53 protein-coding genes (1 of these 53 running past the window's edge) are annotated in these 49,196 nt (G+C 52.1%); 39 read left to right on the forward strand and 14 right to left on the reverse strand.

The features are described from left to right. Positions 1 to 1,605: the 5' portion of a peptidoglycan glycosyltransferase/peptidoglycan DD-transpeptidase MrcA gene (mrcA, locus tag FEK47_RS18530; RefSeq protein WP_135487148.1), read on the reverse strand. The gene continues 948 nt to the left of window position 1, outside the view; only the first 1,605 of its 2,553 coding nucleotides appear in the window; the start codon lies at positions 1,603 to 1,605; its stop codon lies off the left edge, out of view. 119 nt (positions 1,606 to 1,724) lie between these two features. Here mrcA and hofM point away from each other — a divergent pair, with 119 nt between their 5' ends. The 20 genes from hofM (at position 1,725) to FEK47_RS18630 (ending at position 19,554) form a co-directional block, all read left to right on the forward strand. Then, complete coding sequence (hofM, locus tag FEK47_RS18535; protein ID WP_138183315.1) at positions 1,725 to 2,504, forward strand: DNA utilization protein HofM; 780 nt, start codon at positions 1,725 to 1,727, stop codon at positions 2,502 to 2,504. After that, positions 2,504 to 3,043: a PilN domain-containing protein gene (locus FEK47_RS18540; protein ID WP_135487149.1), complete on the forward strand. Its 540-nt coding sequence runs from the start codon at positions 2,504 to 2,506 to the stop codon at positions 3,041 to 3,043. The genes hofM and FEK47_RS18540 overlap by 1 nt, the downstream gene beginning before the upstream one ends. After that, the gene (locus FEK47_RS18545) at positions 3,027 to 3,467 is read left to right on the forward strand and encodes a DNA utilization protein HofO (protein WP_130217650.1); all 441 of its coding nucleotides are present in this window, start codon (positions 3,027 to 3,029) and stop codon (positions 3,465 to 3,467) included. Before FEK47_RS18540 ends, FEK47_RS18545 begins: the two co-directional genes overlap by 17 nt. Further along, positions 3,457 to 3,861 (forward strand): DUF2531 family protein, encoded by a 405-nt coding sequence (locus FEK47_RS18550; protein WP_130221396.1) that lies wholly within the window; start codon positions 3,457 to 3,459, stop codon positions 3,859 to 3,861. Before FEK47_RS18545 ends, FEK47_RS18550 begins: the two co-directional genes overlap by 11 nt. Further along, positions 3,773 to 5,011, forward strand: a complete 1,239-nt coding sequence (gene hofQ, locus FEK47_RS18555; RefSeq protein WP_135487150.1) for a DNA uptake porin HofQ — start codon at positions 3,773 to 3,775, stop codon at positions 5,009 to 5,011. Before FEK47_RS18550 ends, hofQ begins: the two co-directional genes overlap by 89 nt. A gap of 400 nt (positions 5,012 to 5,411) precedes the next feature. Next, positions 5,412 to 5,933: a shikimate kinase AroK gene (gene aroK / locus FEK47_RS18560; RefSeq protein ID WP_001507994.1), complete on the forward strand. Its 522-nt coding sequence runs from the start codon at positions 5,412 to 5,414 to the stop codon at positions 5,931 to 5,933. Positions 5,934 to 5,989: 56 nt separating this feature from the next. Beyond that, positions 5,990 to 7,078, forward strand: coding sequence for a 3-dehydroquinate synthase (gene aroB / locus FEK47_RS18565; RefSeq protein ID WP_130208963.1), 1,089 nt, complete (start codon positions 5,990 to 5,992; stop codon positions 7,076 to 7,078). 91 nt (positions 7,079 to 7,169) lie between these two features. Beyond that, positions 7,170 to 8,468, forward strand: coding sequence for a cell division protein DamX (gene damX / locus FEK47_RS18570; protein ID WP_130208961.1), 1,299 nt, complete (start codon positions 7,170 to 7,172; stop codon positions 8,466 to 8,468). A 106-nt stretch (positions 8,469 to 8,574) separates the two neighbouring features. Further along, complete coding sequence (gene dam, locus FEK47_RS18575) at positions 8,575 to 9,411, forward strand: adenine-specific DNA-methyltransferase (RefSeq protein WP_130217642.1); 837 nt, start codon at positions 8,575 to 8,577, stop codon at positions 9,409 to 9,411. Positions 9,412 to 9,428: 17 nt separating this feature from the next. Continuing rightward, complete coding sequence (gene rpe / locus FEK47_RS18580) at positions 9,429 to 10,106, forward strand: ribulose-phosphate 3-epimerase (protein WP_000816280.1); 678 nt, start codon at positions 9,429 to 9,431, stop codon at positions 10,104 to 10,106. After that, a complete protein-coding gene (gph, locus tag FEK47_RS18585; RefSeq protein ID WP_130217640.1) occupies positions 10,099 to 10,857 on the forward strand; it encodes a phosphoglycolate phosphatase in 759 nt (252 codons plus the stop codon). The genes rpe and gph overlap by 8 nt, the downstream gene beginning before the upstream one ends. Further along, positions 10,850 to 11,854, forward strand: coding sequence for a tryptophan--tRNA ligase (gene trpS, locus FEK47_RS18590; protein ID WP_138183316.1), 1,005 nt, complete (start codon positions 10,850 to 10,852; stop codon positions 11,852 to 11,854). The genes gph and trpS overlap by 8 nt, the downstream gene beginning before the upstream one ends. A gap of 290 nt (positions 11,855 to 12,144) precedes the next feature. Further along, positions 12,145 to 13,050: a GntR family transcriptional regulator YhfZ gene (yhfZ, locus tag FEK47_RS18595; RefSeq protein ID WP_130221399.1), complete on the forward strand. Its 906-nt coding sequence runs from the start codon at positions 12,145 to 12,147 to the stop codon at positions 13,048 to 13,050. Between the two features lie 16 nt (positions 13,051 to 13,066). Then, complete coding sequence (locus tag FEK47_RS18600) at positions 13,067 to 13,429, forward strand: PRD domain-containing protein (RefSeq protein ID WP_130208951.1); 363 nt, start codon at positions 13,067 to 13,069, stop codon at positions 13,427 to 13,429. Positions 13,430 to 13,512: 83 nt separating this feature from the next. Continuing rightward, on the forward strand, positions 13,513 to 14,676 hold the full coding sequence (locus FEK47_RS18605) for a YhfX family PLP-dependent enzyme (RefSeq protein ID WP_135487151.1): 1,164 nt from the start codon (positions 13,513 to 13,515) through the stop codon (positions 14,674 to 14,676). After that, positions 14,676 to 15,902 (forward strand): phosphopentomutase, encoded by a 1,227-nt coding sequence (locus tag FEK47_RS18610; RefSeq protein ID WP_135487152.1) that lies wholly within the window; start codon positions 14,676 to 14,678, stop codon positions 15,900 to 15,902. The genes FEK47_RS18605 and FEK47_RS18610 overlap by 1 nt, the downstream gene beginning before the upstream one ends. Beyond that, positions 15,899 to 16,777 carry a phosphotriesterase-related protein gene (locus tag FEK47_RS18615; RefSeq protein ID WP_130258686.1) on the forward strand — a complete coding sequence of 293 codons (879 nt, stop codon included), beginning with the start codon at positions 15,899 to 15,901 and terminating at the stop codon, positions 16,775 to 16,777. The genes FEK47_RS18610 and FEK47_RS18615 overlap by 4 nt, the downstream gene beginning before the upstream one ends. A gap of 10 nt (positions 16,778 to 16,787) precedes the next feature. After that, positions 16,788 to 17,141 (forward strand): DUF2620 domain-containing protein, encoded by a 354-nt coding sequence (locus FEK47_RS18620; protein ID WP_000719728.1) that lies wholly within the window; start codon positions 16,788 to 16,790, stop codon positions 17,139 to 17,141. 11 nt (positions 17,142 to 17,152) lie between these two features. Continuing rightward, entirely contained in the window at positions 17,153 to 18,457 is a 1,305-nt protein-coding gene (locus FEK47_RS18625) for a YhfT family protein (RefSeq protein ID WP_000366844.1), read from the forward strand. An 11-nt stretch (positions 18,458 to 18,468) separates the two neighbouring features. Continuing rightward, positions 18,469 to 19,554 (forward strand): aminotransferase class I/II-fold pyridoxal phosphate-dependent enzyme, encoded by a 1,086-nt coding sequence (locus FEK47_RS18630; RefSeq protein ID WP_135487153.1) that lies wholly within the window; start codon positions 18,469 to 18,471, stop codon positions 19,552 to 19,554. 107 nt (positions 19,555 to 19,661) lie between these two features. Here the strand turns inward: FEK47_RS18630 and FEK47_RS18635 are convergent, their stop codons facing one another. From FEK47_RS18635 to tsgA, 6 genes are all read right to left on the reverse strand, one after another. Beyond that, entirely contained in the window at positions 19,662 to 19,829 is a 168-nt protein-coding gene (locus FEK47_RS18635; RefSeq protein ID WP_064527562.1) for a YhfL family protein, read from the reverse strand. 276 nt (positions 19,830 to 20,105) lie between these two features. Next, positions 20,106 to 21,479, reverse strand: a complete 1,374-nt coding sequence (gene cysG, locus FEK47_RS18640; RefSeq protein WP_130217628.1) for a siroheme synthase CysG — start codon at positions 21,477 to 21,479, stop codon at positions 20,106 to 20,108. 18 nt (positions 21,480 to 21,497) lie between these two features. Further along, on the reverse strand, positions 21,498 to 22,304 hold the full coding sequence (nirC, locus tag FEK47_RS18645; RefSeq protein WP_000493563.1) for a nitrite transporter NirC: 807 nt from the start codon (positions 22,302 to 22,304) through the stop codon (positions 21,498 to 21,500). 125 nt (positions 22,305 to 22,429) lie between these two features. Beyond that, a complete protein-coding gene (nirD, locus tag FEK47_RS18650) occupies positions 22,430 to 22,756 on the reverse strand; it encodes a nitrite reductase small subunit NirD (protein WP_000084764.1) in 327 nt (108 codons plus the stop codon). Further along, positions 22,753 to 25,296 (reverse strand): NADPH-nitrite reductase large subunit, encoded by a 2,544-nt coding sequence (gene nirB / locus FEK47_RS18655; protein WP_000049213.1) that lies wholly within the window; start codon positions 25,294 to 25,296, stop codon positions 22,753 to 22,755. Before nirB ends, nirD begins: the two co-directional genes overlap by 4 nt. Before the next feature lie 261 nt (positions 25,297 to 25,557). Then, positions 25,558 to 26,739, reverse strand: coding sequence for an MFS transporter TsgA (gene tsgA / locus FEK47_RS18660; RefSeq protein ID WP_138183317.1), 1,182 nt, complete (start codon positions 26,737 to 26,739; stop codon positions 25,558 to 25,560). A 264-nt stretch (positions 26,740 to 27,003) separates the two neighbouring features. Between tsgA and ppiA the strand changes: the two genes are divergently transcribed. The 5 genes from ppiA (at position 27,004) to argD (ending at position 30,341) form a co-directional block, all read left to right on the forward strand. Next, complete coding sequence (gene ppiA / locus FEK47_RS18665; RefSeq protein WP_064527557.1) at positions 27,004 to 27,576, forward strand: peptidylprolyl isomerase A; 573 nt, start codon at positions 27,004 to 27,006, stop codon at positions 27,574 to 27,576. A gap of 104 nt (positions 27,577 to 27,680) precedes the next feature. After that, the gene (locus FEK47_RS18670; RefSeq protein WP_130221404.1) at positions 27,681 to 27,848 is read left to right on the forward strand and encodes a YhfG family protein; all 168 of its coding nucleotides are present in this window, start codon (positions 27,681 to 27,683) and stop codon (positions 27,846 to 27,848) included. Further along, on the forward strand, positions 27,838 to 28,440 hold the full coding sequence (locus tag FEK47_RS18675; RefSeq protein WP_135487154.1) for a putative adenosine monophosphate-protein transferase Fic: 603 nt from the start codon (positions 27,838 to 27,840) through the stop codon (positions 28,438 to 28,440). The genes FEK47_RS18670 and FEK47_RS18675 overlap by 11 nt, the downstream gene beginning before the upstream one ends. Before the next feature lie 31 nt (positions 28,441 to 28,471). Then, a complete protein-coding gene (gene pabA, locus FEK47_RS18680; RefSeq protein ID WP_135405527.1) occupies positions 28,472 to 29,035 on the forward strand; it encodes an aminodeoxychorismate synthase component 2 in 564 nt (187 codons plus the stop codon). Between the two features lie 85 nt (positions 29,036 to 29,120). After that, positions 29,121 to 30,341 carry a bifunctional acetylornithine/succinyldiaminopimelate transaminase gene (argD, locus tag FEK47_RS18685; protein WP_135487155.1) on the forward strand — a complete coding sequence of 407 codons (1,221 nt, stop codon included), beginning with the start codon at positions 29,121 to 29,123 and terminating at the stop codon, positions 30,339 to 30,341. Between the two features lie 149 nt (positions 30,342 to 30,490). Here the strand turns inward: argD and FEK47_RS18690 are convergent, their stop codons facing one another. Together FEK47_RS18690 and crp are read right to left on the reverse strand one after the other, a co-directional pair. Further along, complete coding sequence (locus FEK47_RS18690; protein WP_130217850.1) at positions 30,491 to 32,581, reverse strand: YccS/YhfK family putative transporter; 2,091 nt, start codon at positions 32,579 to 32,581, stop codon at positions 30,491 to 30,493. A gap of 50 nt (positions 32,582 to 32,631) precedes the next feature. After that, on the reverse strand, positions 32,632 to 33,264 hold the full coding sequence (gene crp / locus FEK47_RS18695) for a cAMP-activated global transcriptional regulator CRP (protein WP_000242755.1): 633 nt from the start codon (positions 33,262 to 33,264) through the stop codon (positions 32,632 to 32,634). A 301-nt stretch (positions 33,265 to 33,565) separates the two neighbouring features. On the opposite strand from crp, the gene FEK47_RS18700 reads away from it, so the two are divergent. Beyond that, the gene (locus tag FEK47_RS18700; RefSeq protein WP_001148908.1) at positions 33,566 to 33,970 is read left to right on the forward strand and encodes an OsmC family protein; all 405 of its coding nucleotides are present in this window, start codon (positions 33,566 to 33,568) and stop codon (positions 33,968 to 33,970) included. 54 nt (positions 33,971 to 34,024) lie between these two features. On the opposite strand, the gene FEK47_RS18705 is transcribed toward FEK47_RS18700, so the two are convergent. Genes FEK47_RS18705 through FEK47_RS18720 form a run of 4 tightly spaced genes read right to left on the reverse strand, consistent with a single transcriptional unit; the run spans position 34,025 to position 38,095 of the window. Beyond that, positions 34,025 to 34,894 carry a phosphoribulokinase gene (locus FEK47_RS18705; RefSeq protein WP_130208927.1) on the reverse strand — a complete coding sequence of 290 codons (870 nt, stop codon included), beginning with the start codon at positions 34,892 to 34,894 and terminating at the stop codon, positions 34,025 to 34,027. A gap of 53 nt (positions 34,895 to 34,947) precedes the next feature. Next, complete coding sequence (locus tag FEK47_RS18710; protein ID WP_064527543.1) at positions 34,948 to 35,166, reverse strand: YheU family protein; 219 nt, start codon at positions 35,164 to 35,166, stop codon at positions 34,948 to 34,950. After that, complete coding sequence (locus FEK47_RS18715) at positions 35,160 to 36,182, reverse strand: hydrolase (RefSeq protein ID WP_130258679.1); 1,023 nt, start codon at positions 36,180 to 36,182, stop codon at positions 35,160 to 35,162. The genes FEK47_RS18710 and FEK47_RS18715 overlap by 7 nt, the downstream gene beginning before the upstream one ends. After that, on the reverse strand, positions 36,182 to 38,095 hold the full coding sequence (locus FEK47_RS18720) for an ABC transporter ATP-binding protein (protein WP_042002854.1): 1,914 nt from the start codon (positions 38,093 to 38,095) through the stop codon (positions 36,182 to 36,184). The genes FEK47_RS18715 and FEK47_RS18720 overlap by 1 nt, the downstream gene beginning before the upstream one ends. Positions 38,096 to 38,225: 130 nt before the next feature. Between FEK47_RS18720 and kefG the strand changes: the two genes are divergently transcribed. The 4 genes from kefG to slyD all read left to right on the forward strand — a co-directional run bounded on the left by kefG (position 38,226) and on the right by slyD (position 41,477). Beyond that, positions 38,226 to 38,777: a glutathione-regulated potassium-efflux system ancillary protein KefG gene (kefG, locus tag FEK47_RS18725; protein WP_052891973.1), complete on the forward strand. Its 552-nt coding sequence runs from the start codon at positions 38,226 to 38,228 to the stop codon at positions 38,775 to 38,777. Beyond that, complete coding sequence (kefB, locus tag FEK47_RS18730) at positions 38,777 to 40,582, forward strand: glutathione-regulated potassium-efflux system protein KefB (protein ID WP_102420805.1); 1,806 nt, start codon at positions 38,777 to 38,779, stop codon at positions 40,580 to 40,582. The genes kefG and kefB overlap by 1 nt, the downstream gene beginning before the upstream one ends. Positions 40,583 to 40,591: 9 nt before the next feature. Continuing rightward, the gene (locus FEK47_RS18735; protein ID WP_001007730.1) at positions 40,592 to 40,792 is read left to right on the forward strand and encodes a YheV family putative zinc ribbon protein; all 201 of its coding nucleotides are present in this window, start codon (positions 40,592 to 40,594) and stop codon (positions 40,790 to 40,792) included. Positions 40,793 to 40,886: 94 nt separating this feature from the next. Then, positions 40,887 to 41,477, forward strand: coding sequence for a peptidylprolyl isomerase (slyD, locus tag FEK47_RS18740; protein ID WP_000861334.1), 591 nt, complete (start codon positions 40,887 to 40,889; stop codon positions 41,475 to 41,477). Between the two features lie 48 nt (positions 41,478 to 41,525). Here the strand turns inward: slyD and FEK47_RS18745 are convergent, their stop codons facing one another. Further along, positions 41,526 to 41,744 (reverse strand): protein SlyX, encoded by a 219-nt coding sequence (locus tag FEK47_RS18745; RefSeq protein WP_064527535.1) that lies wholly within the window; start codon positions 41,742 to 41,744, stop codon positions 41,526 to 41,528. Between the two features lie 220 nt (positions 41,745 to 41,964). Here FEK47_RS18745 and fkpA point away from each other — a divergent pair, with 220 nt between their 5' ends. The 9 genes from fkpA to tuf all read left to right on the forward strand — a co-directional run. Then, a complete protein-coding gene (gene fkpA / locus FEK47_RS18750) occupies positions 41,965 to 42,777 on the forward strand; it encodes an FKBP-type peptidyl-prolyl cis-trans isomerase (RefSeq protein ID WP_130208921.1) in 813 nt (270 codons plus the stop codon). A 166-nt stretch (positions 42,778 to 42,943) separates the two neighbouring features. Then, on the forward strand, positions 42,944 to 43,666 hold the full coding sequence (locus tag FEK47_RS18755; protein ID WP_000091466.1) for a transcriptional regulator: 723 nt from the start codon (positions 42,944 to 42,946) through the stop codon (positions 43,664 to 43,666). Beyond that, complete coding sequence (tusD, locus tag FEK47_RS18760; protein WP_135487156.1) at positions 43,666 to 44,052, forward strand: sulfurtransferase complex subunit TusD; 387 nt, start codon at positions 43,666 to 43,668, stop codon at positions 44,050 to 44,052. The genes FEK47_RS18755 and tusD overlap by 1 nt, the downstream gene beginning before the upstream one ends. Continuing rightward, positions 44,052 to 44,411: a sulfurtransferase complex subunit TusC gene (gene tusC, locus FEK47_RS18765; protein ID WP_130208919.1), complete on the forward strand. Its 360-nt coding sequence runs from the start codon at positions 44,052 to 44,054 to the stop codon at positions 44,409 to 44,411. The genes tusD and tusC overlap by 1 nt, the downstream gene beginning before the upstream one ends. A 7-nt stretch (positions 44,412 to 44,418) precedes the next feature. Further along, positions 44,419 to 44,706, forward strand: coding sequence for a sulfurtransferase complex subunit TusB (gene tusB / locus FEK47_RS18770; RefSeq protein WP_130217612.1), 288 nt, complete (start codon positions 44,419 to 44,421; stop codon positions 44,704 to 44,706). 125 nt (positions 44,707 to 44,831) lie between these two features. Next, positions 44,832 to 45,206 carry a 30S ribosomal protein S12 gene (gene rpsL, locus FEK47_RS18775; RefSeq protein WP_000246815.1) on the forward strand — a complete coding sequence of 125 codons (375 nt, stop codon included), beginning with the start codon at positions 44,832 to 44,834 and terminating at the stop codon, positions 45,204 to 45,206. Between the two features lie 96 nt (positions 45,207 to 45,302). Continuing rightward, complete coding sequence (gene rpsG / locus FEK47_RS18780) at positions 45,303 to 45,773, forward strand: 30S ribosomal protein S7 (protein WP_001138043.1); 471 nt, start codon at positions 45,303 to 45,305, stop codon at positions 45,771 to 45,773. Between the two features lie 96 nt (positions 45,774 to 45,869). Then, positions 45,870 to 47,984 (forward strand): elongation factor G, encoded by a 2,115-nt coding sequence (gene fusA, locus FEK47_RS18785; RefSeq protein WP_000124701.1) that lies wholly within the window; start codon positions 45,870 to 45,872, stop codon positions 47,982 to 47,984. A 70-nt stretch (positions 47,985 to 48,054) separates the two neighbouring features. After that, on the forward strand, positions 48,055 to 49,196 hold a 1,142-nt coding region (gene tuf, locus FEK47_RS18790), incomplete at its 3' end, for an elongation factor Tu (RefSeq protein WP_001533644.1).

A 49,196-nucleotide genomic window follows, 5' to 3' on the forward strand; every position in this document is an offset into this window, starting at 1 on the left:
AGCCCGCATTGCACGCACCATCACTACGTTCTTCGACTGGCCCAGTCCCTGACGTAAACGGATTGGACCGGCATATTGCGGCGGTGAGTTTTTCGGCTCCCAGTCAGAACCAGCACCAGCGTCCCAGCGGGAAATCGGCACATCGTTCAGCATACTTGCCAGCGTCAGACCTTTATCCATTGCTGCGGTGTAGAGGAACGGTTTGATATTCGAACCCACCTGACGCAGCGCCTGAGTTGCGCGGTTAAACTTGCTCTGGTTGAAGTCAAAGCCACCCACCAGCGCCATGACGGCACCGTTTTGCGGATTGATCGACACAAGCGCCGAGTTCACCTCTGGCACCTGCGCCAGCCACCAGGCATCGCCAACCTGGTGAACCCAGATCTGCTGACCCGTTTGCACCACATCAGTCACTTTACGCGGCGTCGGTCCCTGTTGAGTGTCTGAACGGTAAGGACGCGCCCAGCGAACGCCTTCCATACGCAACGTTACGGACGTTCCGTCAGCCAGCATCGCTGTCGCTTCCTGCGGATTGGTGCTGGTAACTGCGGCAGGCAGCAGCGGACCGTAAGTCGGCAACGCTTTCAGAGTATTGGTTATCTTTTTGGTGTCCCACGCCGTCTCACCCACTTTCCACAGCACATTAGCCGGGCCGCGATAACCGTGACGCATGTCGTAGTCCAGCACGTTGTTACGCACCGCTTGCTGCGCGGCCTGCTGAACTTTGCGGGTAATGGTGGTGTAAATGCGATAACCGTCTTCATAAGCGCTTTCGCCGTAACGGCTATACATCTCCTGACGCACCATTTCGGTGAGATACGGCGCCGAGAACGCAATTTCCGGCGCGTGATAATTGGCGTTAATCGGCTCACTGCGCGTCTGATCGTATTGCTGCTGGGTGATATACCCTTCGCTCAACATACGTGACAGCACAACGTTACGCCGCGCGACGGCGCGATCCATTGAGTAGAGCGGGTTGAAAGTGGATGGGGCTTTTGGCAGCCCGGCAATCACCGCCATTTCGTTCAGCGTCAGTTGGTCGACCGTTTTACCGAAATAGACTTGTGCCGCAGCACCGACACCATAAGCGCGGTAACCGAGGTAAATCTTGTTCAGATAAAGCTCGAGGATCTCGTCTTTAGTCAGCAACTGTTCAATACGAATCGCGAGGAAGACTTCCTTAATCTTACGCATCAGCGTGCGTTCCGGACTGAGGAAGAAGTTTCTCGCCAGTTGCTGGGTAATGGTACTCGCCCCTTGTGACGCGTGACCAGAGAACAACGCCACACTTGCCGCACGGAAGATCCCCACCGGGTCAACGCCGTGATGCTCATAAAAGCGGCTGTCCTCCGTCGCGATAAAGGCTTTCACCATTTCCGGCGGGATTTGATCCAACGTAACCGGAATACGACGCTTTTCACCATATTGCGCAATTAGCTCGCCATCGGCGCTGTAAATCTGCATCGGAATTTGTAGGCGAACATCTTTTAATGTCGCCACATCCGGCAGTTGTGGCTCGATGTAGCGGTAGAGGCCATAAATCGAGCCTGCTCCCAGCAGAATGCAACAGACTGCAAGGATCAATAAATACTTTACGAACTTCACTGGAAATTTCCGATTTGGTTTCATTTGGGCAGTTTATAAACAAACGCGCGGTAGTATAAAGGCAAGCCAGACGCATTGATATACCCGTCAGAGTGACGGGTGATAAGGAGATCATCACAATGGCATTTAAGAACTGGCAAATTGGGTTGCATTTACAACAGCAAGAAGCGGTGGCGGTTGCTATCGTGCGTGGTGCAAAAGAATGTTTTTTGCAACGTTGGTGGCGTTTGCCGCTGGCGACAGACATTATCAAAGATGGACGCATTCTCGATACAGAGCGGCTGGCAAAAACGTTGTTACCGTGGAGTCGTGAACTGCCGCATCGACATCACATTATGCTGGCATTTCCTGCTGGTCGAACGTTACAGAGGGCATTTCCACGCCCGGCGATGTCTCTCGGTGAGCGAGAGCAAACGGCATGGCTGGCAGGCACAATGGCACGCGAGCTGGATATGGAACCGGACTCTCTGCGCTTCGATTATAGCGAAGATTCACTAAGCCCGGCCTATAACGTGACCGCCGCGCAAAGCAAAGAGTTGGCAACGTTACTTACCCTGGCAGAAAGATTGCGTGTTCACGTTAGCGCGATTACCCCGGATGCCTGCGCTTTACAACGATTTCTGCCTTTTTTACCCCCTCACAAGCAATGTCTGGCCTGGTGTGACCACGAACAGTGGTTGTGGGCGACGCGTTATAACTGGGGGCGCAAGCTGGTGGTGGGGATGACAAGCGCGAATGACCTTGCAGCGATGTTATCTGTGGACCCCGGCAGTATCGCAATATGCGGCGAAGGCGGATTTGACCCCTGGGAGGCGGTTTCTGTTCGTCAGCCGCCGCTACCGCCACCAGGTGGAGACTTCGCCATTGCGCTGGGGTTGGCGCTTGGGGAGAGTCGCTAATGAACCCACCAATCAATTTTTTGCCCTGGCGACAGCAACGCCGTGCGGTCTTTTTTCGCTTCTGGTTGCAGATGTTTGTTGCCCCTCTGCTGCTGACCGTAGGGATAACGCTAATGCAGCGTCTGGCATATAACGCCGAAGCACGTGTAGACGCCATTTTGCTCGAGGGAGAACAACAACTCGCCCGTAGCTTACAGGTCACTAAGCCACGTTTGCTGGAACGCCAACAGTTACGCGAACAGCATTTGCGACGTCAGCGTCAGCGACAATTTACCCGCGACTGGCAACCAGCGCTGGAAGCGCTGGCGATGCTTTTACCAGAAAAAGCCTGGCTGACCACGCTGAGCTGGCAGCAGGGAACGCTGGAAGTCAAAGGACTTACGTCGAACATCACCGCACTAAATGTGTTGGAGAAGTCACTCCGTGAGGATGCCTCTTTTCAGCTCAACCAGCGAGGGGCCACGCAGCAGGATGCACAAGGGCGCTGGCAATTTGCGTATCAGTTAACAAGGAAGGTTAGCGATGAACTCGCTCTTTGACTGGTGGTTTGCCACATCTCCTCGTACCCGTCAGTTTGGCTGGGCAGTCTGGTTGCTGGTGTTATTCACAATCATCGTTCTTTCATTGGCCCATCAGGAAGAGAGCGACGCATTAATTCGACTGCGGGCAAGTAATCACCAGCAGTGGGCTGCACTGCATCGCCTGGTAGACACCACACCCATCCGCGAAGAAAAGACGTTGCCCTTTTCGCCGCTGGATTTTCAGTTGCCTGGTGCGCAACTGGTTTACTGGCATCCGTCAGCCCAGGGAGGCGAGTTGGCGTTGAAAACGCTCTGGGAAGCGGTGCCGTCGGCATTTACACGACTGGCAGAGCGCAACGTCAGCGTAAGTCGTTTTTCGTTAAGCGTGGAAGGTGATGAACTCTTGTTCACGCTCCAACTGGAGGGGGCGAATGATGGCTAAACGTTGGCTGCTGGCTGGTGTTGCATTATGGCTATTAACCGGCATGCGCGACCCGTTTAAACCACCGGAAGATCTATGCCGGATTAGCGAACTTACCCAGTGGCGCTATCAGGGGATGGTAGGAAGAGGCGAGCGCGTTATCGGCGTAATAAAAGATGGGCAAAAGAAATGGCGACGGGTGCAGCAAAACGATGTGCTGGAAAACGGCTGGACGATCTTACAGCTGACGCCAGACACACTAACGCTGGGAACCGGGACAAACTGCGAACCGCCACAGTGGTTGTGGCAACGGCAAGGAGATACAAATGAAGCAATGGATAGCCGCACTACTGTTGATGATGATGCCCATCGTGCAGGCGGCAAAGCCGCAAAAAGTCACGCTGATGGTGGATGACGTTCCGGTTGCTCAGGTTTTGCAGGCGCTGGCCGAACAGGAGAAGCTAAACCTGGTGGTGTCGCCAGACGTCAGCGGTACGGTATCGCTACATTTAACGGATGTTCCCTGGAAGCAGGCGCTACAAACCGTAGTGAAAAGCGCCGGGCTGATAACGCGTCAGGAAGGCAACATTCTTTCAGTGCATTCCGTTGCCTGGCAAAATGAAAATATCGCCCGCCAGGAGGCAGAGAAGGCACGGGTGCAGGCAAACCTGCCGCTGGAAAATCGCAGCATTACCCTGCAATACGCCGATGCCGGAGAGTTGGCGAAAGCGGGGGAGAAGCTACTTAGCGCCAAAGGCAGCATGACCGTTGATAAACGCACCAATCGCCTTTTGCTGCGCGATAACCAGGCGGCGTTAACTGCACTGGAACAGTGGGTCATGCAAATGGATTTGCCGGTAGGCCAGGTTGAACTGTCGGCGCATATTGTCACTATTAATGAAAAAAGTTTGCGTGAGTTAGGCGTGAAATGGACGCTGGCCGATGCGCAACACGCTGGCGGCGTTGGGCAAGTGACTACGCTCGGTAGCGATCTCGCGGTGGCGACGGCGACGACGCATATCGGTTTTAACATTGGGCGGATCAACGGACGTTTGCTGGATCTGGAGCTTTCCGCACTAGAACAGAAACAGCAACTGGATATCATCGCCAGCCCTCGTTTACTGGCTTCGCATCTCCAGCCTGCCAGCATTAAACAGGGAAGCGAAATTCCGTATCAGGTTTCCAGTGGTGAAAGTGGTGCAACATCGGTGGAGTTTAAAGAGGCGGTACTGGGAATGGAGGTCACGCCCACGGTGTTACAAAAAGGTCGCATCCGGCTGAAATTACACATCAGCCAGAACGTTCCGGGGCAGGTCCTTCAACAAGCCGATGGCGAAGTGCTGGCAATTGATAAGCAGGAGATCGAAACGCAAGTCGAGGTCAAAAGCGGAGAAACGTTGGCGCTGGGCGGCATTTTTACCCGTAAAAATAAATCGGGTCAGGATAGCGTACCGCTGTTGGGTGACATTCCCTGGTTCGGGCAATTATTTCGTCATGATGGAAAAGAAGATGAACGACGTGAGTTAGTGGTGTTTATCACGCCACGACTGGTTTCCAGTGAGTAAACCGCCGCAAAAGCGGTGATGTTTTTACGTTGAACGTGTTTCATCTATTTGACGCGCGCAGGTATTTAGCATACAAGGAGTACCGATTTGAGAGTTGGTGCTCTTAGCTGCCTGCGTTTTATGATGATGATTTATCATTCAGGCGGCATTTTGCTGTCTTTTTTACGCTAATCTTACCCGGTGATTTATCGCCAAAGCGGTGATAGCAAGGCAGCATGCCTGCAGCGACCAGATATGCAGAGGGATGGGCGATTTATTCAGTTGCCAAACCTGCTGGAGTATTGAGATAATTTTCAGTCTGACTCTCGCAATATCTTATGAGGTTTCAGTTCATGTCCTGCTGCGCTCTCTGAGCGAAGCGGGTTTATCATTAACGAATAGTCTTAGTAGTACCGAAAAAATGGCAGAGAAACGCAATATCTTTCTGGTTGGGCCTATGGGTGCCGGAAAAAGCACTATTGGGCGCCAGTTAGCTCAACAACTCAATATGGAATTTTACGATTCCGATCAAGAGATTGAGAAACGAACCGGAGCTGATGTGGGCTGGGTTTTCGATTTAGAAGGCGAAGAAGGCTTCCGCGATCGCGAAGAAAAGGTCATCAATGAATTGACCGAGAAGCAGGGTATTGTGCTGGCTACTGGCGGCGGCTCTGTGAAATCCCGCGAAACGCGTAACCGTCTTTCCGCTCGTGGCGTTGTCGTTTATCTTGAAACGACCATCGAAAAGCAACTTGCACGCACGCAGCGTGATAAAAAACGCCCGTTGCTGCACGTTGAAACACCGCCACGTGAAGTTCTGGAAGCGTTGGCCAATGAACGCAATCCGCTGTATGAAGAGATTGCCGACGTGACCATTCGTACTGATGACCAAAGCGCTAAAGTGGTCGCAAACCAGATTATTAACATGCTGGAAAGCAACTAATTCTGGCTTTAAATACACTCGTCTGCGGGTACAGTAATTAAGGTGGATGTCGCGTTATGGAGAGGATAGTCGTCACTCTCGGGGAACGTAGTTACCCAATTACCATCGCATCTGGTTTGTTTAACGAACCAGCTTCATTCTTACCGCTGAAATCGGGCGAGCAGGTGATGTTGGTCACCAACGAAACCCTGGCTCCTCTGTATCTCGATAAGGTCCGCGGCGTACTTGAACAGGCGGGTGTTAACGTCGATAGCGTTATCCTCCCTGACGGCGAGCAGTATAAAAGCCTGGCAGTACTCGACACCGTCTTTACAGCGTTGTTGCAAAAGCCGCATGGCCGCGATACTACACTGGTTGCACTTGGCGGCGGCGTGGTGGGCGATCTTACCGGTTTCGCGGCGGCGAGCTATCAGCGCGGCGTTCGCTTCATTCAAGTCCCAACGACGCTATTGTCGCAGGTTGACTCCTCCGTTGGCGGCAAAACCGCGGTAAACCATCCCCTCGGTAAAAACATGATTGGCGCGTTTTACCAACCTGCATCGGTGGTGGTAGATCTCGATTGTCTGAAAACGCTTCCTCAGCGTGAGTTGGCTTCGGGGCTAGCGGAAGTCATCAAATACGGCATTATTCTTGACGGCGAGTTTTTCCATTGGCTGGAAGAGAATCTCGACGCGCTGCTTCGTCTGGATGGCCCTGCAATGGCGTACTGTATTCGCCGCTGCTGTGAGCTGAAAGCAGAAGTTGTTGCCGCCGACGAGCGTGAAGCTGGCTTACGTGCTTTACTCAATCTTGGACATACCTTTGGTCATGCCATTGAAGCTGAAATGGGCTATGGTAATTGGCTACACGGTGAAGCGGTTGCTGCGGGTATGGTAATGGCGGCGCGCACATCGGAACGTCTCGGGCAGTTCAGTTCTGCCGAAACGCAGCGTATTATTACCCTGCTCACGCGGGCTGGGTTACCGGTCAATGGGCCGCGCGAAATGTCCGCGCAGGCATATTTACCGCATATGCTGCGTGACAAGAAAGTTCTTGCGGGAGAAATGCGCTTAATTCTTCCGCTGGCAATTGGTAAGAGCGAAGTTCGCGGCGGTGTTTCGCACGATATCGTTCTTAACGCCATTGCTGATTGTCAGTTAGCGTAACAACAAGAAAGGTCAGGCCGCTTATCCGGCGGTTTATTAGCTTCAGGTTAATTGCAACGTGGTAAGCATTAACCTTTTAGTGGGGTGTTAAATGGATGAATTCAAACCAGAAGACGAGCTGAAACCCGATCCCAGCGATCGTCGTACTGGTCGTTCTCGTCAATCTTCTGAGCGTTCTGAACGTACTGAACGTGGCGAACCGCAGATCAATTTTGATGATATTGAACTTGATGATACGGATGATCGCCGTCCGACCCGCGCGCAAAAAGAGCGCGATGAGGAACCGGAAATCGAACAAGAATATGACGAATCCGAAGATGAAACGGTGGATGAAGAGCGTGTAGAGCGGCGTCCGCGTAAGCGCAAAAAAGCAGCCAGCAAACCTGCTTCTCGTCAGTATATGATGATGGGCGTCGGTATTCTTGTTCTGTTGCTGTTGATCATCGGTATCGGTTCTGCGTTAAAAGCCCCCTCGACCTCTTCCAGCGATCAAACAGCGTCTGGTGAGAAGAGTATTGATCTTGCTGGCAATGCGACCGATCAGGCGAATGGCGTGCAGCCAGCACCGGGAACCACGTCTGCGGAAAATACTCAGCAGGATGTTTCTCTGCCGCCGATTTCTTCTACGCCGACCCAGGGGCAAACCCCGGCGGCAACGGATGGTCAACAGCGTGTTGAAGTACAGGGTGATCTGAACAATGCCCTGACCCAGCCGCAAAATCAGCAACAGCTGAACAATGTGGCGGTAAATTCGACATTGCCGACCGAACCCGCAACGGTTGCGCCAGTACGCAATGGCAATGCATCGCGCGACACGGCAAAAACGCAAACCGCTGAACGTCCGACCACCACGCGTCCGCCGCGTCAGCAGGCAGTGATTGAACCGAAAAAACCGCAAGCAACGGTGAAAACCGAACCGAAGCCGGTAGCACAGCAACCGAAGCGTACCGAACCAGCAGCGCCAGTGGCGAGCTCGAAGGCACCGGCTGCGACTTCTACGCCAGCGGCAACGCCAGCGCCGAATGCGACTGCCAGCACGGAGCCGGCACAAACGGCATCTCCGGCGCAAACCACGACAACACCAGCTGCTGGGGCGAAGAGCGCGGGTAATGTTGGTTCGTTGAAATCGGCACCGTCAAGCCATTACACTCTGCAGTTGAGCAGTTCCTCTAACTACGACAACCTGAACGGTTGGGCGAAGAAAGAGAACCTGAAAAACTACGTTGTCTATGAAACGACGCGTAATGGTCAGCCGTGGTATGTCCTGGTTTCTGGCGTGTACGCTTCGAAAGAAGAAGCGAAAAAAGCGGTATCTACATTGCCAGCCGATGTCCAGGCCAAAAATCCTTGGGCGAAACCGCTGCGTCAGGTACAGGCCGATCTGAAGTAATCAAGGCTATTTCCCGCAATGGATAACCGTTGCGGGAATTGCCTGAAGCGCTGGATGCTGTCGGAGCTTTCTCCACAGCCGGAGAAGGTGTAATTAGTTAGTCAGCATGAAGAAAAATCGCGCTTTTTTGAAGTGGGCAGGGGGCAAATATCCCTTGCTTGATGATATTAAACGGCATTTGCCTAAGGGCGAATGTCTGGTTGAGCCTTTTGTTGGTGCCGGGTCGGTGTTTCTTAACACCGACTTTTCTCGTTATATCCTTGCTGATATCAACAGCGATCTGATTAGTCTCTACAACATTGTAAAGACGCGTACCGAAGAGTATGTGCAGGCTGCCCGCGAACTGTTTGTTCCCGAAACAAATTGCGCCGAGGTCTACTATCAGTTCCGCGAAGAGTTCAACAAAAGCCAGGATCCCTTGCGTCGGGCAGTACTGTTTTTATATTTGAACCGCTACGGCTACAACGGTTTGTGCCGTTACAATCTGCGCGGTGAATTTAATGTGCCGTTTGGCCGTTATAAAAAGCCCTATTTCCCGGAAGCTGAGTTGTATCATTTTGCCGAAAAAGCGCAGAATGCCTTTTTCTATTGTGAGTCTTACGCCGACAGCATGGCGCGCGCAGATGATGCATCCGTCGTCTATTGCGATCCGCCTTATGCGCCGCTTTCTGCGACCGCTAACTTCACGGCGTATCACACAAACAGTTTTACGCTTGAACAACAAGCCCATCTGGCGGAGATCGCAGAAGGTCTGGTTGATCGCCATATTCCTGTGCTGATCTCCAATCACGATACGATGTTAACGCGTGAGTGGTATCAGCGCGCAAAATTGCATGTCGTCAAAGTTCGACGCAGTATAAGCAGCAACGGCGGCACACGTAAAAAGGTGGACGAACTGCTGGCTTTGTACAAACCAGGAGTCGTTTCACCCGCGAAAAAATAATTCTCAAGGAGAAGCGGATGAAACAGTATTTGATTGCCCCCTCAATTCTGTCGGCTGATTTTGCCCGCCTGGGTGAAGATACCGCAAAGGCCCTGGCAGCTGGCGCTGATGTCGTGCATTTTGACGTCATGGATAACCACTATGTTCCCAACCTGACAATTGGGCCAATGGTGCTGAAATCCTTGCGTAACTACGGCATTACCGCCCCTATCGACGTGCATCTGATGGTGAAACCCGTTGATCGCATTGTGCCGGATTTCGCTGCTGCTGGCGCCAGCATCATTACCTTTCATCCAGAAGCCTCCGAGCACGTTGACCGCACGCTGCAACTGATTAAAGAAAATGGCTGTAAAGCGGGGCTGGTATTTAACCCGGCGACACCTCTGAGCTATCTGGATTATGTAATGGACAAGCTGGATGTGATCCTGCTGATGTCCGTCAACCCTGGTTTCGGCGGTCAGTCTTTCATTCCGCAAACATTAGATAAACTGCGCGAAGTGCGCCGCCGCATCGATGAGTCGGGCTTTGATATCCGTCTGGAAGTGGACGGTGGCGTGAAGGTGAACAACATTGGCGAAATCGCTGCGGCGGGCGCGGATATGTTCGTTGCCGGTTCGGCAATCTTCGACCAGCCAGACTACAAAAAAGTCATTGATGAAATGCGCAGTGAACTGGCAAAGGTAAGTCATGAATAAGTTTGAAGATATTCGCGGCGTCGCATTTGATCTCGACGGTACGCTGGTGGACAGTGCTCCTGGTCTTGCTGCTGCGGTAGATATGGCACTGTATGCGCTGGAGTTGCCTGTTGCAGGTGAAGAACGCGTTATTACCTGGATTGGTAACGGCGCAGATGTTCTGATGGAGCGCGCATTGACCTGGGCGCGTCAGGAACGTGCGACTCTGCGTAAAACAATGGGTAAACCGCCCGTTGATGACGACATTCCGGCAGAAGAACAGGTACGTATTCTGCGTAAACTGTTCGATCGCTACTATGGCGAAGTTGCCGAAGAGGGGACATTTTTGTTCCCGCACGTTGCTGATACTCTGGGCGCGTTGCAGGCTAAAGGCCTGCCGCTAGGCCTGGTTACCAACAAACCGACGCCGTTCGTCGCGCCGCTGCTCGAAGCGTTAGATATCGCAAAATACTTTAGCGTGGTTATCGGCGGCGATGATGTGCAAAACAAAAAACCGCACCCGGACCCACTGTTACTGGTGGCTGAGCGGATGGGAATTGCCCCACAACAGATGCTGTTTGTTGGCGACTCACGCAATGATATTCAGGCGGCAAAAGCGGCAGGTTGCCCATCAGTTGGCTTAACCTACGGATATAACTACGGCGAGGCTATCGATCTCAGCCAGCCTGATGTAATTTATCACTCTATAAATGACCTTCTGCCCGCATTAGGGCTTCCGCATAGCGAAAATCAGGAATCGAAAAATGACTAAGCCCATCGTTTTTAGTGGCGCACAGCCCTCAGGTGAATTGACCATTGGTAACTACATGGGTGCGCTGCGTCAGTGGGTAAACATGCAGGATGACTACCATTGCATTTACTGTATCGTTGACCAACACGCGATCACCGTGCGCCAGGACGCACAGAAACTGCGTAAAGCGACGCTGGATACGCTGGCGTTGTACCTGGCATGTGGCATCGATCCTGAGAAAAGCACCATCTTTGTTCAGTCCCATGTGCCGGAACATGCGCAGTTAAGTTGGGCGCTGAACTGCTATACCTACTTCGGCGAATTGAGCCGCATGACCCAGTTTAAAGATAAATCTGCGCGTTATGCCGAGAACATCAACGCTGGTCTGTTTGACTATCCGGTGCTGATGGCGGCGGACATCCTGCTGTATCAAACCAATCTGGTGCCGGTGGGTGAAGACCAGAAACAGCATCTGGAACTGAGCCGCGATATCGCCCAGCGTTTCAACGCGCTGTATGGCGATATCTTTAAAGTACCGGAGCCGTTTATTCCGAAATCTGGTGCGCGTGTAATGTCGCTGCTGGAGCCGACCAAGAAAATGTCCAAGTCTGACGATAACCGCAATAACGTTATCGGCCTGCTGGAAGATCCGAAATCGGTAGTGAAGAAAATCAAACGCGCGGTCACTGACTCCGACGAGCCACCGGTAGTTCGCTACGATGTGCAGAACAAAGCGGGCGTTTCCAACCTGCTGGATATCCTTTCTGCGGTAACGGGCAAAAGCATCCCGGAACTGGAAAAACAGTTCGAAGGCAAGATGTATGGTCATCTGAAAGGCGAAGTAGCTGATGCCGTTTCCGGTATGCTGACTGAATTGCAGGAACGCTATCACCGTTTCCGCAATGACGAAGCCTTCCTGCAACAGGTGATGAAAGACGGCGCAGAAAAAGCCAGCGCGCACGCTTCCCGTACGCTGAAAGCGGTGTATGAAGCGATTGGTTTTGTGGCGAAGCCGTAATTCACTATTGCTGGCAAATTGCGCTTTGTTCATGCCGGATGCGGCGTGAACGCCTTATCCGGCCTACAAAGTAATGCACATATTGCAAGGAAATGTAGGCCTGATAAGCGTAGCGCATCAGGCAATTTTGCTTTTATCATCACTCTGAAACCGGGGAAATCCGGTTTTTTTATCCTCTTTTCGCAACAACCCGAAAAAATGTGAAGTGCCTCGCCGTTTCCACATCTCTTAGTTGCCACTTATCTTCATTTTAATGAAGATATAAATATTCACTTTATTGAAAATATACTATGCGTCGAACGTTTATCAAAAAAGAAGGCGTCGTCATCACGACTCTGGCTCGTTATCTGTTAGGTGAAAAGTGCGGTAATCGATTGAAAACAATAGATGAACTGGCAACTGAGTGCCATTCATCGGTTGGTCTGACACAGGCCGCGCTGAAAACGCTGGAATCAAGCGGCGCGATAAGAATTGAACGCCGTGGGCGCAATGGCAGCTATCTGGTTGAGATGGATAATAAAGCCCTGCTGACTCATGTGGATATCAACAACGTGGTATGTGCGATGCCCTTGCCCTATACCCGTTTGTACGAAGGACTGGCGAGCGGATTGAAAGCCCAGTTTGATGGCATTCCTTTTTACTATGCGCATATGCGTGGCGCGGATATTCGCGTGGAGTGTTTGCTTAACGGCGTGTATGACATGGCGGTAGTGTCCCGCCTGGCGGCAGAAAGTTATCTCACGCAAAAAGGGTTATGCCTCGCGCTGGAGTTGGGGCCACATACCTATGTTGGCGAGCACCAGCTGATTTGCCGTAAAGGGGCGTCCGGCAACGTGAAACGCGTGGGGCTGGATAACCGCTCGGCGGATCAGAAAATCATGACCGATGTCTTTTTTGGCAATAGCGATGTGGAGCGCGTTGACCTCTCATATCACGAGAGTTTACAACGCATTGTTAAAGGCGATGTCGATGCGGTTATCTGGAACGCGGTGGCGGAAAGCGAACTGGCCATGCTGGGATTAGAAGCGACGCCGCTGACGAACGATCCGCTATTTTTACAGGCCACTGAAGCCGTGGTGCTAACGCGAGCCGATGATTACCCGATGCAACAATTGCTACGTGCGGTTGTTGATAAACATGCCCTGCTTGCTCATCAACAGCGAGTCGTCAGTGGGGAACTTGAACCCAGTTATTAAGCGAAAGGCGTCTTAAATGGAAAACAGACTCAACCTGCTTTGCGAGGCGGGAGTCATTGATAAGGACATCTGCAAAGGCATGATGCAGGTCGTCAAAGTACTGGAAACAGAATGCCATCTTCCCATACGCAGCGAGCAGGGAACGATGGCGATGACGCATATGGCGAGTGCGCTGATGCGCAGTCGTCGGGGCGAACACATACTGCCGCTGGATGACGAATTACTGGCGGAACTGGCGCAATCCACATACTGGCCAGCGATTGTGCAATTGCATCAGGTGCTATTGAAGGAATTCGCGCTGGAAATTAACCCGTGTGAAGAAGGGTATTTGCTGGCCAATCTCTATGGATTATGGATGGCCGCCAACGAAGGTGTCTGAGTTATACGGCAAATCCGCGTCACATAACTTAAATATTCAAAAAAATGAATGTTTAATTCAAGGAACAGAAACGAGGCAACAAGATGTTTGTAGAAGCATTGAAACGCCAGAACCCAGCGCTGATTTCCGCCGCACTAAGCTTGTGGCAACAGGGCAAGATCGCCCCGGACAGTTGGGTGATCGACGTGGATCAGATACTGGAAAACGGTAAGAGGCTGATTGAGACGGCGCGGCTTTACGGCATTGAGCTGTATCTGATGACCAAGCAGTTTGGCCGTAATCCGTGGCTGGCGGAAAAACTTCTGGCACTGGGCTACAGCGGCATTGTGGCGGTGGATTACAAAGAGGCGCGGGTCATGCGCCGCGCCGGTCTGCCGGTGGCGCATCAGGGACATCTGGTGCAAATCCCTTGTCACCAGGTTTCTGACGCCGTTGCACAGGGAACTGACGTCATCACCGTGTTTACTCTCGATAAAGCGCGGGAAGTCTCTGCAGCAGCGGTGAAGGCCGGACGTGTGCAGTCTGTGCTGCTCAAAGTTTATAGCGATGATGATTTTCTTTATCCGGGCCAGGAGAGCGGTTTTCCCCAAAACACGCTGCATGACATTGTCGCTGAAATCCAGAAACTGCCGGGGCTACATTTGGCGGGACTTACCCATTTCCCTTGCCTGCTTTGGGATGAGGCTGCCGGGAAAGTTTTGCCGACACCAAATCTTCACACGCTGGTACAAGCACGGGATCAACTGGCGAAATCTGGTATTGCGATTGAGCAACTGAACGCGCCTTCAGCGACCAGCTGCACTTCGCTGCCATTGCTGGCGCAATACGGTGTGACTCATGCCGAACCCGGTCATGCGCTGACGGGCACTATTCCGGCAAACCAGCAGGGCGACCAACCTGAACGTGTCGCGATGCTTTGGCTGAGCGAAATTTCCCATCATTTCCGTGGCGACAGCTACTGCTACGGCGGCGGTTACTACCGTCGTGGTCATGCTCACCGCGCTCTGGTTTTTACTAAAGAAAATCAAAAGATTACTGAAACCAACCTCAAAACTGTAGATGACAGCAGTATCGACTATTACCTGCCGTTAGCAGGCGAGTTTCCGGTGAGTAGTGCCGTAGTGTTCTGTTTTCGTACACAAATTTTTGTTACCCGCAGTGATGTGGTGCTGGTATCGGGTATTCAGCGTGGCGAACCGGAAATCGTCGGTCGTTATGACAGTCTTGGAAACTCTCTGGGGGCGTAATGGCGCGATTCGTGGTGTTAGTGATTGATAGCTTTGGCGTAGGCGCAATGAAAGATGTCACGCTGGTGCGCCCGCAGGATGCGGGAGCGAATACCTGTGGTCACATTTTGAGCCAGCTGCCGCATTTGCAGCTGCCAACGCTGGAGAAAATGGGGCTAATCAACGCATTAGGTTATGCGCCTGGAGATATGCAGCCGTCAGATTCTGCAACCTGGGGCGTGGCAGAGCTGCAACATGAAGGTGGCGATACCTTTATGGGGCATCAGGAAATTTTAGGCACGCGCCCGTTACCGCCGCTGCGGATGCCCTTTCGCGATGTGATTGACCGTGTTGAGCAAGCATTACTTAACGCTGGCTGGCAGGTGGAGCGCCATGGCGATGATCTGCAATTTCTGTGGGTCAATCAGGCGGTTGCGATTGGCGATAATCTCGAGGCGGATTTAGGCCAGGTCTATAACATTACCGCCAATCTCTCTGTGATCTCTTTTGACGACGCAATCAAAATTGGTCGTATCGTGCGTGACCAGGTACAGGTCGGTCGGGTCATTACATTTGGCGGCCTGTTAACCGACAGTCAGCGTATTCTCGATGCCGCAGAAAGCAAAGAAGGGCGCTTTATTGGTATTAATGCGCCGCGTTCTGGCGCTTATGACAACGGTTTCCAGGTCGTGCATATGGGCTACGGCGTTGATGAAAAAGTGCAGGTGCCACAAAAACTGTATGAAGCGGGCGTGCCAACCGTGCTGGTGGGTAAGGTGGCAGATATCGTCAACAATCCTTATGGCGTGAGCTGGCAAAACCTGGTGGATAGCCAGCGGATTATGGATATCACCCTCGACGAATTTATCACCCATCAGACAGCGTTTATTTGCACCAACATTCAGGAAACCGACCTCGCTGGTCACGCAGAAGACGTCGCACGTTATGCCGAACGTTTGCAAGTCGTTGACCGTAATCTTGCTCTCCTGGTTGAGGCGATGCAGCCAGATGACTGCCTGATCGTCATGGCTGATCATGGTAACGACCCGACAATCGGTCACAGCCACCATACTCGCGAAGTCGTGCCGGTGCTGGTTTATCAGCAAGGCCTGGCTGCCACGCAGCTTGGTGTTCGCACCACGCTCTCCGATGTGGGCGCTACCGTGTGTGAATTCTTCCGTGCGCCACCGCCACAAAATGGTCGCTCTTTTCTTTCCTCCCTCCGGTTTGCAGGAGACACCCTATGAGTTTTGATCCGACGGGCTACACCCTGGCCCATGAGCATCTGCATATTGATCTCTCCGGCTTTAAAAACAACGTGGACTGCCGCCTTGATCAGTATGCGTTCATTTGCCAGGAGATGAACGACCTGATGGCCCAGGGCGTGCGTAATGTGATTGAGATGACCAACCGTTACATGGGGCGCAATGCGCAATTTATGCTCGATGTAATGCGCGAAACCGGGATCAACGTGGTGGCCTGTACCGGTTATTACCAGGACGCGTTTTTCCCGGAACATGTGGCGACCCGCAGCGTGCAGGAACTGGCGCAAGAGATGGTCGATGAAATTGAGCAGGGTATCGATGGCACGGAACTGAAAGCCGGGATCATCGCGGAGATCGGCTCCAGCGAAGGGAAGATTACGCCGCTGGAAGAGAAGGTGTTTATTGCCGCTGCGCTGGCACATAACCAGACCGGACGCCCGATCTCCACACATACCTCTTTTAGCACGATGGGGCTGGAACAACTGGCTCTGTTGCAAGCCCACGGAGTTGATCTTTCGCGCGTCACCGTTGGTCACTGCGATCTGAAAGACAACCTCGACAACATTTTGAAGATGATCGATCTCGGCGCGTACGTGCAGTTCGACACCATTGGTAAGAACAGTTACTACCCGGACGAAAAGCGTATTGCGATGCTTCATGCGCTACGCGACCGTGGGTTGCTGAACCGCGTCATGCTGTCGATGGATATTACGCGCCGTTCCCATTTAAAAGCCAACGGTGGTTATGGCTATGACTTTTTATTGACCACCTTTATTCCGCAATTGCGCCAGTCAGGATTCAGTCAGGCCGATGTGGATGTGATGTTACGTGAAAATCCCTCTCAATTTTTCCAATAAGGACAGACTCATGAAAAAGATTGGCGTTGCAGGCTTACAGCGTGAGCAGATTAAAAAAACCATTGAAGCGACGGCTCCAGGCTGTTTTGAAGTTTTCATTCATAACGATATGGAAGCAGCGATGAAGGTGAAATCCGGGCAACTGGATTACTACATCGGCGCGTGTAATACCGGTGCGGGCGCGGCATTGTCGATTGCCATCGCGGTGATTGGCTATAACAAAAGTTGCACCATTGCCAAGCCTGGCATTAAAGCGAAAGACGAACATATCGCCAAAATGATCGCCGAAGGGAAAGTGGCGTTTGGGCTTTCCGTTGAGCACGTCGAACACGCGATTCCGATGTTGATTAACCATCTGAAATAAAAGGCACGACTATGGATCTGTATATTCAGATTATCGTGGTGGCGTGCCTGACGGGTATGACATCGCTTCTGGCGCATCGCTCGGCGGCTGTTTTTCATGACGGCATCCGACCGATCCTGCCGCAACTGATTGAAGGCTATATGAACCGTCGCGAGGCGGGGAGTATCGCTTTTGGTCTGAGCATTGGTTTTGTGGCCTCGGTGGGGATCTCTTTTACCCTGAAAACCGGGCTGCTAAACGCATGGCTACTCTTTCTTCCTACCGATATCCTCGGCGTACTGGCGATAAACAGCCTGATGGCGTTTGGCCTTGGCGCTATCTGGGGGATATTGATCCTCACCTGCCTGTTGCCAGTAAACCAGCTGCTGACCGCGCTACCGGTGGATGTATTAGGTAGTCTGGGGGAATTAAGCTCGCCGGTGGTTTCAGCTTTTGCACTGTTCCCACTGGTGGCGATTTTCTACCAGTTTGGCTGGAAGCAAAGTCTGATCGCCGCCGTGGTTGTGCTGATGACCCGTGTGGTAGTCGTGCGCTATTTCCCGCATCTCAATCCGGAATCCATCGAAATCTTTATTGGCATGGTAATGCTGCTGGGGATCGCGATAACTCACGACCTGCGTCATCGTGATGAAAATGACATCGATGCCAGCGGGCTTTCGGTGTTTGAAGAACGTACGTCGCGCATTATCAAAAACTTACCCTATATCGCCATTGTCGGGGCGCTGATTGCTGCCGTTGCCAGCATGAAGATTTTTGCTGGTAGCGAAGTTTCGATCTTCACACTGGAGAAAGCATATTCCGCAGGCGTAACGCCGGAACAATCGCAAACGCTGATTAATCAGGCGGCTCTGGCAGAATTTATGCGCGGACTGGGGTTTGTGCCGTTGATTGCCACCACCGCGTTAGCAACGGGTGTGTATGCAGTTGCGGGCTTTACCTTTGTTTATGCGGTGGGCTATCTCTCACCGAATCCGATGGTTGCAGCGGTATTAGGCGCAGTGGTTATTTCGGCAGAAGTCTTGCTGCTTCGTTCGATCGGCAAATGGCTGGGGCGCTACCCGTCGGTGCGTAATGCGTCGGATAACATCCGTAACGCCATGAATATGCTGATGGAAGTGGCTCTGCTGGTCGGTTCGATTTTCGCAGCAATTAAGATGGCGGGTTATACCGGATTCTCTATCGCGGTTGCCATTTACTTCCTCAACGAATCTCTGGGCCGTCCGGTACAGAAAATGGCGGCACCGGTCGTGGCAGTAATGATCACCGGCATCCTGCTGAATGTTCTTTACTGGCTTGGCCTGTTCGTTCCGGCTTAAGGAAGGCACCTATGAAGACGTTTCCTCTGCAAAGCCTGACGATTATTGAGGCGCAGCAAAAGCAGTTTGCGCTGGTGGATAGCATTTGTCGCCATTTCCCCGGCAGCGAGTTTCTTACTGGCGGTGATTTAGGGTTAACTCCAGGTCTGAATCAACCGCGTATTACCCAACGGGTGGAGCAGGTGCTGGCTGATGCATTTCACGCACAGGCCGCGGCGCTGGTGCAGGGCGCGGGGACTGGAGCGATTCGCGCCGGGCTGGCGGCTTTGCTCAAACCGGGGCAGCGTCTTCTGGTGCATGACGCGCCTGTTTATCCGACGACTCAGGTCATTGTTGAGCAGATGGGGCTGACGCTTATCACTGCTGATTTCAATGACCTGGCGGCACTGAAGCAGGCCATTGAAGAGCAACAACCGGATGCGGCGCTGGTGCAGCATACGCGCCAGCAGCCACATGACAGCTATGTGCTGGCAGATGTGCTGGCAACGTTGCGCGCGGCAGGCGTTCCAGCGTTAACCGATGACAACTATGCGGTGATGAAGGTAGCGCGAATCGGCTGCGAATGCGGGGCGAATGTCTCGACATTCTCCTGCTTCAAGCTGTTTGGGCCAGAGGGCGTTGGCGCGGTGGTAGGTGATGCCGATGTTATTCGTCGGATTCGTGCCACGCTTTACTCCGGCGGCAGCCAGATTCAGGGCGCTCAGGCGCTGGAAGTGTTGCGTGGATTGGTGTTCGCGCCGGTAATGCATGCGGTGCAGGCGGGGGTATCTGAACGGCTGCTGGCCTTGCTCAACGGTGGCGCAGTACCGGAAGTGAAAAGCGCCGTCATTGCTAATGCGCAGTCGAAGGTGTTGATTGTGGAGTTTCATCAGCCGATTGCCGCCAGGGTGCTGGAAGAGGCGCAAAAGCGCGGCGCGTTGCCTTACCCGGTGGGCGCGGAGTCGAAATATGAAATCCCGCCGCTCTTTTACCGTCTTTCCGGAACGTTTCGTCAGGCGAATCCGCAATTAGAACATTGTGCGATTCGCATTAATCCTAATCGTAGCGGTGAGGAGACGGTGTTGCGGATTTTGCGTGAGAGTATTGGCAGTATTTAATCGTTGTGAATGACGTTTACGGAGTTAATACAAAAACAAATACGCCCTCAGGTAATCCCGAGGGCGTCAGGTAATTAAATCAGCGTTAGCTAATTTCAGTCAGAGACTTACTGTGCAGTAGGACCGCAGCCGCCAATGATTTTAGAAATAGAAATTGCCGGGTGCAGCAGGTAGTCGTAAGAGCAGTTCTTTTCACGGTTTTCAATATGACCAGTACATGCAGTTAATGTTGCCAGAACTGCACCAACCAGTGCCACTTTAATAAACTTGTTCATTTTCATTCCCTATGTAAAATATATCGAGTAATATTCATTGATTATGTGAATATAAGCAAACAGCTCGCTAAAGACGATACAGGAATATCTATTATACGTCAGTGAACGGACTATGAATATTATGCTTATATTTGTAAGCCGCTGTAACTGCAGGACGTTATTAAAATAAATTAGTTAAAAGTTTGTTTTATGTATGCTGAAAATAAACATTAATATAAGTATGTTTGTAAATAAAAAAAGGCCAGAAATATCCGGCCTTAGTTAATTTTTTTTAAATTAATGGTTAGAGAACCAATTTAATTTATTGCGCAGGCCAACGACCCGACCAATAATAATTAATGATGGGCTGTTCATTTGTTGAGCCAGTTCACCTAGCTGCGCGAGCGTACCGTCAATCACGCGTTGCGTGACCGCCGTGCCGTTTTCAACAATCGCCACTGGCATTTCACCAGGCATTCCGTGTTCAATCAGTTTTTGCTGAATGGTCGCGGCCTGATTCAGCCCCATATAGAACACCAGCGTCTGTTTTTCTGCCGCCAGATTTTCCCAGTCCAGCTCGCCACCGGTTTTTAAGTGTCCGGTAATTAAGCGTACGCTCTGAGCATAATCGCGATGCGTAAGTGGAATACCCGAATAGGCAGAGCAACCAGAAGCTGCGGTAATACCCGGAACCACCGAGAACGGAATACCTGCATTGCACAGTGTTTCCAGCTCTTCGCCACCACGGCCGAAAATAAACGGATCGCCGCCTTTCAGACGCACCACGCGTTTGCCTTTTTGCGCTTCCCGCAGCAGGATCTGGTTAATCTCTTCCTGCGGTACGCAGTGATATCCCGCGCGTTTACCGACGAAGACACGATCCGCATCACGGCGTACCAGATTCATAATATCGTCAGAAACCAGACGGTCGTAGACCACCACATCAGCCTGCTGAATTTGTTGCAGACCTTTCAGCGTCAGCAGCCCGGCATCGCCCGGACCTGCACCAACCAGCACCACTTCACCACGATGATCGAGCGGTTCGTTGATTAACTGTTCGGTGGTTTCAGTAATGGCTTTCTGATCGTTGTTTGCCAGCGACTGCGCCAGGCGGTCGTTAACGAACAATTTTTCCCAGAAACGGCGACGTTCACCCATCGTGGCGAACTGTTGTTTCACTCGACCGCGTAATTGCCCGGCGTATTTCGCTACCTGGCCCAGATGTAACGGCAGTAGTGATTCAAGTTTTTCGCGCAACAGTCGCGCCAGAACCGGAGAAGTACCGCCAGAGGAGACCGCCACCATCAGCGGTGAGCGGTCAATAATCGACGGCATAATAAAGCTGGCGGCTTTCGGCGCATCGACCACGTTACAGAAGATGCGACGAGCTTCAGCGGCTTCGCTGACACGCTGGTTAAGCGCGTCATCATCCGTCGCTGCAATCGCCAGCCAGCAGGTGTCGAGAAGGCTTTCATCAAATGGCCCTTCGACGAGGGTTAACATGCCTGCATCTGCCCATGCGGTGAACTGTGGAATAAACGCTAATGCATTCACCGTTAAGCGAGCGCCTGCGTCTAACAGCAACCTTGCTTTGCGTTCCGCGACATCACCACCGCCGACAATCAGACAGTCGCGATCGCGTAATTGGCAAAATATAGGCAAATGATCCACGTAAAAACCCCTTAGTAATTAACCGGCAGCCGTTTCAGTTTGATTAAATTTGTCCGCAACCGGACGATTCGCTTTCGGCGTAGCATACCAATAACCCAATCCCATGAATACGGCGCCCGATAAAGTATTACCCAGCGTCACCCACAGCAGGTTATGACCAATACCCGCCAGCGTGTAGGCTTCGCTGTGGTTGCCGAACCAGGAGAGCGCGAACAGCGTCATGTTAGCGATGGAGTGCTCGTAGCCGGACGCGATAAATGCCAGCAGACACCACCAGATAGCGATAAATTTCGCTGCACCTTCGGTGCGCAGTGCCATCCAGATTGCCAGACAAACCAGCCAGTTACACAATGCGCCTTTGAAGAACAGTACCATTGCCGGTGCGGTAGTTTTAGCCAGCGCGACGGAGTGAACAATGCTGGTATCTACTGGCAGCAGGCTACCACCGCCCCAGCTATAGAGCATGGCAACAAAGACAGAACCGACCAGGTTACCCAGCCAGGTTTGCGGCAGGATTGCCCACATTTGCCCGTGGCTGATAGTGCCCGCTTTCACCCCAAAGGTGAGGAACATGGTGTGTCCGGTGAACAGTTCAGAACCGGCGATAATCACCAGCGTTAAGGCGATACCAAAGGTCGCGCCCATCACCAGCGGACGTACGGACGGGTCGAGCAAATTACCGAGCGTGAAAATCAGGATGATCCCAAGACCCACATACGCGCCCGCCATGGCGGAGCTGACCCAAAAGCCGAGCGGGTTATTTGCCGACAGGCGTGCAATGCGCGCAGCATTAGCCGCACACTTATTAATAGTGTCTGTAAACATTTGATTATCCTTTAAAAAATAAAAACAAAAAATAAAACAAAAAGTTTAAAAAATGTCCTGCAATATACCGAAGGTCATTACAGGACAATGCAAAAAGGGGAGGCATTGCGCCTCCCGTTAAAACATTAACCGCGCAGCTGTACCACGCCGTCTTTCACTCGAGCTTCGTAATGCTTGACGGAAAACTGCTCGTCTTCCATGCACAAGCCGTCGCTTAAGCGAAAACGCTGTTTTTTCAGCGGGCTGGCGACCCACAGCTCGCCCTGATGCTCCGCAATCAGCCCGCGTGACAGCACGCTGGATTCGAAGAACGGATCGATGTTGCTGATCGCAAACACCTGATCGCTGTGATACGGGCGGAAAATTGCTACCTGCTCGTCACCTAACAGCGCGCAGACGCCGGTTTCAGGCAGGATGTCATCGATTTTGCAGATGTCTTTCCACTGGCTCATGCGTTGTCCTCCACCAGAGTTACCGGGATACGTTCATACGGCGTTGCCGGACGGTGCTGTTCGCGCTCTGGCACCATCTGCACGTTCGGGTCACGCTTGTCGCTGTTGATGAAGTGTTTGAAGCGAGTCTGCGCAGACGGCGTATTGACCGTTTCAGTCCACTCACACACTACCGCTTCACGCAGGCGCGCCATCTCTTCTTCCAGATGTGCGTTCAGCCCCAGTTTGTCGTCAATGATCACCGCTTTCAGGTAATCAATGCCGCCTTCGAGGTTTTCTAACCACGGTGCGGTACGCGTCAGTTTGTCGGCAGTACGGATGTAGAACATCATGAAGCGGTCGAGATATTTGATCAGCGTTTCGCGATCGATATCCGCTGCCAGCAGATCCGCATGACGCGGTTTCATGCCGCCGTTACCGCAAACATACAGGTTCCAGCCTTTTTCAGTGGCGATGATACCCACGTCTTTACCCTGAGCTTCTGAACATTCACGGGTACAGCCGGAGACACCGAACTTCATTTTGTGCGGCGTACGGATGCCTTTGTAGCGGTTTTCCAGTTCCACGCCGAGGCCGACGCTGTCGCCAACGCCGTAGCGGCACCAGGTGCTACCCACGCAGGTTTTCGCCATACGTAGTGCTTTCGCATAGGCATGACCGGTTTCGAAGCCAGCTTCAATCAGCTGACGCCAGATCTCCGGCAGATCGTCTTTCTGTGCGCCAAACATCGCCAGGCGCTGAGAGCCGGTGATTTTGGTGTAGAGATTAAATTCACGCGCGATACGACCCACTGCCATCAGTCCTTCCGGGGTGATTTCACCGCCCGGAGAGCGCGGGATCACCGAGTAGGTGCCGTCTTTCTGGATGTTAGCGAGGAAGTTATCGTTAGAATCCTGCAGCGGAGTATGTTCCGGCTTCAGAATGTATTCGTTCCAGCAGGAGGCCAGCAGCGAACCGACGGTCGGTTTACAAACTTCACAACCGTAACCTTTGCCGTGTTTCGCCAGCAGTTCTTCGAAGGTTTTAATGCCTTCAACGCGGATCAAATGGAACAGTTCCTGACGCGAATAAGCAAAGTGTTCGCACAGGTTGTTGTTAACTTCGATGCCCTGTTTCGCCAGTTCCGCGTTCAGTACCTGAGTGACCAGCGGGATACAGCCACCGCAGCCAGTACCCGCTTTGGTTTCGGCTTTCAGCGCCGCAACGGTGTGGCAGCCTTTGTTGATGGCAGCAATCAGATCACCTTTGGTGACGTCGAAGCAGGAGCAGATTTGCGCGCTGTCCGGCAGTTTATCAACACCGATAGACGGCTTGCCGCTACCAGAGTGCGCCGGCAGGATCAGGGAATCCGGGTTTTCCGGCAGCTCGATAGCATTCAGCACCAGTTGCAGCAGGTTACCGTAGTCGCTGGTATCGCCCACCAGTACCGCACCGAGCAGGGTTTTGTTGTCTTCGCTGACAATCAGGCGTTTGTAGATCTCTTTGCTTTCGTCGAGGTAAACGTAGCTACGTGCGCCAGGCGTGCGACCGTGCGCATCACCAATACCGCCTACGTCTACGCCCAGCAGTTTCAGCTTGGCGCTAAGGTCAGCACCTTCAAAGGCGTTTTCGCTACCGAGAATGTGGTCAACGGCGACCTGCGCCATTTTGTAGCCAGGTGCTACCAGACCAAATACACGGTTGTTCCAGCTTGCGCATTCACCGATGGCGTAGATATCCGGATCGGAAGTCTGGCAGGAATCATTAATGACGATACCCCCACGCGGAGCAACGTCCAGACCACACTGGGTTGCCAGCTTATCGCGCGGACGGATACCGGTAGAGAAGACGATAAAGTCAACTTCCAGCTCGCTGCCGTCGGCAAAACGCATGGTTTTACGCGCTTCGACACCTTCCTGCACAATCTCAAGGGTGTTTTTGCTGGTGTGAACGCGTACACCCATACTTTCGATTTTGCGACGCAGCTGCTCGCCACCCATCTGATCAAGCTGTTCTGCCATCAGCATAGGGGCAAATTCGATAACGTGGGTTTCAATACCTAAGTTTTTCAGCGCGCCAGCGGCTTCCAGACCTAACAGGCCGCCACCAACAACGGCACCGCGCTTGCTGCGACGTGCGCAGGATTCAATGGCGTTGAGGTCTTCAATGGTGCGATAGACAAAGCAGTCCTGAGTATCAGAACCTTTGATTGGCGGGATCCACGGGTAGGAACCGGTCGCCATGATCAGCTTGTCATAAAAAACGGTGCGCCCGGCGCTGGAGTGGATCACCTTCTCCTGACGGTTGATGGTGATAGCGCGTTCGCCGACCAGAACTTTAATGCCGTGTTTCTCGTAGAAGCCTTCGCGCACCAGCGACAGCTCTTCGGCGGTGTGGTGAGAGAAGTAAGACGAGAGGTGTACGCGGTCATAAGCGATGCGCGGTTCTTCACAGAAAACGGTAATATCAAAGTTGGCCGCATCAGATTTATCAAGAAGATCTTCGATAAAGCGATGGCCGACCATACCGTTACCGATAATTGCGAGTCTGACTTTGCTCATTTTTGCCTCGATTTCTTTTTTATTATCGCCTACCTTAACGATTCAGCAACCCCGCTTATTGATGTAAATCAAATTCACCTTTATATACTCCTTAAGTGGTATATTGCTGATTTGTATAAATTTTCTTAAGTCACGGAATTGTCTGACATTTCATGTTTGTGTAAAAAACACACAAAATGAAAGGTTTTATAGAGATGAAGGCACGTTGCGGGGGAAGAGAAGAAAAGGCCGGACGACGATAGCGCCGCCCGGCATGAGCAATTAATGAGAGGTCAGGGTGTTGTGCTGACGGTGACGGCTGACAAAACCTAACAGGAAGCACATCACGAATACCACAGCGTACAGACCGTTTGCAGTGAGCAGTGCTGCCTGTGGACCGCTATGTTCAACAATCGGTCCGGTAACCACAAAGGTCAACATGGTGCCGATGGTCCCGCAGGTCAGGACAAAGTTAACCAGTTTTGGCGATGGTACTTTGGTCTGCTGTGAACCCAGGGTGATGATGGTGGTATAGATCGCGCTGGAGAAGAAGCCCAGGGCGAGAATTGACCACGCCATATGTGCCGGTGTTCCGGTGTTAAAGACATACATCAGAATCGCAGCCAGACCAGCCAGTACGGTCAGAATGCGTTGCAGATCAAAGAAGCGAAGAATAAAGCTGAATGCCCACATGCCAACCATGTACGACATCCAGAAGTTGCTTACCAGCGTACCTGCATCGTTCAGGCTCATGCCCAAACCTTTGGCATACTCCGGCACCCAGGAGATAAAACCTAACTGACCGAGGATGTAGCACAGTGCCGCAATGGAGAGAAACAGCACGCCGATCCCCCATTTTTCTTTCGCTACCGGAGCGTCAGTTTTTGGCGCATGTTTGCCCAGCGCCGGGAACTCACAGCCGAAGGTCAGAACAAAGATAGCGACGTAAACCAGTCCGATGCAGGCATAAACCCAGTACCACTCAATGCTGCGTGCCAGCAGATACGCGGCGATCATCGGGAAAATCATCCCGGCCATACTGAAGAAGGAGTCGGTAAATAACAGGCGGGAACCGCGCTGACGCCCTTCATACATTTGCGTTATCAGGAACGTACCAATCGACATGGTGATGCCGCTAACCACCCCGAGAATGAACATCGCCGCCGAGAACAGCGCCAGGCTGTGGCTGAACATCAAACCGGCAACCGCCAGCACCATCAGGAGAAAGCCAAAACGTAACTGCGTTTTCAACGGGACGATTTCCATCAGCCAGGCGTTGAGGAAGATGGAGATTAAAATGCCGGCGTTGAGGAAGGTGAAGGTATTACTCATACTGGAAACAGGCAGATTGAAATAATCGGCGATGTTTCCCATCACCATCCCGGTGACAATAACCAACGCACCGGTCAGTGCGTAGGAGAGAAAGCTAATCCATGTGAGCTTGATGCGATTGCTGTTAGTCATGATTGGCCTGCGTTAAAAGATAAAATGGCATAGTGGATATGCTGCGAGCGGGCGATTTTAGGTGATTTTGTGATCTGATTAAATATTTAATTGCAAACGGTTGCTAATTTGCAATGTTTAAAGTGATTCTCATCACGAAATATACGTGATCATCAGGTTACATATATTTCAAGTGCGTAAAATTAGGTAAAGGAATGGCCTTGTCATTGAAGGCTATTTAGAATCTCTCCACTTGCTTTTTTTCTGCTCTGTTAAGGAAATCTCATGTTCAAATCGACCCTGGCAGCTGTTGTAGCTGTTTTCGCTCTTTCTGCTCTCTCACCTGAAGCAATGGCAGCGAAAGGGGATCCGCACGTATTGTTAACAACCTCTGCTGGTAATATCGAACTGGAGCTGGATAGCCAGAAAGCGCCAGTATCAGTGCAAAATTTCGTCGATTATGTGAACAGCGGCTTTTATAACAACACCACTTTTCACCGGGTGATCCCGGGCTTTATGATTCAGGGTGGTGGATTTACCGAGCAGATGCAGCAGAAAAAACCGAATCCGCCGATCAAAAATGAGGCTGATAACGGTCTGCGTAACACCCGTGGCACCATCGCGATGGCGCGTACTGCCGACAAAGACAGCGCTACCAGCCAGTTCTTTATCAACGTTGCCGATAACGCCTTCCTCGACCACGGTCAGCGTGATTTTGGTTACGCGGTATTTGGTAAAGTGGTGAAAGGCATGGATGTTGCTGACAAGATTTCCCAGGTCCCAACCCATGATGTTGGCCCGTACCAGAATGTGCCGTCAAAACCGGTAGTTATCCTTTCCGCTAAAGTCCTGCCGTAAGGATTTCTCGCGCGGGTAATCTTGCCCGCGCCTCTGCTCTCCCGGCGTAACCTGGATTTGCCGCTTATACTTGTGGCAAACGGACACGTTCAGGGAGGCATCAAGTGAAGAAACTCACCGATAAGCAAAAGTCCCGTCTCTGGGAGCTTCAGCGTAATCGTAATTTCCAGGCCAGCCGCCGCCTTGAAGGCGTTGAGATGCCATTAGTCACTCTTACTGCCGCAGAGGCTTTAGCACGCATTGAAGAGCTGAGGAGGCATTATGAGCGATAAATTTGGCGAAGGGCGCGACCCGTATCTTTATCCTGGCCTTGATATCATGCGTAATCGACTGAACATTCGCCAGCAGCAGCGTCTGGAACAGGCCGCTTACGAAATGACGGCACTGCGTGCCGCGACCATTGAGCTTGGTCCACTGGTGCGCGGTTTACCGCATTTGCGTGCTATTCACCGCCAGCTGTATCAGGATATTTTCGACTGGGCAGGGCAACTGCGCGAAGTTGATATTTATCAGGGCGATACGCCGTTCTGCCACTTTGCCTATATCGAAAAAGAGGGCAATGCCCTGATGCAGGATCTGGAGGAAGAAGGTTATCTGGTTGGTCTTGAGAAAGCGAAGTTCGTCGAGCGGCTGGCGCACTACTATTGTGAAATTAACGTCCTGCATCCATTTCGTGCGGGAAGCGGCCTGGCACAGCGGATCTTCTTCGAGCAACTGGCGATTCATGCCGGCTATCAACTGAACTGGCAAGGTATTGGTGAAGAGGCCTGGAATCAGGCGAATCAGAATGGGGCAATGGGTGACCTTACGGCTCTGCAGACGATATTTAGCAAAGTGGTAAGCGAAGCCGGGGAATCTGAGTAAAATAGCGCGGTTCTTTCGTACCGGAGCCGCCATGATCCTGCTTATTGATAACTACGATTCTTTCACCTGGAACCTCTACCAGTACTTTTGTGAACTGGGGGCCGATGTGCTGGTTAAGCGCAACGATGCGTTGACACTGGTGGATATCGACGCCCTTAAACCACAAAAAATTGTCATATCACCCGGCCCCTGTACGCCAGATGAAGCCGGGATCTCCCTTGAAGTTATTCGCCACTATGCCGGACGCTTGCCGATTCTTGGCGTCTGCCTCGGTCATCAGGCGATGGCGCAGGCTTTTGGTGGCAAAGTTGTGCGTGCCGCAAAGGTCATGCACGGTAAAACCTCACCGATTACGCATAACGGCCAGGGCGTATTCCAGGGGCTGGCGAATCCACTCACCGTGACGCGCTACCATTCGCTGGTGGTGGAACCTGACTCATTGCCAGCGTGCTTTGACGTGACTGCCTGGAGCGAAACCGGGGAGATTATGGGGATTCGTCATCGCCAGTGGGATCTTGAAGGTGTGCAGTTCCATCCGGAAAGCATTCTCAGCGAGCAGGGGCATCAACTGCTGGCGAATTTCCTGCATCGCTGATTTCTGGTTGCTATCTAGTGATTTTTTATGCATATTTTGTGATTATAATTTCACATTGGTTTATGCGTAACAGGGTGATCATGAGATGGCAACTGAACAAGCAGCAATTACACGCGCGACTTTCGATGAAGTGATCCTGCCGATTTATGCACCGGCAGAGTTTATTCCGGTAAAAGGTCAGGGCAGCCGAGTCTGGGATCAGCAAGGCAAGGAGTATGTCGATTTCGCGGGTGGGATTGCGGTAACGGCGTTAGGCCATTGCCATCCGGCGCTGGTGGAAGCGTTAAAAACCCAGGGGGAAACCCTGTGGCATATCAGCAACGTTTTCACCAATGAACCGGCACTGCGTCTCGGGCGTAAACTGATTGAGACGACGTTTGCCGAACGCGTGGTGTTTATGAACTCCGGTACGGAAGCCAACGAAACCGCCTTTAAACTGGCGCGTCACTACGCCTGCGTGCGTCATAGTCCGTTCAAAACCAAAATCATCGCCTTCCATAACGCCTTTCATGGTCGCTCGTTGTTTACCGTTTCTGTGGGCGGGCAGCCGAAATATTCCGACGGCTTTGGGCCAAAACCGGCAGATATTATCCACGTGCCTTTTAATGATCTTCACGCAGTGAAAGCGGTGATGGATGACCATACCTGCGCGGTGGTGGTTGAGCCGATTCAGGGCGAGGGCGGCGTGACGGCGGCGACGCCAGCGTTTTTGCAGGGCTTGCGTGAGTTGTGCGATCAGCATCAGGCATTATTGGTGTTTGATGAAGTGCAGTGTGGAATGGGGCGGACTGGCGATCTGTTTGCTTATATGCACTACGGCGTGACGCCAGATATTTTGACCTCTGCGAAAGCCCTGGGCGGCGGCTTCCCGATTAGCGCCATGCTGACCACGGCGGAGATTGCTTCAGCGTTTCATCCTGGTTCTCACGGTTCCACCTACGGCGGTAATCCACTGGCCTGTGCAGTCGCGGGCGCGGCATTTGATATCATCAATACACCGGATGTGCTGGAAGGCATTCAGGTGAAACGTCAGCGTTTTGTTGACCATTTGCAGAAGATTGACCAGCAGTTTGATGTGTTTAGCGATATTCGCGGCATGGGGTTGTTGATTGGCGCGGAGCTGAAACCACAATACAAAGGTCAGGCGCGTGATTTCCTTTATGCGGGCGCAGAGGCTGGCGTAATGGTGCTGAACGCCGGGCCGGATGTGATGCGTTTTGCGCCGTCGCTGGTGGTGGAAGATGCGGATATCGATGAAGGGATGCAACGTTTCGCCCACGCGGTGGCGAAGGTGGTTGGGGCGTAAATAAGACGCGTCATCGTCGCATCAGGCAAAAGATGTCGGATGCGGCGTGAACGCCTTATCCGACCTACGGTTCGAGTGTATGCTTGTCGGCTGATAAGACGCGTCAGCGTCGCATCAGGCAAAAGATGTCGCTTCTGGCAATGAATTGATTACGCCTTCGAATCCCGCAACTTGCGACTCAACCAAATCCCGTGATGCGGTCGCTGACGCCACGCCATCGACGATATGGTGTGCATGGTATTCAGATGGCCAATAACCCGTTGTAAATGCTGTTCCAGGGTACCAGCCGCGCCTTCGTGCGGCAGCATCTCTGGCGCGTCTATGATATTGGCGTCACCAGACCCGCCCGGCTCGTCATATTCCAGCCGCTGTTGACAGCGTTGAATAGCGATTTCACAAGACTGCAAATACTCTTGCGCCAGCTCCTGTGGTAATGTCCGGTGTTCTCGCGCCAGCGTGGTCATGGCATTAATATGTTCAACAATAAACTGACTATGTGTTACCCACAGTTTCATGTCAGCCAGATAATGGCTGTTAAATGCGGGTTCCTGCATCGCTTGATTTAATGAGTTATACAGAGTGTTATGTGCCTGATTAACCCGCATTCGCTGCCAGGCCAGTGGTGTTGGTTGCGGATCTTTACTCAGGATCAGACGAATCGCTTCCTGGTAGGTTTCTAAAGCATCATGGGCGTTCTTACGCAATAACCCGCTCTGCCACTGCGGCCACAGCCATACCGTGCCACCGAAGGCAATCAAACAACCAATAATGGTATCGATAAGACGCGGAATGATGTATTGCTCGCCGTTCAGCCACAACAGTTGCAGGGTATACACCGCAGTAATGGTAAAGCCGACCGTTGCCCAGCCGTAGTTTTTGCGCAATATCAGGTAGCTGGCGAGGGTGGTAAACAGCATCAGCGTCAGGGTGTAACCTTCGGGAATTTTAAAGTGCAGCGCCACGCCCGCAATGATTAACCCGACCACGGTTCCCACGGAGCGATTCACAATCCTCAGACGGGTCGCGCCGTAACCATTTTGTGTCACCAGCAACACCGTCATCAGGATCCAATACGACTTCGGCAGATGCAGCGCGGTCCCCATCAAACTGGCGACGCTTAACATCACACTGAGTCGCCCGGCATTGCGCAGTGCCGGAGATTTCAATGAAAGATAACTTTTTAACGCCGGAAGTAATGGCATCCGCCGCTGTTTATCCGCCAGCAGATCGCGGGCATAGAGCGGTTTCTGGGTACGCAGCACACGAGCGATGCGGCTGAAGTGCCAGTAGCAGAATTGCCCAACAGGATTATCCGGGTGCTGACGGGCGATTTTCTCCAGTGCGCCAATTTGCTTCTCCATCGTAAAACGCGTCGGCAGGCGATGGTAAAGAATGTCATCAGCCAGCACGCGCAGCCGAGCGGCGACGGTTTGCGCATTCCAGCGGATAACTTCCTCCGCATGGCTACGCTCGACCAACTTTTGCACCTCTTCAGGTTGATGCAAACTGACCGAAATATGTTCCTGTAAATCCAGAGCTTCCTGGAAAATGCGCAACATCCGCTTGTAGTCAGTATTATTTTGCGCGGAAAGCATGTGCATTTGCTGATAGCACTGGGTAATTAAATCGACCGCTTTTTGCTGGCGTACCAGTAGTGGCGGGAGCGCTTTTTCGGGATCGGTGTGCTGAGTGAGCAGACTGTATTTGATTTCACAGTAATCAGCCAGTTCACGGTAGAGCAGACTAAGTGATTCGCGTAGGGGTTGTTCGCGCCAGATCCAGAACCAAAACCAATTAAACAGCCCGTACCAGAGTGTGCCTAACGCATAAATGAGCAATGGCTCCCATACCGGCATATATCCCGCCAGACTGAGGGTAAAAATGGCAGCCAGCAGCGATGCAGGAAGCAATTTTGCGTGTAATGGCCCAAGCTCGGCAGTGACGCCAAGTACCAGCGTTAACCCGGTCAGTAGAAAGGGCAGGGGGATATCTTTTTCCAACAGCAGCTGTGTCAATAAGCTACAGGTAGCAAACAGCGACGCGCCAATAATCAAGCGTTTGAAAAAACGTTTATGGGGGGTATCAAGCCCCGCAATATTGCAACAGGCAGGGACGAGTGAAAACAGCAGGCCGAGTCTTAATTCGCCAAACAACAGACCAACGGCCACGGGCAAACATAGCACCAGTGTTTGTCGTAGTGCATAGTTGATATCAGGATGATAAATCAGTCTGCGCCACATCGGTTTAAACAAAATGGCGCGCTACCAGGTAACGCGCCACTCCGATGGGGTTAACGGGTGCCGTAAACGACGATGGTTTTACCGTGTGCGGAGATCAGGTTCTGATCTTCCAGCATCTTCAGAATGCGCCCCACGGTTTCACGAGAACAGCCGACAATTTGACCAATTTCCTGACGGGTAATTTTAATTTGCATACCGTCCGGGTGAGTCATGGCATCCGGTTGTTTTGCCAGATTCAGCAGCGTCTGCGCGATGCGACCTGTAACGTCGAGGAAAGCGAGGTTGCCCACTTTCTCTGAAGTGACTTGCAGACGACGCGCCATCTGCGCGGAGAGACGCATCAGAATATCCGGGTTAACCTGAATTAATTGACGAAATTTTTTGTAGGAAATTTCAGCTACTTCACAGGCGGTTTTTGCACGTACCCATGCGCTACGTTCCTGGCCTTCTTCAAACAGGCCCAATTCGCCAATAAAATCACCCTGATTCAGATAGGAGAGGATCATTTCTTTACCCTCCTCGTCTTTGATCAGCACTGCCACAGAGCCTTTAACGATGTAGTACAGCGTTTCCGCTTTTTCACCCTGGTGAATAAGCGTGCTCTTGGATGGATACTTATGAATGTGGCAATGAGACAAGAACCATTCGAGAGTCGGGTCTGTTTGCGGTTTGCCAAGCACCATGCGCGGTTATCCTCTGTTATAAGCTTTCTCCAGAGCCAGAAAACGGCGCTGTCTCTGGGTTGCCGAAATGTGCTTCCCGCTACCTGGGAAGGGGCTATCAACTGAACTGCACGGTAATGTGACGTCCTTTACATACATGCAGTACATCAATGTATTACTGTAGCATCCTGACTGTTTTAGCATAGCTTTCGCTCTGTGTCTCCTGGTGTCTCGCTTCAGCATGACCCAGGTCGCCTTCCGTTGCGCGATTTGGTCAGTACGCGTACTCTGTCAGGAAAATTGACGCAATGGAGTTCCGATTATGCAAGCGCGTGTGAAGTGGGTTGAAGGGTTAACTTTTTTGGGCGAATCCGCCTCTGGTCACCAGATTTTAATGGATGGCAACTCCGGCGATAAAGCGCCCAGCCCGATGGAAATGGTGCTGATGGCGGCGGGTGGCTGTAGCGCCATTGATGTGGTTTCTATCCTGCAAAAAGGGCGTCAGGATGTGGTTGATTGTGAAGTAAAACTAACCTCTGAACGCCGCGAAGAGGCTCCGCGCCTGTTTACCCATATCAATTTGCATTTTATCGTCACCGGTCGCGACCTGAAGGACGCAGCGGTTGCGCGTGCGGTGGATCTCTCTGCTGAGAAATATTGTTCAGTGGCGCTGATGCTGGAAAAAGCCGTGAATATTACCCACTCGTATGAAGTGGTTGCCGCGTGATTTAACTATCCCGTTGTGACGCCGGATAGTATTTTATCCGGCTTATTAGCGACGCTACTCGATTTTCTTCCCTTCCATCAGTCGTTGCACCAGCGGCAGCATAATTAACTCCATTGCCAGACCCATTTTGCCGCCCGGCACCACTAATGTATTGATGTGGGAAATGAATGAGCCCTGCAACATCGCCAGTAGCCAGGGGAAATCGATCCCTTCCAGATTACGAAAATGGATCACCACAAAGCTTTCATCCAGCGATGGAATGCCTTTTGCCGCGAACGGGTTTGAAGTGTCGACGGTGGGAACGCGCTGGAAGTTAAGATGGGTGCGGGAAAACTGCGGCGTGATGTAGTTGATATAGTCTTCCATTGAACGCACTACAGAGTCCATCACTGCTTCTCGTGAGTGCCCGCGCTCGCTGGTGTCGCGGATCAGTTTTTGAATCCACTCAAGGTTAACGATAGGCACCACGCCAACCAGTAAGTCTACATGCTGCGCAACGTTATGCTGTGGCGTGACTACGCCGCCGTGTAAACCTTCATAAAACAGTACATCAGTGGGTTCCGGTAAAGGTTGCCAGGGGGTGAATGTCCCCGGTACCTGATTCCACGGTACGGCTTCGTCGTAGGTATGCAGATATTTGCGAGATTTCCCTTTGCCGCTCTGGCCGTATTCAATAAAGGTCTGTTCCAGCAGGCCGAAGTCGTTGGCTTCGGGACCGAAGTAGCTGATATGCCGCCCGGCGTCGCGCGCTTTGCGGATCGCCATGTCCATTTCCGGGCGGGTGTAGCGGTGAAAACTGTCGCCTTCCACCTCGGCGGCTTGCAGATTTAACTGGGCGAATATTTTACGAAACGCGAGGCTGGTGGTGGTGGTCCCCGCGCCGCTGGATCCTGTTACCGCAATGACCGGATGTTTGGCAGACATAGTAACTCCATGACTTAGCTATCATTATTATCTCGTCCGCCGACGGTTGCAGGTTATTCGCGAAACTGACTGCGCGGCATGATATTGACCGTCTCGTGCAGTTCCGACCAGACCAGTACCGCTTCTCCGCACTGTAGCTGGCGTTTGACGTCGGCGACTTTCTGTTCAAGCGTACGCTCTTGTTCACCATAATCGGTGCCTTCACGTAACACAAAGCTTTCAATTAAATTTTCCAGCGTTTCAGGGGAGATGTCTTGCCAGGGAATCAACATGATTTCGCCTCCAGATACGTTGTTAACCAGTCAGGAATGCGTGACTCCAGCCACATTTGCGGGTGAAGTAATGTACCGCCAATAAAACCAACATGACCCCCATGTTCGGTCAGTTGATACTCTACTTGCGGAGGAAGATTTTCCGGTTTCGGGATCACCTGATGATCCATAAACGGATCGTCTTTGGCGTGAATAATCAGCGTCGGTTTAGCGATCCGATTGAGCATCGGCATGGCGCTACACTGACGATAATAGTCGATAGCGTCGGCGTAGCCATGAATTCTGGCGGTGATCAGATCGTCAAATTCACGGATGCGACGTACCGATTTTAACTGCGCGAGATTAATCGGCAGCGTACCGGGGTAGGCCGCCAGCTTGCGCGCAGCATTGGCTTTTAGCAGGTTCAGCAAATAACGCTGATAAACGCGGGAAAAGCCCTTTTCCATATGGTAACTACAGGCTTCCAGCACAAATGGCGCGGAGACAATCACCGCCGCATCAATCGGGAGATCATTGCCTTCCTTTGCCAGCAAACAGGCCAGCATATTACCGCCTAGCGAATAGCCGACGGCAGCCGTTGGCGCATGGCCAAATTCGCGTTGCAGCCAGCGTAAAAACCAACTGGCATCTTCGGTTTCGCCCGAATGGTAAATGCGGTGCATGCGGTTAGGTTCACCGCTGCATCCGCGAAAATGCATCACCACACCCAGCCAGCCGCGCTTTTTCGCCGCATCAACCAGGCCGTGGGCGTAAGGGCTATTGAGGCTGCCTTCGAGCCCGTGAAACACCACTAAACGCGGTTTATGTCTCGCCTGTGCAGGATCTTCACTCCACGCGAGATCGACAAAATCACCGTCGGGCAACTCCAGCCGCTGCCAGTGCGGAGTAAATTTCACCTGACGACGAAACAGACGCGGCAGCATGGTTTGTAGATGGCAATTGCTGAAACCGCGCATAGGGATGAATTCAGCACTGCTACTGAATTCATTGGCATCGGTCGTCGTTATCTGCGCCATCAGTTGCTTTGGCCTTCCAGCAGCATCTGCTCAAGCTGCTCCTGGGCTTCCAGCCATGCCATTTCGCACTCTTCCAGGCCGGATTTGGCGCTGGCTTGCTGTTGCAGGCAGGCGGTCAGCTCCGCTTTACGGCTCTGGTCGTACAGTTCGCTGTCGCCCAGCTTCTCTTCCGCCTGCGCCAGTTGCGCATTCAGCTTCTCCATCTCTTTTTCCAGACGGGCGATCTCTTTACGCAGTGGCTGGGTTTGCGCACGCAGCTCCGCTTCCCGACGCTTCTGATCTTTACGTGCCTGGGCGCTGTTCGCGTTCTCTTTTGGCGCGTCGTCGGCCTGGTTTTCCTGCTTTTGTACGTCGCTCAACCACTGTTGATAATCTTCCAGATCGCCGTCGAACGGTTCGACTTTACGATCGTGAACCAGATAGAGATCGTCAGTGGTGGAACGCAGCAAATGACGGTCGTGCGAAACGACAACCAGCGCGCCTTCAAACTCGATCAACGCTTCAGTCAGTGCCTGACGCATGTCGAGGTCAAGGTGGTTGGTCGGTTCGTCGAGCAGCAGCAGATTCGGACGCTGCCAGACAATTAATGCCAGCACCAGGCGGGCTTTTTCACCACCGGAAAATCGGCGCGTTTCTTCCGTCACTTTATCGCCCTGGAAACCAAAGCCGCCGAGATAGTCACGCAGTTTTTGCTCCAGCTCCTGCGGCGCTAAACGTGCCAGATGTTGAATAGGCGATTCGTCGGCGCGCAGGTATTCAAGTTGATGCTGGGCGAAGTAGCCGAGCTTGATCCCTTTCGCCAGACCAATTTCACCGCTGACTGGCGCAAGTTCACCGGCTAACAGTTTGATTAATGTCGATTTACCCGCGCCGTTGCGGCCTAACAGACCAATGCGCGAGCCGGGGACCAGATTCAGTTTAATCGAGTCGAGAATAATGCGATCGCCATAGCCTGCGCTGACTTTTTCCATCTTCAGTAACGGATTTGGCAGGCTTTCCGGCGCGCGGAAGCTAAAGCGGAACGGGTTGTCGACGTGCGCCGGGGCAATCAGCTCCATACGCTCGAGCATCTTAATGCGGCTCTGGGCCTGCTTCGCTTTGGTGGCTTTGGCACGGAAACGGTCGATATAACTTTGCAGATGCGCTACGCGTTCCTGCTGGCTTTCATACATCGCTTGTTGCTGCGCCAGACGGGTGGCGCGCTGTACTTCAAACGAACTGTAGTTACCGGTGTACTCGAACATGCTTTGTTGTTCGATATGAATAATTTTATCCACTATCGGATCGAGGAAGTCGCGGTCGTGAGAGATCAGGATCAGCGTGCCCTGATAGCTCTTCAGCCATTTTTCCAGCCAGATAACGGCATCGAGATCGAGGTGGTTAGTCGGTTCGTCGAGCAGCAGCAAGTCTGAACGGCAAATCAGCGCCTGGGCAAGGTTAAGACGCATACGCCAGCCACCGGAGAAATCACTCACCGGGCGCTCCAGTTGTTCATTGCTGAAACCGAGGCCGTGCAGCAGGCTGGCGGCACGGGAACGAATACTCCATGCGTCAATAGCATCCAGCTTGCCATGAATGGTCGCAATGGCGTGCCCGTCGTTACGTTCGTTGGCGTCGTGTAGCTGCGCTTCCAGTTGACGATATTCACGGTCGCCGTCAATGACATATTCCAGCGCCGCTTGCGGTAACGCCGGCGTTTCCTGATTCACCCACGCCAGTTGCCAGCTTCCCGGAAAGGTGTAGCTGCCGCCGTCGGCGCTGATTTCATTTTTCAGCAATGCCAGCAGGGTAGATTTACCACAGCCGTTTTTACCCACCAGGCCGACTTTCTGCCCAGGGTTGATGGTGGCGGTGGCATTATCCAGCAGGACGCGCACGCCGCGACGAATTTGTAACGAGGAGAAAACAATCATAAGGCGCCGTATGTTCAGACTATGTTAACTTATCATTATGATAATGTAATGTATGGGCGAGCTGCCGCACCGGGCGCAATGGTAGCCCAAAACAGCGACTATACACAAAAACCATACCGGGAGGGGGATGATGTCTCAGTCAGCGAAAGTTTTGCTGCTGTATGCCCATCCGGAATCTCAGGACTCGGTGGCAAACCGGGTACTGCTTAAACCGGCCACGCAGCTCAGCAATGTTACCGTGCACGACCTTTACGCGCACTATCCCGATTTTTTTATTGATATCCCCCGTGAGCAGGCATTACTGCGCGAGCACGAGGTGATTGTCTTTCAGCATCCTCTTTATACCTATAGCTGCCCGGCGCTACTGAAAGAGTGGCTGGACCGGGTATTAAGTCGTGGTTTTGCCAGCGGGCCGGGGGGAAACCAACTGGCGGGAAAGTACTGGCGTAGCGTGATTACCACCGGCGAGCCGGAAAGTGCTTACCGTTATGACGCATTGAATCGCTACCCGATGAGCGATGTTCTGCGCCCCTTTGAACTGGCGGCGGGCATGTGCCGGATGCATTGGTTAAGCCCCATCATTATTTACTGGGCGAGACGGCAAAGCGCACAGGAGCTGGCGAGCCACGCCAGAGCCTACGGTGACTGGCTGGCAAATCCGCTGTCTCCAGGAGGCCGCTGATGGAAGGTTCCGATTTTTTACTCGCAGGAGTGCTGTTTCTCTTCGCGGCGGTGGTTGCGGTGCCGCTGGCATCGCGGCTGGGTATTGGCGCTGTGTTGGGATATTTGCTGGCAGGGATTGCAATTGGCCCGTGGGGGCTGGGGTTTATTAGCGACGTCGATGAGATCCTCCACTTTTCGGAGCTCGGCGTGGTATTCCTGATGTTTATCATCGGCCTGGAGTTGAATCCTTCCAAACTTTGGCAATTGCGACGCTCGATTTTTGGCGTAGGCGCGGCACAGGTGCTGTTAAGCGCGGCGTTGCTGGCGGGATTATTGATGCTGACGGATTTCGCCTGGCAGGCGGCGGTGGTCGGTGGCATTGGCCTTGCGATGTCTTCAACTGCAATGGCGTTGCAATTGATGCGTGAGAAAGGGATGAATCGCAGCGAATCCGGGCAGTTAGGTTTCTCGGTACTGCTGTTTCAGGATCTGGCGGTGATCCCGGCACTGGCGTTAGTGCCGTTGTTGGCGGGGTCGGCAGATGAACATTTCGACTGGATGAAGATCGGTATGAAGGTGCTGGCGTTTGTCGGCATGCTGATTGGCGGGCGCTATTTACTGCGTCCGGTATTCCGTTTTATTGCAGCTTCTGGCGTGCGGGAAGTGTTCACCGCCGCGACGCTGCTGCTGGTGTTGGGTTCCGCATTGTTTATGGATGCGCTGGGGCTGTCGATGGCGCTCGGTACGTTTATTGCGGGCGTGCTGCTGGCGGAAAGTGAATATCGCCATGAACTGGAAACGGCTATCGATCCCTTCAAAGGCTTGCTGCTCGGTTTGTTCTTTATCTCTGTCGGCATGTCGCTCAATCTCGGGGTGCTTTATACCCATCTGTTGTGGGTAGTGATAAGCGTGGTTGTGCTGGTGGCGGTGAAAATTCTCGTGCTGTATCTGCTGGCGCGATTGTATGGCGTGCGTAGCTCAGAGCGGATGCAGTTTGCTGGCGTGTTGAGTCAGGGCGGTGAGTTTGCCTTTGTGCTCTTTTCTACCGCTTCTTCACAACGCTTATTCCAGGGCGACCAGATGGCGCTGTTGCTGGTGACGGTGACGCTTTCCATGATGACCACGCCGTTGCTGATGAAGCTGGTGGATAAATGGCTATCCCGCCAGTTTAACGGACCGGAAGAAGAAGACGAAAAACCGTGGGTCAACGATGATAAACCCCAGGTCATTGTCGTGGGCTTCGGGCGTTTTGGTCAGGTGATTGGTCGTTTGCTGATGGCAAATAAAATGCGCATTACCGTGCTGGAGCGGGATATCAGCGCCGTTAACCTGATGCGTAAATACGGCTACAAAGTTTATTACGGCGACGCCACGCAGGTAGATCTTTTACGTTCTGCGGGTGCAGAGGCCGCTGAGTCTATCGTCATTACCTGTAACGAGCCGGAAGACACCATGAAGCTGGTGGAAATATGCCAGCAGCACTTCCCGCATTTGCATATTCTTGCGCGAGCGCGCGGACGTGTGGAAGCGCATGAGTTATTACAGGCCGGGGTGACGCAGTTTTCCCGTGAGACATTCTCCAGTGCATTAGAGCTGGGGCGCAAAACGCTGGTCACGCTTGGCATGCATCCGCATCAGGCGCAGCGCGCGCAACTGCATTTTCGCCGCCTGGATATGCGAATGCTGCGGGAGTTAATCCCGATGCATGCTGATACCGTACAAATTTCTCGCGCCAGGGAAGCCCGACGCGAACTGGAAGAGATTTTCCAGCGTGAGATGCAACAAGAACGACGCCAGCTGGACGGCTGGGATGAATTTGAGTAGAGGGTAAAGATGGCAATCCGAAAACGTTTTATTGCGGGCGCAAAATGCCCGGCCTGTCAGGCGCAAGATTCCATGGCGATGTGGCGCGAAAATAATATTGATATTGTTGAATGCGTTAAGTGCGGACACCAGATGCGAGAAGCAGACAAAGAAGCCCGCGATCACGTTCGCAAAGATGAGCAAGTGATCGGGATTTTTCATCCGGACTAGCGATATGCGCCGAGTTTTTTTAAGCTAGTGAGTACACGGCTGCAGAATTCCGCTACAATCTGCGCCACTATTCTTCCCATGCTCAGGAGATATCATGAAAGTAGCAAAAGACCTGGTGGTCAGCCTGGCCTATCAGGTACGTACAGAAGACGGTGTGTTGGTTGATGAGTCTCCGGTGAGTGCGCCGCTGGACTATCTGCATGGTCACGGTTCCCTGATCTCTGGCCTGGAAACAGCGCTGGAAGGTCATGAAGTTGGCGACAAATTTGATGTCGCTGTTGGCGCGAACGACGCTTACGGTCAGTACGACGAAAACCTGGTGCAGCGCGTTCCTAAAGACGTATTTATGGGCGTTGATGAACTGCAGGTAGGTATGCGTTTCCTGGCTGAAACCGACCAGGGTCCAGTACCGGTTGAAATCACTGCGGTTGAAGACGATCACGTTGTGGTTGACGGTAACCACATGCTGGCTGGTCAGAATCTGAAATTCAACGTTGAAGTTGTGGCGATTCGCGAAGCGACTGAAGAAGAACTGGCTCATGGTCACGTTCACGGTGCGCACGATCATCACCACGATCACGACCACGACGGTTGCTGCGGCGGTCATGGCCACGATCACGGTCATGAACACGGTGGCGAAGGCTGCTGTGGCGGTAAAGGTAACGGCGGTTGCGGTTGCCACTAATACCGAAAAAGTGACAAAAAAGCGGGGAATCCCCGCTTTTTTTACGCCTCAATAATGTGGCGGTGGCGTTTCTTCAGCCTGCGACGCGATGTTCGACGGCTGGCTGGCTTTTAACTTCTCGGTCAGCAGACGCAGATGATCGCGCAGTTTCGCCATCTCCATTTCATGAGCGGTCACCGTGACGTTCAGTTCTTCAATGGTGATTTCCTGAAAAGCCAGCCGGCTCTCCAGTTCTGCCAGGCGTGCTTCCAAAGTTAAATCCTGCATGATTCACCTCTTTTGTCGAATGGTCGCTGCGGATTCTACTTAACTTTGCTGCCCGAGACAGCACTCATTTCGCAGTCATCGAAACTAATTTAAACAAAAAGAGTCTGAAAATAGATGATAATAGGGCGTATCTGTATGTAGATTTGTTCGACAACGTTTTATAGTACCTTTCTGATAATAGTTAACCCAGGGGTGAGATGCCCCGATCCTGGAGATATGGATGAAATCACTGTTTAAAGTAACGCTGCTGGCGACCACAATGGCCGTTGCCCTGCATGCACCAATCACTTTTGCTGCCGAAGCGGCGAAACCAACTGCAACTGCTGACAGCAAAGCAGCGTTCAAAAATGACGATCAGAAATCAGCTTACGCGCTGGGTGCTTCGCTCGGTCGTTACATGGACAATTCTCTGAAAGAACAAGAAAAGCTGGGCATCAAACTGGATAAAGATCAGCTAATCGCGGGTGTTCAGGATGCATTTGCGGATAAAAGCAAACTCTCCGATCAAGAGATCGAACAGACTCTGCAAGCGTTTGAAGCACGCGTGAAGTCCTCCGCTCAGGCGAAGATGGAAAAAGATGCTGCTGATAACGAAGCGAAAGGTAAAGAGTACCGCGAGAAATTTGCCAAAGAGAAAGGTGTAAAAACCTCTTCAACTGGCCTGGTTTATCAGGTAGTGGAAGCCGGTAAAGGTGAAGCACCGAAAGACAGCGATACTGTAGTAGTGAACTACAAAGGTACGCTGATCGACGGTAAAGAGTTCGATAACTCATACACCCGTGGTGAACCGCTCTCGTTCCGTCTGGACGGCGTGATCCCTGGCTGGACTGAAGGTCTGAAGAACATCAAGAAAGGCGGTAAGATCAAACTGGTTATTCCACCAGAGCTGGCTTACGGCAAAGCGGGCGTTCCGGGAATCCCACCGAACTCTACTCTGGTATTTGACGTAGAACTGCTGGATGTGAAACCAGCACCGAAGGCTGATACGAAGCCAGAAGCAGATGCTAAAGCAGCAGATTCTGCTAAAAAATAAGCATTAAAAACCGCCGCCTGACCAGGCGGCGGTTTTTTTATTGCAGGCCGGATATAATTAGTGCTGGAAAGCGGAACCTCCGCTGTATTAATTTAATTACCCGCATCATTAATGAGCCTGCCCTGAAAAGTTAACGACAGGCTCCTGAAAAGGAGTGTTTTTTTTCATGTCCAGGTCGCTTTTAACCAACGAAACCAGTGAGTTGGATTTACTGGATCAACGTCCTTTCGACCAGACCGATTTTGATATTCTGAAATCCTACGAAGCGGTGGTGGACGGGTTAGCGATGCTCATTGGTTCCCACTGTGAAATCGTTTTGCACTCTTTGCAGGATTTAAAATGTTCAGCCATTCGTATTGCCAACGGCGAACATACAGGCCGGAAGATTGGCTCGCCAATTACCGATCTGGCACTGCGTATGCTGCACGACATGACGGGAGCGGATAGCAGCGTTTCTAAATGCTACTTTACTCGCGCCAAAAGCGGCGTATTAATGAAGTCCCTGACCATCGCGATTCGTAACCGCGAACAGCGTGTAATTGGTCTGCTGTGCATCAATATGAATCTTGATGTTCCCTTCTCGCAGATTATGAGCACTTTTGTGCCGCCAGAAACCCCGGACGTCGGTTCAAGTGTCAACTTTGCGTCTTCGGTTGAAGATCTGGTTACCCAAACACTGGAGTTCACCATTGAAGAAGTGAACGCCGATCGTAATGTTTCTAATAACGCCAAAAATCGTCAAATCGTCTTGAATCTTTACGAGAAAGGCATTTTCGATATCAAAGATGCGATCAACCAGGTTGCTGATCGTCTCAACATCTCCAAACATACTGTTTATCTCTATATCCGTCAGTTCAAGAGCGGTGATTTCCAGGGGCAAGATAAGTAATGCGTTTTGCCATCGTGGTGACCGGGCCAGCATACGGAACGCAACAGGCGAGTAGTGCTTTTCAGTTTGCACAGGCGCTGATAGCAGAAGGCTATGAGTTGAGTAGCGTCTTTTTCTACCGGGAAGGGGTCTATAACGCTAACCAGTTAACTTCTCCGGCAAGTGACGAATTTGACCTTGTGCGCGGCTGGCAACAGTTGAACGCGCAACATGGTGTGGCGCTGAATATCTGCGTGGCGGCAGCGTTACGCCGCGGTATCGTCGATGAAACTGAAGCTGGAAGACTGGGGCTGGCCTCGTCAAACCTTCAGCCGGGATTTACCTTAAGCGGACTTGGCGCTCTGGCAGAAGCCTCGCTAACCTGTGACAGGGTGGTACAGTTCTGATGAAACGAATAGCGTTTGTCTTTTCTACTGCGCCTCATGGCACCGCGGCTGGTCGCGAGGGATTAGATGCTTTACTCGCAACTTCCGCTTTAACTGACGATCTCGCCGTCTTCTTTATCGCCGATGGCGTTTTTCAGCTTCTGCCAGGACAAAAGCCCGATGCGGTGCTGGCGCGTGATTACATTGCCACTTTTAAATTGCTGGGTCTGTATGACATTGAACAGTGCTGGGTTTGTGCGGCTTCTCTGCGCGAACGAGGGTTAGATCCGCAGACACCCTTTGTTGTCGAAGCCACGCCGCTCGAAGCAGATGCCTTACGCCGCGAACTCGCCAACTACGATGTTATTTTGAAATTTTGAGGCGTACATGTTGCACACATTACATCGCTCTCCCTGGCTGACAGATTTTCCTGCGCTGCTGCGTCTGCTCAGTGAGGGCGACGAACTGCTGTTATTACAGGATGGCGTAACTGCCGCAGTTGACGGCAACCGCTACCTTGAAAGTCTGCGTAATGCCCCCATTAAGGTTTATGCCCTGAACGAAGACCTCATTGCCCGCGGTTTGACTGCTCAAATTTCGAACGATATCATCCCGATTGACTATACTGATTTCGTCAGACTTACGGTTAAGCACACCAGCCAGATGGCCTGGTGACGGCGGGATCGTTGTATATTTCTTGACACCTTTTCGACACCGCCCTAAAATTCGGCGTCCTCATATTGTGTGAGGACGTTTTATTACGTGTTTACGAAGCAAAAGCTAAAACCAGGAGCTATTTAATGGCAACAGTTAACCAGCTGGTACGCAAACCACGTGCTCGCAAAGTTGCGAAAAGCAACGTGCCTGCGCTGGAAGCATGCCCGCAAAAACGTGGCGTATGTACCCGTGTATATACTACCACCCCTAAAAAACCGAACTCCGCACTGCGTAAAGTATGCCGTGTTCGTCTGACTAACGGTTTCGAAGTGACTTCCTACATTGGTGGTGAAGGTCACAACCTGCAGGAGCACTCCGTGATCCTGATCCGTGGCGGTCGTGTTAAAGACCTCCCGGGTGTTCGTTACCACACCGTACGTGGTGCGCTTGACTGCTCCGGCGTTAAAGACCGTAAGCAGGCTCGTTCCAAGTATGGCGTGAAGCGTCCTAAGGCTTAATGGTTCTCCGTTAAGTAAGGCCAAACGTTTTAACTTAAATGTCAAACTAAACTCGTAGAGTTTTGGACAATCCTGAATTAACAACGGAGTATTTCCATGCCACGTCGTCGCGTCATTGGTCAGCGTAAAATTCTTCCGGATCCGAAGTTCGGATCAGAACTGCTGGCTAAATTTGTAAATATCCTGATGGTAGATGGTAAAAAATCTACTGCCGAATCTATCGTATACAGCGCGCTGGAGACCCTGGCTCAGCGCTCTGGTAAATCTGAACTGGAAGCATTCGAAGTAGCTCTCGAAAACGTGCGCCCGACTGTAGAAGTTAAGTCTCGCCGCGTTGGTGGTTCTACTTATCAGGTACCAGTTGAAGTCCGTCCGGTTCGTCGTAATGCTCTGGCAATGCGTTGGATCGTTGAAGCTGCTCGTAAACGCGGTGATAAATCCATGGCTCTGCGCCTGGCGAACGAACTTTCCGATGCTGCAGAAAACAAAGGTACTGCAGTTAAGAAACGTGAAGACGTTCACCGTATGGCCGAAGCCAACAAGGCGTTCGCACACTACCGTTGGTAATCCCTTCGGAGTTTTAGTCACCAGGCGGGCGCTTCCAGTAAGCAGCCCGCTTTGGGCTACTTAAATTGAACGCCTAAAAGATAAACGAGGAAACAAATGGCTCGTACAACACCCATCGCACGCTACCGTAACATCGGTATCAGTGCGCACATCGACGCCGGTAAAACCACTACTACCGAACGTATTCTGTTCTACACCGGTGTAAACCATAAAATCGGTGAAGTTCATGACGGCGCTGCAACCATGGACTGGATGGAGCAGGAGCAGGAACGTGGTATTACCATCACTTCCGCTGCAACTACTGCATTCTGGTCTGGTATGGCTAAGCAGTATGAGCCGCATCGCATCAACATCATCGACACCCCGGGGCACGTTGACTTCACAATCGAAGTAGAACGTTCCATGCGTGTTCTCGATGGTGCGGTAATGGTTTACTGCGCAGTTGGTGGTGTTCAGCCGCAGTCTGAAACCGTATGGCGTCAGGCAAACAAATATAAAGTTCCGCGCATTGCGTTCGTTAACAAAATGGACCGCATGGGTGCGAACTTCCTGAAAGTTGTTAACCAGATCAAAACCCGTCTGGGCGCGAACCCGGTTCCGCTGCAGCTGGCGATTGGTGCTGAAGAACATTTCACCGGTGTTGTTGACCTGGTGAAAATGAAAGCTATCAACTGGAACGACGCTGACCAGGGCGTAACCTTCGAATACGAAGATATCCCGGCAGACATGGTTGAACTGGCTAACGAATGGCACCAGAACCTGATCGAATCCGCAGCTGAAGCTTCTGAAGAGCTGATGGAAAAATACCTGGGTGGTGAAGAACTGACTGAAGCAGAAATCAAAGGTGCTCTGCGTCAGCGCGTTCTGAACAACGAAATCATCCTGGTAACCTGTGGTTCTGCGTTCAAGAACAAAGGTGTTCAGGCGATGCTGGATGCGGTAATTGATTACCTGCCATCCCCGGTTGATGTACCTGCGATCAACGGTATCCTGGACGACGGTAAAGACACTCCGGCTGAACGTCACGCAAGTGATGACGAGCCGTTCTCTGCACTGGCGTTCAAAATCGCTACCGACCCGTTTGTTGGTAACCTGACCTTCTTCCGTGTTTACTCCGGTGTGGTTAACTCTGGTGATACCGTACTGAACTCCGTGAAAGCTGCACGTGAGCGTTTCGGTCGTATCGTTCAGATGCACGCTAACAAACGTGAAGAGATCAAAGAAGTTCGCGCGGGCGACATCGCTGCTGCAATCGGTCTGAAAGACGTAACCACTGGTGACACCCTGTGTGACCCGGATGCGCCGATCATTCTGGAACGTATGGAATTCCCTGAGCCGGTAATCTCCATCGCAGTTGAACCGAAAACCAAAGCTGACCAGGAAAAAATGGGTCTGGCTCTGGGCCGTCTGGCTAAAGAAGACCCGTCTTTCCGTGTATGGACTGACGAAGAATCTAACCAGACCATCATCGCGGGTATGGGCGAACTGCACCTCGACATCATCGTTGACCGTATGAAGCGTGAATTCAACGTTGAAGCGAACGTAGGTAAACCGCAGGTTGCTTACCGTGAAACTATCCGCCAGAAAGTTACCGATGTTGAAGGTAAACACGCGAAACAGTCTGGTGGTCGTGGTCAGTATGGTCATGTTGTTATCGACATGTACCCGCTGGAGCCGGGTTCAAACCCGAAAGGCTACGAGTTCATCAACGACATTAAAGGTGGTGTAATCCCTGGCGAATACATCCCGGCCGTTGATAAAGGTATCCAGGAACAGCTGAAAGCAGGTCCGCTGGCAGGCTACCCGGTAGTAGACATGGGTGTTCGTCTGCACTTCGGTTCTTACCATGACGTTGACTCCTCTGAACTGGCGTTTAAACTGGCTGCTTCTATCGCCTTTAAAGAAGGCTTTAAGAAAGCGAAACCAGTTCTGCTTGAGCCGATCATGAAGGTTGAAGTAGAAACTCCAGAAGAGAACACCGGTGACGTTATCGGTGACTTGAGCCGTCGTCGTGGTATGCTCAAAGGTCAGGAATCTGAAGTTACTGGCGTTAAGATCCACGCTGAAGTACCGCTGTCTGAAATGTTCGGATACGCAACTCAGCTGCGTTCTCTGACCAAAGGTCGTGCATCATACACCATGGAATTCCTGAAGTATGATGAAGCGCCGAGTAACGTTGCTCAGGCCGTAATTGAAGCCCGTGGTAAATAAGCCTAAGGGTTAATACCAAAGTCCCGTGCTCTCTCCTGAAGGGGAGAGCACTATAGTAAGGAATATAGCCGTGTCTAAAGAAAAATTTGAACGTACAAAACCGCACGTTAACGTTGGTACTATCGGCCACGTTGACCACGGTAAAACTACTCTGACCGCTGCAATCACCACCGTACTGGCTAAAACCTACGGCGGTGCTGCTCGTGCATTCGACCAGATCGATAACGCGCCGGAAGAAAAAGCTCGTGGTATCACCATCAACACTTCTCACGTTGAATATGACACCCCGACCCGTCACTACGCACACGTAGACTGCCCGGGGCACGCCGACTATGTTAAAAACATGATCACTGGTGCTGCTCAGATGGACGGCGCGATCCTGGTAGTTGCTGCGACTGACGGCCCGATGCCGCAGACTCGTGAGCACATCCTGCTGGGTCGTCAGGTAGGCGTTCCGTACATCATCGTGTTCCTGAACAAATGTGACATGGTTGATGACGAAGAGCTGCTGGAACTGGTTGAAATGGAAGTTCGTGAACTTCTGTCTCAGTACGACTTCCCGGGCGACGACACTCCGATCGTTCGTGGTTCTGCTCTGAAAGCGCTGGAAGGCGACGCAGAGTGGGAAGCGAAAATCCTGGAGCTGGCTGGCTTCCTGGATTCTTACATTCCGGAACCAGAGCGTGCGATTGACAAGCCGTTCCTGCTGCCGATCGAAGACGTATTCTCCATCTCCGGTCGTGGTACCGTTGTTACCGGTCGTGTAGAACGCGGTATCATCAAAGTTGGTGAAGAAGTTGAAATCGTTGGTATCAAAGAGACTCAGAAGTCTACCTGTACTGGCGTTGAAATGTTCCGCAAACTGCTGGACGAAGGCCGTGCTGGTGAGAACGTAGGTGTTCTGCTGCGTGGTATCAAACGTGAAGAAATCGAACGTGGTCAGGTACTGGCTAAGCCGGGCACCATCAAGCCGCACACCAAGTTCGAATCTGAAGTGTACATTCTGTCCAAAGATGAAGGCGGCCGTCATACTCCGTTCTTCAAAGGCTACCGTCCGCAGTTCTACTTCCGTACTACTGACGTGACTGGTACCATCGAACTGCCGGAAGGCGTAGAGATGGTAATGCCGGGCGACAACATCAAAATGGTTGTTACCCTGATCCACCCGATCGCGATGGACGACGGTCTGCGTTTCGCAATCCGTGAAGGCGG

The organism is Escherichia sp. E3659, assembly GCF_005781135.1.
GTDB lineage: Bacteria > Pseudomonadota > Gammaproteobacteria > Enterobacterales > Enterobacteriaceae > Escherichia.

What these genes read in the sequence shown, in the direction of transcription:
- hofM (WP_138183315.1), top strand. Translation starts at nt 1,725, where the DNA reads ATGGCATTTAAGAACTGGCAAATTGGGTTGCATTTACAACAGCAAGAA.
- FEK47_RS18540 (WP_135487149.1), top strand. Translation starts at nt 2,504, where the DNA reads ATGAACCCACCAATCAATTTTTTGCCCTGGCGACAGCAACGCCGTGCG.
- FEK47_RS18545 (WP_130217650.1), top strand. Translation starts at nt 3,027, where the DNA reads ATGAACTCGCTCTTTGACTGGTGGTTTGCCACATCTCCTCGTACCCGT.
- FEK47_RS18550 (WP_130221396.1), top strand. Translation starts at nt 3,457, where the DNA reads ATGATGGCTAAACGTTGGCTGCTGGCTGGTGTTGCATTATGGCTATTA.
- hofQ (WP_135487150.1), top strand. Translation starts at nt 3,773, where the DNA reads ATGAAGCAATGGATAGCCGCACTACTGTTGATGATGATGCCCATCGTG.
- aroK (WP_001507994.1), top strand. Translation starts at nt 5,412, where the DNA reads ATGGCAGAGAAACGCAATATCTTTCTGGTTGGGCCTATGGGTGCCGGA.
- aroB (WP_130208963.1), top strand. Translation starts at nt 5,990, where the DNA reads ATGGAGAGGATAGTCGTCACTCTCGGGGAACGTAGTTACCCAATTACC.
- damX (WP_130208961.1), top strand. Translation starts at nt 7,170, where the DNA reads ATGGATGAATTCAAACCAGAAGACGAGCTGAAACCCGATCCCAGCGAT.
- dam (WP_130217642.1), top strand. Translation starts at nt 8,575, where the DNA reads ATGAAGAAAAATCGCGCTTTTTTGAAGTGGGCAGGGGGCAAATATCCC.
- rpe (WP_000816280.1), top strand. Translation starts at nt 9,429, where the DNA reads ATGAAACAGTATTTGATTGCCCCCTCAATTCTGTCGGCTGATTTTGCC.
- gph (WP_130217640.1), top strand. Translation starts at nt 10,099, where the DNA reads ATGAATAAGTTTGAAGATATTCGCGGCGTCGCATTTGATCTCGACGGT.
- trpS (WP_138183316.1), top strand. Translation starts at nt 10,850, where the DNA reads ATGACTAAGCCCATCGTTTTTAGTGGCGCACAGCCCTCAGGTGAATTG.
- yhfZ (WP_130221399.1), top strand. Translation starts at nt 12,145, where the DNA reads ATGCGTCGAACGTTTATCAAAAAAGAAGGCGTCGTCATCACGACTCTG.
- FEK47_RS18600 (WP_130208951.1), top strand. Translation starts at nt 13,067, where the DNA reads ATGGAAAACAGACTCAACCTGCTTTGCGAGGCGGGAGTCATTGATAAG.
- FEK47_RS18605 (WP_135487151.1), top strand. Translation starts at nt 13,513, where the DNA reads ATGTTTGTAGAAGCATTGAAACGCCAGAACCCAGCGCTGATTTCCGCC.
- FEK47_RS18610 (WP_135487152.1), top strand. Translation starts at nt 14,676, where the DNA reads ATGGCGCGATTCGTGGTGTTAGTGATTGATAGCTTTGGCGTAGGCGCA.
- FEK47_RS18615 (WP_130258686.1), top strand. Translation starts at nt 15,899, where the DNA reads ATGAGTTTTGATCCGACGGGCTACACCCTGGCCCATGAGCATCTGCAT.
- FEK47_RS18620 (WP_000719728.1), top strand. Translation starts at nt 16,788, where the DNA reads ATGAAAAAGATTGGCGTTGCAGGCTTACAGCGTGAGCAGATTAAAAAA.
- FEK47_RS18625 (WP_000366844.1), top strand. Translation starts at nt 17,153, where the DNA reads ATGGATCTGTATATTCAGATTATCGTGGTGGCGTGCCTGACGGGTATG.
- FEK47_RS18630 (WP_135487153.1), top strand. Translation starts at nt 18,469, where the DNA reads ATGAAGACGTTTCCTCTGCAAAGCCTGACGATTATTGAGGCGCAGCAA.
- FEK47_RS18635 (WP_064527562.1), bottom strand. Translation starts at nt 19,829, where the DNA reads ATGAACAAGTTTATTAAAGTGGCACTGGTTGGTGCAGTTCTGGCAACA.
- nirC (WP_000493563.1), bottom strand. Translation starts at nt 22,304, where the DNA reads ATGTTTACAGACACTATTAATAAGTGTGCGGCTAATGCTGCGCGCATT.
- nirD (WP_000084764.1), bottom strand. Translation starts at nt 22,756, where the DNA reads ATGAGCCAGTGGAAAGACATCTGCAAAATCGATGACATCCTGCCTGAA.
- nirB (WP_000049213.1), bottom strand. Translation starts at nt 25,296, where the DNA reads ATGAGCAAAGTCAGACTCGCAATTATCGGTAACGGTATGGTCGGCCAT.
- tsgA (WP_138183317.1), bottom strand. Translation starts at nt 26,739, where the DNA reads ATGACTAACAGCAATCGCATCAAGCTCACATGGATTAGCTTTCTCTCC.
- ppiA (WP_064527557.1), top strand. Translation starts at nt 27,004, where the DNA reads ATGTTCAAATCGACCCTGGCAGCTGTTGTAGCTGTTTTCGCTCTTTCT.
- FEK47_RS18675 (WP_135487154.1), top strand. Translation starts at nt 27,838, where the DNA reads ATGAGCGATAAATTTGGCGAAGGGCGCGACCCGTATCTTTATCCTGGC.
- pabA (WP_135405527.1), top strand. Translation starts at nt 28,472, where the DNA reads ATGATCCTGCTTATTGATAACTACGATTCTTTCACCTGGAACCTCTAC.
- argD (WP_135487155.1), top strand. Translation starts at nt 29,121, where the DNA reads ATGGCAACTGAACAAGCAGCAATTACACGCGCGACTTTCGATGAAGTG.
- FEK47_RS18690 (WP_130217850.1), bottom strand. Translation starts at nt 32,581, where the DNA reads ATGTGGCGCAGACTGATTTATCATCCTGATATCAACTATGCACTACGA.
- crp (WP_000242755.1), bottom strand. Translation starts at nt 33,264, where the DNA reads ATGGTGCTTGGCAAACCGCAAACAGACCCGACTCTCGAATGGTTCTTG.
- FEK47_RS18700 (WP_001148908.1), top strand. Translation starts at nt 33,566, where the DNA reads ATGCAAGCGCGTGTGAAGTGGGTTGAAGGGTTAACTTTTTTGGGCGAA.
- FEK47_RS18705 (WP_130208927.1), bottom strand. Translation starts at nt 34,894, where the DNA reads ATGTCTGCCAAACATCCGGTCATTGCGGTAACAGGATCCAGCGGCGCG.
- FEK47_RS18710 (WP_064527543.1), bottom strand. Translation starts at nt 35,166, where the DNA reads ATGTTGATTCCCTGGCAAGACATCTCCCCTGAAACGCTGGAAAATTTA.
- FEK47_RS18715 (WP_130258679.1), bottom strand. Translation starts at nt 36,182, where the DNA reads ATGGCGCAGATAACGACGACCGATGCCAATGAATTCAGTAGCAGTGCT.
- FEK47_RS18720 (WP_042002854.1), bottom strand. Translation starts at nt 38,095, where the DNA reads ATGATTGTTTTCTCCTCGTTACAAATTCGTCGCGGCGTGCGCGTCCTG.
- kefG (WP_052891973.1), top strand. Translation starts at nt 38,226, where the DNA reads ATGTCTCAGTCAGCGAAAGTTTTGCTGCTGTATGCCCATCCGGAATCT.
- kefB (WP_102420805.1), top strand. Translation starts at nt 38,777, where the DNA reads ATGGAAGGTTCCGATTTTTTACTCGCAGGAGTGCTGTTTCTCTTCGCG.
- FEK47_RS18735 (WP_001007730.1), top strand. Translation starts at nt 40,592, where the DNA reads ATGGCAATCCGAAAACGTTTTATTGCGGGCGCAAAATGCCCGGCCTGT.
- slyD (WP_000861334.1), top strand. Translation starts at nt 40,887, where the DNA reads ATGAAAGTAGCAAAAGACCTGGTGGTCAGCCTGGCCTATCAGGTACGT.
- FEK47_RS18745 (WP_064527535.1), bottom strand. Translation starts at nt 41,744, where the DNA reads ATGCAGGATTTAACTTTGGAAGCACGCCTGGCAGAACTGGAGAGCCGG.
- fkpA (WP_130208921.1), top strand. Translation starts at nt 41,965, where the DNA reads ATGAAATCACTGTTTAAAGTAACGCTGCTGGCGACCACAATGGCCGTT.
- FEK47_RS18755 (WP_000091466.1), top strand. Translation starts at nt 42,944, where the DNA reads ATGTCCAGGTCGCTTTTAACCAACGAAACCAGTGAGTTGGATTTACTG.
- tusD (WP_135487156.1), top strand. Translation starts at nt 43,666, where the DNA reads ATGCGTTTTGCCATCGTGGTGACCGGGCCAGCATACGGAACGCAACAG.
- tusC (WP_130208919.1), top strand. Translation starts at nt 44,052, where the DNA reads ATGAAACGAATAGCGTTTGTCTTTTCTACTGCGCCTCATGGCACCGCG.
- tusB (WP_130217612.1), top strand. Translation starts at nt 44,419, where the DNA reads ATGTTGCACACATTACATCGCTCTCCCTGGCTGACAGATTTTCCTGCG.
- rpsL (WP_000246815.1), top strand. Translation starts at nt 44,832, where the DNA reads ATGGCAACAGTTAACCAGCTGGTACGCAAACCACGTGCTCGCAAAGTT.
- rpsG (WP_001138043.1), top strand. Translation starts at nt 45,303, where the DNA reads ATGCCACGTCGTCGCGTCATTGGTCAGCGTAAAATTCTTCCGGATCCG.
- fusA (WP_000124701.1), top strand. Translation starts at nt 45,870, where the DNA reads ATGGCTCGTACAACACCCATCGCACGCTACCGTAACATCGGTATCAGT.